Annotated in this window: 35 protein-coding genes and 1 riboswitch (2 of these 36 running past the window's edge); of the genes, 12 read left to right on the forward strand and 23 right to left on the reverse strand. The window is 64.7% G+C overall.

Translation table 11 applies throughout. The annotated features are described in order from the left end of the window. The 4 genes in view from cobG to IVB46_RS23165 are tightly spaced (each overlapping or abutting the next) and all read right to left on the reverse strand, a layout consistent with a single transcriptional unit that may run on beyond the window. Window positions 1–959, reverse strand: partial view of a precorrin-3B synthase gene (cobG, locus tag IVB46_RS23150; protein WP_247308737.1) — the 5' portion only. 205 nt of this gene lie to the left of the window's left edge; the window shows 959 of its 1,164 coding nt (coding positions 1–959); the start codon lies at window positions 957–959; its stop codon lies beyond the left edge, outside the window. After that, complete coding sequence (gene cobN, locus IVB46_RS23155) at window positions 956–4,204, reverse strand: cobaltochelatase subunit CobN (protein WP_247308736.1); 3,249 nt, start codon at window positions 4,202–4,204, stop codon at window positions 956–958. Before cobN ends, cobG begins: the two co-directional genes overlap by 4 nt. Next, on the reverse strand, window positions 4,204–5,253 hold the full coding sequence (gene cobW, locus IVB46_RS23160) for a cobalamin biosynthesis protein CobW (RefSeq protein WP_247308733.1): 1,050 nt from the start codon (window positions 5,251–5,253) through the stop codon (window positions 4,204–4,206). The genes cobN and cobW overlap by 1 nt, the downstream gene beginning before the upstream one ends. Then, window positions 5,250–5,624, reverse strand: a complete 375-nt coding sequence (locus tag IVB46_RS23165; RefSeq protein ID WP_039157178.1) for a DUF1636 domain-containing protein — start codon at window positions 5,622–5,624, stop codon at window positions 5,250–5,252. Before IVB46_RS23165 ends, cobW begins: the two co-directional genes overlap by 4 nt. 95 nt (window positions 5,625–5,719) lie before the next feature. After that, window positions 5,720–5,942: riboswitch (cobalamin riboswitch) on the reverse strand. Between the two features lie 40 nt (window positions 5,943–5,982). Between IVB46_RS23165 and cobO the strand changes: the two genes are divergently transcribed. Together cobO and IVB46_RS23175 are read left to right on the forward strand one after the other, a co-directional pair. Further along, on the forward strand, window positions 5,983–6,618 hold the full coding sequence (cobO, locus tag IVB46_RS23170; RefSeq protein ID WP_028148472.1) for a cob(I)yrinic acid a,c-diamide adenosyltransferase: 636 nt from the start codon (window positions 5,983–5,985) through the stop codon (window positions 6,616–6,618). 26 nt (window positions 6,619–6,644) lie between these two features. Continuing rightward, window positions 6,645–8,093 carry a cobyric acid synthase gene (locus tag IVB46_RS23175; protein WP_247308730.1) on the forward strand — a complete coding sequence of 483 codons (1,449 nt, stop codon included), beginning with the start codon at window positions 6,645–6,647 and terminating at the stop codon, window positions 8,091–8,093. Here IVB46_RS23175 and cobD read toward each other — a convergent pair. Both cobD and cbiB read right to left on the reverse strand, forming a co-directional pair. After that, window positions 8,082–9,047: a threonine-phosphate decarboxylase CobD gene (cobD, locus tag IVB46_RS23180; RefSeq protein ID WP_247308729.1), complete on the reverse strand. Its 966-nt coding sequence runs from the start codon at window positions 9,045–9,047 to the stop codon at window positions 8,082–8,084. The two genes, IVB46_RS23175 and cobD, sit on opposite strands and share 12 nt — an antisense overlap. 11 nt (window positions 9,048–9,058) lie before the next feature. Beyond that, a complete protein-coding gene (cbiB, locus tag IVB46_RS23185; RefSeq protein ID WP_247308728.1) occupies window positions 9,059–10,000 on the reverse strand; it encodes an adenosylcobinamide-phosphate synthase CbiB in 942 nt (313 codons plus the stop codon). Window positions 10,001–10,121: 121 nt separating this feature from the next. Here cbiB and cobU point away from each other — a divergent pair, with 121 nt between their 5' ends. Genes cobU through bluB form a run of 3 tightly spaced genes read left to right on the forward strand, consistent with a single transcriptional unit; the run spans window position 10,122 to window position 12,044 of the window. Then, window positions 10,122–10,628, forward strand: a complete 507-nt coding sequence (cobU, locus tag IVB46_RS23190) for a bifunctional adenosylcobinamide kinase/adenosylcobinamide-phosphate guanylyltransferase (RefSeq protein WP_063984439.1) — start codon at window positions 10,122–10,124, stop codon at window positions 10,626–10,628. Further along, on the forward strand, window positions 10,625–11,407 hold the full coding sequence (cobS, locus tag IVB46_RS23195; protein WP_247308727.1) for an adenosylcobinamide-GDP ribazoletransferase: 783 nt from the start codon (window positions 10,625–10,627) through the stop codon (window positions 11,405–11,407). The genes cobU and cobS overlap by 4 nt, the downstream gene beginning before the upstream one ends. A gap of 4 nt (window positions 11,408–11,411) precedes the next feature. Then, complete coding sequence (gene bluB / locus IVB46_RS23200; RefSeq protein WP_247308726.1) at window positions 11,412–12,044, forward strand: 5,6-dimethylbenzimidazole synthase; 633 nt, start codon at window positions 11,412–11,414, stop codon at window positions 12,042–12,044. Between the two features lie 164 nt (window positions 12,045–12,208). On the opposite strand, the gene IVB46_RS23205 is transcribed toward bluB, so the two are convergent. From IVB46_RS23205 to IVB46_RS23215, 3 genes are all read right to left on the reverse strand, one after another. Continuing rightward, window positions 12,209–13,903, reverse strand: coding sequence for a ShlB/FhaC/HecB family hemolysin secretion/activation protein (locus tag IVB46_RS23205; RefSeq protein WP_085403119.1), 1,695 nt, complete (start codon window positions 13,901–13,903; stop codon window positions 12,209–12,211). A gap of 11 nt (window positions 13,904–13,914) precedes the next feature. Beyond that, window positions 13,915–30,945: a leukotoxin LktA family filamentous adhesin gene (locus IVB46_RS23210; RefSeq protein WP_247308725.1), complete on the reverse strand. Its 17,031-nt coding sequence runs from the start codon at window positions 30,943–30,945 to the stop codon at window positions 13,915–13,917. Between the two features lie 71 nt (window positions 30,946–31,016). Next, on the reverse strand, window positions 31,017–31,772 hold the full coding sequence (locus IVB46_RS23215) for a hypothetical protein (protein ID WP_247308724.1): 756 nt from the start codon (window positions 31,770–31,772) through the stop codon (window positions 31,017–31,019). Window positions 31,773–32,068: 296 nt separating this feature from the next. Between IVB46_RS23215 and IVB46_RS23220 the strand changes: the two genes are divergently transcribed. Then, a complete protein-coding gene (locus tag IVB46_RS23220) occupies window positions 32,069–33,100 on the forward strand; it encodes an ABC transporter substrate-binding protein (RefSeq protein ID WP_247308722.1) in 1,032 nt (343 codons plus the stop codon). After that, window positions 33,097–35,787 (forward strand): hybrid sensor histidine kinase/response regulator, encoded by a 2,691-nt coding sequence (locus IVB46_RS23225; protein WP_247343532.1) that lies wholly within the window; start codon window positions 33,097–33,099, stop codon window positions 35,785–35,787. Before IVB46_RS23220 ends, IVB46_RS23225 begins: the two co-directional genes overlap by 4 nt. A 131-nt stretch (window positions 35,788–35,918) precedes the next feature. Here the strand turns inward: IVB46_RS23225 and IVB46_RS23230 are convergent, their stop codons facing one another. Both IVB46_RS23230 and IVB46_RS23235 read right to left on the reverse strand, forming a co-directional pair. Beyond that, on the reverse strand, window positions 35,919–36,326 hold the full coding sequence (locus tag IVB46_RS23230; protein WP_247308718.1) for a hypothetical protein: 408 nt from the start codon (window positions 36,324–36,326) through the stop codon (window positions 35,919–35,921). Window positions 36,327–36,519: 193 nt separating this feature from the next. Continuing rightward, window positions 36,520–37,434, reverse strand: coding sequence for a LysR family transcriptional regulator (locus IVB46_RS23235; protein ID WP_247308716.1), 915 nt, complete (start codon window positions 37,432–37,434; stop codon window positions 36,520–36,522). Between the two features lie 129 nt (window positions 37,435–37,563). On the opposite strand from IVB46_RS23235, the gene IVB46_RS23240 reads away from it, so the two are divergent. Together IVB46_RS23240 and IVB46_RS23245 are read left to right on the forward strand one after the other, a co-directional pair. Then, window positions 37,564–38,502 carry a ring-cleaving dioxygenase gene (locus IVB46_RS23240; protein WP_247308714.1) on the forward strand — a complete coding sequence of 313 codons (939 nt, stop codon included), beginning with the start codon at window positions 37,564–37,566 and terminating at the stop codon, window positions 38,500–38,502. After that, complete coding sequence (locus IVB46_RS23245; protein WP_247308712.1) at window positions 38,499–39,125, forward strand: alpha/beta hydrolase; 627 nt, start codon at window positions 38,499–38,501, stop codon at window positions 39,123–39,125. The genes IVB46_RS23240 and IVB46_RS23245 overlap by 4 nt, the downstream gene beginning before the upstream one ends. Window positions 39,126–39,182: 57 nt before the next feature. On the opposite strand, the gene IVB46_RS23250 is transcribed toward IVB46_RS23245, so the two are convergent. Then, window positions 39,183–40,481, reverse strand: coding sequence for a glycosyltransferase (locus IVB46_RS23250; RefSeq protein ID WP_247308710.1), 1,299 nt, complete (start codon window positions 40,479–40,481; stop codon window positions 39,183–39,185). Between the two features lie 368 nt (window positions 40,482–40,849). Continuing rightward, window positions 40,850–41,377 (reverse strand): cupin domain-containing protein, encoded by a 528-nt coding sequence (locus tag IVB46_RS23255; RefSeq protein WP_208085882.1) that lies wholly within the window; start codon window positions 41,375–41,377, stop codon window positions 40,850–40,852. A gap of 581 nt (window positions 41,378–41,958) precedes the next feature. On the opposite strand from IVB46_RS23255, the gene IVB46_RS23260 reads away from it, so the two are divergent. Further along, window positions 41,959–43,743: an adenylate/guanylate cyclase domain-containing protein gene (locus IVB46_RS23260; protein ID WP_247309116.1), complete on the forward strand. Its 1,785-nt coding sequence runs from the start codon at window positions 41,959–41,961 to the stop codon at window positions 43,741–43,743. A gap of 133 nt (window positions 43,744–43,876) precedes the next feature. Here IVB46_RS23260 and IVB46_RS23265 read toward each other — a convergent pair whose 3' ends face one another. Next, window positions 43,877–45,451: a winged helix-turn-helix domain-containing tetratricopeptide repeat protein gene (locus IVB46_RS23265; protein ID WP_247308708.1), complete on the reverse strand. Its 1,575-nt coding sequence runs from the start codon at window positions 45,449–45,451 to the stop codon at window positions 43,877–43,879. A gap of 158 nt (window positions 45,452–45,609) precedes the next feature. On the opposite strand from IVB46_RS23265, the gene IVB46_RS23270 reads away from it, so the two are divergent. Further along, on the forward strand, window positions 45,610–45,852 hold the full coding sequence (locus IVB46_RS23270) for a DUF1127 domain-containing protein (RefSeq protein ID WP_247308706.1): 243 nt from the start codon (window positions 45,610–45,612) through the stop codon (window positions 45,850–45,852). Window positions 45,853–46,072: 220 nt separating this feature from the next. Here the strand turns inward: IVB46_RS23270 and IVB46_RS23275 are convergent, their stop codons facing one another. Both IVB46_RS23275 and IVB46_RS23280 read right to left on the reverse strand, forming a co-directional pair. Continuing rightward, entirely contained in the window at window positions 46,073–47,500 is a 1,428-nt protein-coding gene (locus IVB46_RS23275) for a DUF1254 domain-containing protein (RefSeq protein ID WP_247308704.1), read from the reverse strand. Between the two features lie 387 nt (window positions 47,501–47,887). Continuing rightward, complete coding sequence (locus tag IVB46_RS23280) at window positions 47,888–48,589, reverse strand: alpha/beta hydrolase (RefSeq protein WP_247308703.1); 702 nt, start codon at window positions 48,587–48,589, stop codon at window positions 47,888–47,890. A gap of 157 nt (window positions 48,590–48,746) precedes the next feature. On the opposite strand from IVB46_RS23280, the gene IVB46_RS23285 reads away from it, so the two are divergent. Continuing rightward, window positions 48,747–49,649 (forward strand): LysR family transcriptional regulator, encoded by a 903-nt coding sequence (locus IVB46_RS23285; protein WP_247308696.1) that lies wholly within the window; start codon window positions 48,747–48,749, stop codon window positions 49,647–49,649. A gap of 74 nt (window positions 49,650–49,723) precedes the next feature. Here the strand turns inward: IVB46_RS23285 and IVB46_RS23290 are convergent, their stop codons facing one another. The 7 genes from IVB46_RS23290 to IVB46_RS23320 form a co-directional block, all read right to left on the reverse strand. Continuing rightward, window positions 49,724–51,364, reverse strand: coding sequence for an amidase family protein (locus IVB46_RS23290; protein ID WP_247308694.1), 1,641 nt, complete (start codon window positions 51,362–51,364; stop codon window positions 49,724–49,726). 260 nt (window positions 51,365–51,624) lie between these two features. Beyond that, window positions 51,625–53,121: an ABC transporter substrate-binding protein gene (locus tag IVB46_RS23295; protein ID WP_247308692.1), complete on the reverse strand. Its 1,497-nt coding sequence runs from the start codon at window positions 53,119–53,121 to the stop codon at window positions 51,625–51,627. A 54-nt stretch (window positions 53,122–53,175) separates the two neighbouring features. Then, window positions 53,176–54,180, reverse strand: coding sequence for an oligopeptide/dipeptide ABC transporter ATP-binding protein (locus IVB46_RS23300; protein WP_247308690.1), 1,005 nt, complete (start codon window positions 54,178–54,180; stop codon window positions 53,176–53,178). Continuing rightward, window positions 54,177–55,190: an ABC transporter ATP-binding protein gene (locus tag IVB46_RS23305; RefSeq protein WP_247308688.1), complete on the reverse strand. Its 1,014-nt coding sequence runs from the start codon at window positions 55,188–55,190 to the stop codon at window positions 54,177–54,179. The genes IVB46_RS23300 and IVB46_RS23305 overlap by 4 nt, the downstream gene beginning before the upstream one ends. A 2-nt stretch (window positions 55,191–55,192) precedes the next feature. Further along, a complete protein-coding gene (locus IVB46_RS23310; protein WP_247308685.1) occupies window positions 55,193–56,086 on the reverse strand; it encodes an ABC transporter permease in 894 nt (297 codons plus the stop codon). After that, window positions 56,083–57,033 (reverse strand): ABC transporter permease, encoded by a 951-nt coding sequence (locus IVB46_RS23315; protein WP_071915489.1) that lies wholly within the window; start codon window positions 57,031–57,033, stop codon window positions 56,083–56,085. The genes IVB46_RS23310 and IVB46_RS23315 overlap by 4 nt, the downstream gene beginning before the upstream one ends. An 84-nt stretch (window positions 57,034–57,117) precedes the next feature. Next, a protein-coding gene (locus tag IVB46_RS23320; protein WP_247308683.1) for an amidase family protein crosses the window boundary here: on the reverse strand, window positions 57,118–57,671 show its end. The gene runs 868 nt beyond the window's last position; the window shows 554 of its 1,422 coding nt (coding positions 869–1,422); its start codon lies off the right edge, out of view — the gene reads right to left on this strand; it ends in the stop codon at window positions 57,118–57,120.

A 57,671-nucleotide genomic window follows, 5' to 3' on the forward strand; every position in this document is an offset into this window, starting at 1 on the left:
GGCGCAAGGGCGGAAGCGAGCGCGCGGGTGTCGGCATGCGCCTCGCGGCAACGCGGGGCGCCGCTGCAGGCAATCACGCGCAACGCCGGATCGTAGGGCTCGGTGATGAGGCCTGCCCCGCTCGGCATCTCGCGCTTGCCCTCGCTCAGCACCATCCGCCATGGCGTCATGCGCAGCGCATGTCCGCAGCCGGAAAACTGATGGAGCGTCGTGTGCAGCATCTGCCCGAACGCGACGCCGACCAGGGCGCCATGCGGATAATGCCCGGGTCGTGACGCGGCCATGACCGGAGCAGGCTCGGTTTCGCCGCTCAACGACTGAGGCAATTCCGCGCCGGCCGCGATATGAGCCGCCATGCGCCCTCGCCCGCCCTTCGCGCCGCCGGACGAGATGAACCAGCTTGCGAGCGCGAGCACCGTGCTCACGGCCTCTCCGCGTGCGACGGAGCGGCCAAGCCTTGCGCCATCAGTCCGCACCAGGAGCCGGCCGCCGCGATCGCGCTCGATGCGTACGTCGGCGGAATCGCCGGCGAGTACGCGCGACTTTCCATCGTCGATGGCGAAGCCGAACTTTGTGGGAAGATCGAGCGTGCTGTCCGCGAGCGCTTCTTCAAGCTCCGCGGCGAGCGCCTGTGTCTCGTCACCGCTGTTCCAGAACGGCGTCACCAAAATGTTGCGCCGGGCTTCGATGTCGGTATCGGGGTCGAGCAGCCGCAGCAACGCGAGTCCATCGAGCAGCCGGCGATGGCCCTGCTCGCTGACGCCCCTGATCTGGAGGTTGGCACGGCTCGTCACATCGATGAGGCCGTTGCCGTAGCGTTCGGCGAGTTCGGCAAGGCCGGCCACCTGTGTCGCTTCGAGGCGCCCGCCGAACGGGCGCACGCGAACGACGAGCCCGTCGCCCGATTGCATCGGGCGCAGCGCGCCGGGACACCAGCCCTTGATCGCGGCCGCACTCATGAAGCCTCCTTCAGCGCGGCCGCGATCGAATTGCGGCGCGTTCGCCAGAGCGAGGCTTCGTGCAGGCGCGTGAAGCAGGTCTCCATCGCGGCGAGTGCCGCCGGGTTTTCGCGGGCCATGAAGGTGCGGACATCGGCGTCGCCGAGCGTCGCGTCATAGTAAAGATCGAACAGATGCGGCGGCACGGCACCGGCCAGATGCGCGAAGGCGGCCATGTGCTCCAGCGTCGCGGTGATCTCGGCGGCGCCGCGAAAACCGTGCCGCATCATGCCGGCGATCCAGGCCGGATTGGCCGCGCGTGCACGGACGACACGGGAGATTTCCTCGGTCAGCGTCCGCGCATGCGGCTGCTCGGGCCGCGTCGTATCGAGGTGATAGAGCGATGGTCCTGCCGCACCGAGATGCGCTGCGGCGGCAGCGATGCCTGCTTCATGCGCGGCATAGTCGGCGGCAAGCAGAAGATCGGTTTCCGGCAGGTCCTGGACGTGCACGAAAGCATCGGCGGATGCGAGCCGCGCCTCGATGCCGGCCCGGTCCGGCTGCATCGCACCGTCCGCGGAGAACGCCCAGGACGATGCCGACAGCCAAGCTTCGCCGGCGGCATCGCGCATCTCGGCCGTGAAGGCATCCGGGATCGCCGAGAGGCCGACGCCGTATTGGCCGGGACGCGGCGCGAACACACGCGAGGTGCGGTGGCGATAGGGATTCTCGTCGCCCTCCTCCTCGCGCGACGCGAGCGCCTCGGCGGCGGCCTCGAACAATTGCGCAAGGCCGGAGAAGACATCGCGGAACAGGCCCGACACCCGCAGCGTGACGTCGATGCGGGGGCGCCCGAGCTCGGCCGGTGCGATGATGTCGTAGCCGGTGACGCGGCCGGAGGCGTGGTCCCAGCGCGGCGCAAGGCCGGCGAGATGCAGCGCCATGGCAAACTCCTCGCCGGCGGTCCGCATCGTCGCAGAGCCCCAGAGATCGACCACGAGGCCTTTCGGCCAGTCGCCGTGATCCTGCAAATGGCGACGCAGCAGCTCTTCCGCGAGCCTGATGCCTTGCGCATGCGCCGACGGCGTCGGCACCGCACGCGGATCGACGGCAAAGAGATTGCGTCCGGTCGGCAGCACGTCCTGGCGGCCGCGATAGGGCGAGCCCGACGGCCCCGGCGCGACGCGCTGCCCCGCGAGCGCGGTACGCAACGCATCGCGCTCCGCATCACCGCAGGCGCCGCGGCCGAACACGTGCAACCCGTCGCCGAACTGGCTCTCCTTGAGATCGCACACGAAGCGATCGATCCGCGGAATGGCTTCGGCCGGCGCAGCCGCTGCATCCAGACCAAGATCGTCCTCAAGGCCCGCCGCGCGCGCCTCGTCACGGATCGCAGAAATCAGGCGCTGACGGCGCGCGGGATCGAGCCCATCGGCGGTCGAGTATTCGTCGAGCAGGCGTTCGAGCCGGCCCAGGCCTTCCGGCACCGCGGATTGTTCGAGCGGCGGCGGCAGATGGCCAACGGTGACTGCACCGATGCGCCGCTTGGCCTGCGCAGCTTCGCCGGGATCGTTGACGATAAAGGGATAGATGACCGGCAGATCGCCGATCAACGCTTCGGGCCAGCACGCGGACGACAGCGCCACGGATTTTCCGGGCAACCATTCCAGCGTGCCATGCGCGCCCATGTGCACGACGGCATCGATGGCCTGCCCGCGGAGCCAGAGATAGAACGCGACATAGGCATGGCGCGGCGTGCGGGCGAGATCGTGATAGTCGGCATCGCGCGTGGTCGCATCGCCGCGTTCGGGCTGAACCGCGATGACCGACCGGCCGCATCGGATCGCAGCGAAATGGAACGCGCCGTCGCGGCAGCTTGGGTCCTCCTCCGGCGCGGCCCAGGCCTGCGCGAGATCATCCTGCAAGGCTTGCGGCAGGCGCGAGAGCGCCGCGCGGTAGTCGGCGACGCTCCAGGTCAAGTTCTGCTTGAGCAGCGTCTCGCCGAGCGCCTGAACCGGCGCAACGTCGAAGCCGGCCTCTGTCAGGTCAGACAGCAATGCCTCGACCGACGCGAGCGCATCGAGACCAACCGCATGCGCGATCTGATGCGGACGGCCCGGGTAGTTCGAGAGCACCAGCGCCACCCGCTTCCCGGCGGCTGGCGCCTCCGCGAGGCGCCGCCAGGCCGCAGCGCGCGCGGCGACGGCCTTGACGCGCTCCTCAGCAGGCCGGTGCGCCAGATGCGAAAATTGCAGGTCGGGATCACGCTCCGCGGCCGATTTGAAACTCACCACGCCCGCAAACAGGCGGCCGTCGACCTCCGGCAGCACCACATGCATCGCGAGATCGCCGGGCGACAGGCCGCGCAGCGACTCCGCCCAGTCTTCGCGCCGTGCCGATGAGAGCGCGACCTGGAAGACGGGACACGATGCGGCATCGAACGGTGTCGTGCCGTCGTCGCCCATCGCCGAGAACGCCGTCGCGTTGACGATCGCGGCCGGGAGATTCGTCGCGAAATACGTCCGCAGCCAATCCGCAACGCCCGGAGCCTTCAGCGAGGTGACGAACACGCCGTACGCGTCAAAGCCGCGCTCGCGCAGCGCCGCGATCAGGGCGTCGACCGGCCCTGTATCCGCGGCGGTGAGATAGGAACGATAGAAGGTCACGAGCGCGAGCGGCTTTCCCTCGCCTGCCATCGGCGCAGCAATGACGCCACGCGCGGGATCGTAAAAGCCCATCTCAGGCACGTTCATCTCGCCGACGACCGGTCCTGCGTAAAGGCCCGAGGCCAGCGCGAGCTGCGCGATCGCGGCCTGGGCTGCAACAGGACCGCCGGTGTCGCAGAGCACCTTGAGCCGGCGCAACGTCGAAACCGGCAGGGTCGAGTAGGCATCGAGCCGCGTGTCGTCGCGGCCGTCGGCCGGCAGCACGGCCAGCACGATATTGCGGTCCTTCGCAAGCTGCTGCAGGGCCGCGAGCCCGTACGGCCAGTAGGATTCACCGCCGATCAGGCGCACCAGGATGCCGCGTGCCTGCGACAGCGTGCGCTCGATATAGGTGTCGACCGACAACGGATGCCGCAGCTCCGCGAGATTGGCGAGCCGCAGCGACGGCAGGCTGTTGCGGCCGCGCCGCCAGCCGGCCGCGAACGCGGCAAGGTCGGAATCCGAGTACGAGAGCACCACGAGATCGGCCGGGTCCTGGCCGATGTCCCTTGGCGTCGCGGTCTCCTCGAGACCGCGGCTCTCGCGGAAGACGACGTGCATCAGATACCAGATCCTGAAAGCCCAAGTCCGACCTTGATCGCGGCCTCGTCGATATCGCCGTGCTCGCCGATCATGACAAGCTTCGACTGCCTGAGAGCTGCGCCCCAAGGCTTGTCGAACTGGTGGCGCACGCGCTCGCCGACCGCTTGCAGCAACAGGCGCATCGGCTTGCCCGCGACCGCGATATAGCCCTTGACGCGCAGCACGTTCTGCTCGCGCGAAAGACGCTGCACCGACGCGACCAGTGCGTCGATGTCGGCGATTTCAGGAAGATCGATCACGACGGAGGCGAAATCGTCGTGCTCGTGATCCTCCTCGCCGTCGTGATGCGAGGGGCGCGCGGCGAGATCGTTCTCTGCGGCAGCGCCGAGGCCGAGGATGACACGCGCATCGATCACGCCATCGGTGACGGATAGCATCGGCACGCGGCGCGGCATCTCGGCGGTGATGGCGGCTTTGGCCGCTTCGATCCCTGCGGCGCCCGCAAGATCGGCCTTGGTCAGCAGCACGATATCGGCGCAGGCGATCTGGTCCTCGAACACTTCCGACAGCGGCGTCTCGTGATCGAGATTTTCGTCCGCCGCGCGCTGCGCTTCCACCGCAGCCGGGTCCGGCGCAAAACGGCCGGCGGCGACAGCCTCGGCATCGGCCAGCGCAATCACGCCATCGACCGTGATGCGCGAGCGGATCTCAGGCCAGTCGAACGCCTTCAGCAGCGGCTTCGGCAGCGCCAGGCCCGAGGTCTCGATCAGGATGTGATCGGGCCGCACCGGCCGCGCCAAAAGCTTTTCCATGGTCGGAATGAAATCGTCGGCGACGGTGCAGCAGATGCAGCCATTGGCGAGCTCGACGATGTTCTCCTCCGGGCAATTCGCATCGGCGCAGGATTTCAGGATCTCGCCGTCGACGCCCTCGCTGCCGAACTCGTTGACGAGCACGGCGAGCTTTTTGCCGTCGGGGTTTGCGAGCAGATGCTGGATCAGCGTGGTCTTGCCGGAGCCGAGAAAACCCGTGACCACCGTCACAGGGACTTTTGCGAGCGAGTTCATTCGGCGGCCTCCGGCACAACGGCAATGGGGGGAATGCGGGCAAGCGACTGCTTGCGGAAGATTTCGGGACGGCTGCGCCAGGGCACGAGGCCATCGGGCGCGGCGGCATACGCCGCAGCACCCGCGACCACGTCGCTCGCATGGGCCTCTGACAGACGACCATAGACATAGGACCAGCGGCCGGGCGCGCTGAGCGCAACTGAGCAACCTTGGCTGCATGCCGACAGGCATTCAACGGGAACCACATTGACGCCCTCGGGCACGCCGGCGTCGAGGATCGCACCATGCAGGCGCTTGCCGGGCGTCGTCTCACCCTCGTCGAGCGTCTGGCCGGCACGGCAGGTAATACAGACGTGAAGTGTGACGGTCATCGCCTCTTCCAGGATAAACAGCGGGAGGCGAAGAGGCACACGGACCATTCCCCCGAAGGTCCGTTTCCCCGTCGCGGAACACCCCGTCCGCCGGTCCAAAACTCGTCCGCGCTGGCAGGTCTCCCGGCTTGCGGAGCAGGGCTTTTGGCCCTTCGATCCCCGCCTTCCCGATCCCCTGGGGGATCAGTGGCTTCGGAAATCTCTCCGGTCACGGTCGCGGGGGCGGCTGCAGTTTGGACCCGAATCTTGTCGATTCGGACCCTATCGCATTCCCTCTTCGCCTGTCATAGGACAGGAACCAACGCCGGGCCACCATTTGCCCCCGGCCGCCTCTTGTCAAGCCGAAGGACCCTGTCAGATGACGCCTGAACCGGATACCCAAACGGCCGAGGAAACCGACGCCCGCCACGCCGCGAAAATGGCGAAGATCAAGGTCGCCCGCGACAAGATCATGGCGACCAAGAGCGGCGAGAAGGGCCTCATCATCGTCCACACCGGCGCCGGCAAGGGCAAGTCCTCCTCCGCCTTCGGCATGATCGTCCGCTGTGTCGCCCATGGCTTCCCATGCGCGGTCGTGCAGTTCATCAAGGGTGCCTGGGACACCGGCGAACGGCGCCTGCTCACCGGCCATTTCGGCGAGCTCTGCCAGTTCCATGCGATGGGCGAAGGTTTCACCTGGGAGACGCAGGACCGTGCCCGCGACATCGCCGCGGCGCAGGCCGGCTGGGCGAAGGCCAAGGAGCTGATCTCAGATTCCAATCTGCGCATGGTCGTGCTCGACGAGATCAACATCGCGCTACGCTACGACTATCTCGACATCGCCGAGGTCGTCGACTTCCTGAAAACGCACAAGCCGCCGATGACGCATGTCGTGCTCACCGGGCGCAATGCCAAGGACGAGCTGATCGAGATCGCCGACCTCGTCACCGAGATGACGCTGGTCAAGCACCCCTTCCGCTCCGGCATCAAGGCGCAAGCCGGCGTCGAGTTCTGAGCACGGCCCCAGGTTCTGAAAACACCATGGCGCGCGCATTGATGATCCAGGGTGCCGGCTCGGACGTGGGCAAGTCGCTCATCGTCGCCGGCCTCGCCCGCGCCTTCACGCGGCGCGGCCTGCGCGTTCTGCCTTTCAAGCCGCAGAACATGTCGAACAACGCGGCCGTCACCGTCGACGGCGGCGAGATCGGCCGGGCGCAGGCGCTGCAGGCACTGGCCGCCGGCGTCGAGCCGCACACCGACATGAACCCGGTGCTGCTGAAGCCCGAGACCGATGTCGGCGCACAAATCATCGTCCAGGGAAAGCGAATCGCGACCGCACGGGCGCGTGAATATGCAGCGATGAAGCCGTCGTTGATGGGCGCGGTGCTGGAGAGTTTCGAGCGGCTGAAGGCGCGCGCCGATCTGGTGCTGGTCGAAGGCGCCGGCAGCCCGGCCGAGGTCAACCTGCGCAAGGCCGACATCGCCAATATGGGCTTTGCGCGCAAGGCCGACATCCCCGTCGTGCTGGTCGGCGACATCGACCGCGGCGGCGTCATCGCCCAGCTCGTCGGCATCAAGACCGTGATCGACCCCGACGATGCCGCGATGATCGAAGGTTTTGTCATCAACAAGTTCCGCGGCGACCCCTCGCTGTTCGACGACGGCTACAAGCTGATCGAAGCGAAGACCGCATGGCGCGGCCTTGGTGTGCTGCCCTGGTTCGCGCGCGCCGGCGAACTGCCGGCCGAGGACGCGCTGGGCCTGAGTGATGCGCGAAAGCCGGGCCAGTGCAAGATCGCCTGCCTCGCGCTGTCGCGGATCGCCAATTTCGATGATCTCGATCCGTTGAAGCTCGAGCCTGGCGTCGATCTCGTGATGGTGCGGCCGGGCGAAGCTATCCCCGGCGACGTCCGTCTCGTCATCATCCCCGGCTCGAAATCCACCCGCGGCGATCTCGCCTTCCTGCGCGCGCAGGGCTGGGACATAGATCTCCTGGCGCATCACCGCCGCGGCGGCCATGTGCTTGGCCTCTGCGGCGGTTATCAGATGCTCGGGCGCAGCGTCGCAGACCCCGACGGCATCGAAGGCCCCGCAGGCGACACGCCGGGTCTCGGACTTCTGGACGTCGCCACAATGATGAGCCCGCAGAAGACGCTGACGCGCGTCGCGGCCGTGCATGCCGCCACGGACCAGCCGATCGACGCCTACGAAATCCACATCGGCCGCACCGATGGGCCGGATCGCGCGCGCCCGTTTGCGAAACTGAATGGAGAGCCGGAGGGCGCGATCTCCAGCGATGGGCGCGTGCAAGGCAGCTATTTGCACGGCCTGTTCACGTCGGATGATTTCCGCAAGGCGTATCTCGCAAAGCTCGACATTCCGGCAGGCAATGAGCCTTATCATGCGAGGGTTGAGAGCGCGCTCGATGCCCTCGCCGATCACATCGAACAGCACCTCGACGTCGGCGGCCTGCTCGCGCTAGCGCGCTAGCGCCTCGGCAAGGCGCGTCCATTCGGCTTCGCGGCCCGGAAGCCCGAGGCGGAGCCATGCCGGCTCTTTCGCGAATACGCGCGACCAGATTTGGCTACGCGCCAGTTTCTCCTGCGCAGCAAGCGCATCAGGCGTCTCGTAGAGACGAAACAGCGGCGCACCACCGACGAGCCGCCAGCCTTGCGACTGCACGATGTCGTCGAGGCGGACACAGTCGCGCGCAAGCCGCGCTGACGTCGCCTTGGCCCAGGCATCGTCACGCAAGGCGCGGCAGCCGATCGCGATCGCGGCTCCTGACACTGGCCACGGACCTGACGCCGCCGCAAGCTTCGTGATGTCGGTCGCATGGCCGAGCGCAAACCCAAGCCGCAGGCCGGCAAGACCATAGAACTTGCCGAACGAGCGCAGGATCAGCAGCCCAGGCTGATCCGCCTCAGATACGAGCGACAGCTGCGGGGCAGCATCGGCAAAACTCTCGTCGATGACGAGACGGCCGACGCGCGGCAGCAGCGCCAGCAAATCCTTTGGCGCAAAACGCCGACCATCGGGATTGTTGGGATTGACGACGACGGCGAGATCCGCGCCCGCCAGCGCGTCGAGCTCGCCGACCTCCTGGACATCCCAGCCTGCAGCCGACAAGACCCCGGCATATTCATTGTAGGTCGGCGCAAGGATGCGCGCGCGGCCGGCTGGCGCGAGTTGCGGCAGCAATTGAATGGCGGCCTGGGCACCGCCCATTGCGACGATCGGCGCGCTTGTGCCGTAGGCATGCTGTGCCGCCTGATGCAGGCTCTCGATCTCGGCGCGCGATGGCAGCGCGTTCCATGCACGCGCGCTCACCTCGCCCACGGGATAAGGCAGCCGGTTGATCCCGGTCGACAGATCGATCCAGTCCTCCGCGCGCCCGCCAAAACGCTGCTGGGCCAGATCGAGATTTCCACCGTGCTCGCGCATGTCCCGTTCTTTCACGCGAGGGCCAGGATCGCAAGCACGCCGGCGAGCAGCAGCATCGCGCGGCGGTAGATCGTCAACCCCTGGCTGATGTCCGCGGCAAGCGGATCGCGCGCGCCATCGTTGAGCCAGGGCTCATCGGTCGCGCTGCCGTGATAGATGCGGGGGCCGCTGAGCCGCACACCAAGCGCCCCGGCCATGGCCGCCTCCGGCCAGCCGGCATTGGGCGAGCGGTGACGGCGAGCATCGCGCGTCATGCACGACAGCGCCTCCGATCGCCGCGCTGCCAACAGCACGAACAGAAAGCCGGTGAGGCGCGCCGGAATGAAGTTTGCGACATCGTCGATGCGCGCGGCGGCCCAGCCAAAAGCTTCGTGGCGTTCGCTGCGATGACCGATCATGGAGTCCAGCGTGTTGATCGCCTTGTAGCCCAAAATGCCGGGCAGTCCGAACAGCGCGCCCCAGAACACCGGCGCCACGATGCCGTCGGAGGCATTTTCCGCAAGGCTCTCGATAGCCGCGCGCGCGATGCCGGCTTCGTCGAGCGTTGCGGGATCGCGTCCGACGATGCGCGAAACCGCATCGCGCGCAGCAGCGATGTCGCCGGCCAGCAACGGCTTCGCGACGGCAGCGACATGATCATGGAGCGAGCGCAAGGCGACCAGCGGCCAGGCCAGCACACCCACGAGTATGATCTCCGTCCATCCCCAGGGGAGCAAGGACTGAAGTACCCAGCCGATTGCGGCCGAGATCGCAATCACCAGAAGCGCTCCAGCCACGCCCGCAGCGCGGCGAAATGCCGGCGGATCGGAATCGCGATTCCAGGCGGCGTCGATGGCAGAGATCAGCCGGCCCAGCCAGGTCACGGGATGGCCGATCCGCGCGAACAGCCACGACGGCCAGCCCAGCAGGGCATCCACCGCCATCGCCACCGCCATCGCCCCCGCAAAAACCACGCCCACCTCCTGTCCCGCCCCTGTTGCGCAAAGCACGGCCCGAGCGCAAGCCCCCGGCCGCCTGATTTCGGCTTTGTCTTTGGCCGCGATTGGTGATTAGTCAGGCCCACAGGAGACCTTTATGGCCGTCATCTTGATCACCGGCGGAGCACGATCGGGCAAGAGCGCCCACGCGGAAAAGCGCGCGCGCAGCTTTCCGGGCCAGCCCATCTACATCGCGACGGCCGAGGCGCTCGATGCCGAAATGGAGGTGCGCATCGCCAAGCATCGGGCCAAGCGCGCGGCCGTCGACTGGATCGAGCGAGAGGTACCACTCGATCTCCTGCAAGCTCTGATCGAGACCGATGGCGCCGGCCCAAGGCTGGTGGATTGCCTGACCTTGTGGCTCTCCAACATCATGCATGCGGGGCGTGACTGGGAACACGAACTCATGAAGCTCGCCGCTTTCATGGGCGGCCAGAAGAGCCCCGTCATTTTCGTCACCAACGAGGTCGGCCTCGGTATCGTGCCCGACAACGCGCTGGCGCGCAGCTATCGCGACGCCGCCGGAATCATGAACCAGGTCATCGCGGCGGTTTCCGACGAAGTCGAGTTCGTCGTGGCCGGCCTGCCGATGAAACTGAAATGATGCCGCCCGCCGAGCTTTTGCGGGACGTCGTTGCCGATCTCAGGATGGCGGCATCGTTCGTCACGATCCTGCCGGTGGCATCGTCGAAGCCTGCAGGCGAAGGCGCCATCGCGCGCGCGACCTGGGCAATCCCCGTCGCGGGACTGCTGGTCGGCCTCGCGGGTGCCTTGGTCTACAAGATTTCCAGCCGGTTCGGACTGACACCGAACGTCGCCGCCCTGCTCACGTTGGCCACGACCGCGCTCATCACCGGCGCGCTGCATGAGGACGGCCTTGCCGATACTGCCGACGGGCTCGGCGGCGGCCGGACGCGCGAACGCAAGCTCGAGATCATGCGCGACAGCCGGATCGGCACCTATGGCGTCTGCGCGCTGATCCTGTCGTTCGGCCTGCGCTGGAGCGCGCTCGCGGCGATCGCCAATCCCTGGGCCGTCGCGCTCGCGCTGTGCGCCGCGCACACTGCTGCCCGCGCGGGCGTGCCGGCTTTCATGTCGCTGGTCCCGCCGGCGCGGCCTGATGGACTGTCGGCAAGCGCGGGATCGCCGCCGGGCCGCAGCGTCGCCGTCGCTTTCGCTGTTGGAACGCTCGCCCTCGCGCTCGCGCTCGGGCCCGGCAAGGCACTGGTCAGCCTGATCCTGCTGTCCCTCGCCGGCTTGATGCTGGCGCGGCTTGCCATCCGCCAGATCGGCGGGCAGACCGGCGACATCCTCGGCGCATTCGAGCAGACCGGCGAGATCCTCATTCTGCTGGTGGCGGCATCCTTCCGGGTGGGAGGCTGATCTCATGGTCGAGTTCGACGACACCTTCCGTCAGCACTTGCGCGAGCTGTTCGTGTGGCGCCGCGACGTGCGCCGCTTCCGCGCCGATCCGCTGCCGGCCGGCGCCATCGATCGCCTGATCGAGACCGCCTGTCTCTCGCCCTCGGTCGGCCTGAGCCAGCCCTGGCGCTTCGTTGTCGTCGAAGATGCCGCACGACGCCGCGCCGTGATCGACGACTTCAGGGCATGCAATGCCGATGCGCTGAACTGTTACTCCGGCGAACGCGCCGCGCGCTATGCGACGCTAAAACTGTCCGGTCTCGAACAGGCGCCCGGCCACCTCGCCGTGTTCGCGGACAAGGCGAGCGACATCGGCCACGGCCTCGGCCGCGCGACCATGCCGGAGACGACGGAATATTCCGTGGTGGCCGCGATCACCGCGATGTGGCTCGCCGCGCGCGCCGACGGCATCGGCATCGGCTGGGTGTCGATCCTCAATCCGGAGCGCGTTCACACCGCTCTCGACGTGCCTGAGACCTGGAAGTTCATCGCCTATCTCTGCATCGGCTATCCGGAAGTCGAATGCGACCAGCCGGAGCTCGAGCAGGCGAAGTGGGAGCACCGTCGCAGCGCGGAGGAATTCACACTGCGGCGTTAGTCGCCGCGCCCCCGCTCCATCCCCCGTCATTGCGAGCGTAGCGAAGCAATCCAGGCTGTCTCCGCGGAGGGATTCTGGATTGCTTCGTCGCACCAGCGCAAAATTGCTTTGCAATTTTGTCGCGGGCTCCTCGCAATGACGACGGAGAGAGAGGCGGCTTGTCGCTACGACCTGCTCTTGCCGGCGGCAGCCGCCACCGGCGCGGGGCTCTCCGGCTTCTGGAACATCAACAACGGCCGGAAGATGACGCGGCCATAGGCCTCGTAATGGTTCTGGGTCGAGACGGCCATCTTCAACGGCGTCGCGTAATTCGCCTCGAACGTCATGAACGACGCATAGGTCCATGAGAAGCCGACGCCGACCGAAGCGAGCTCGGTGATCCCCGGGAATGTCGAATAGACCGCACCCCAGTCGGTGAAGATGTAGGTGTCGAACCCCTTGAGCCACGACGACCAATTGTAGTGCAACTCGGCGTTGAAATAATAGCCGCTGTCGCCGGATGCGGAGTTGGAGGGATAGCCGCGCACGGTGGTAGGACCGCCGATCGAGAAGATCTGGTCACCCGGCAGCAGCTTTTCCTGCGTGTACTGCCAGCTCGCCAGCACATTGGCGCTGAAATTCTGAGGCCCCGCCGCGCTGGTCGCGATCAGCGAGCCGGTATAGGTGTTGAACGCGCGGTTGTTGCCGAGCACATAATCATGCCAGGTGATGTAGTTCACTGCCGGCGAGACCGTGATCGAATAGGTGTTGCCGGAATTGGTCACCGAGAGCCCGGCGGTGGCCTTGTCGTAGTGGTCGTCGGTCACGGAGACCGTGGCGAAGCGGCTGACCGTCTTGCCCTCGGTCTCGGCGGCGTTGAGCAATATCAGCCAGTTCTGCGTCACCCAGACCGGCTGGCTGAAATTGACCGCGGCCTGGCTCGAGCGTCCGGTGACGTCGAGCGCGACGAACGGTCCCTGGATGATCTTGATCTTGCCTTCGGTATAGCTGACGCCGACGCGGCCACCCCAGGGATTGACCGGAATGCTGTAGGCGGCGTTGCCGTTGAGATTGCCGTCGGCGCGGACGCCGTAGAAGGTCAGGCGGTCGTCGACGCCGAACAGGCCGTGGCGCTTGTAGAAGGCTCCGCCCTCCCAGCGCCCGGTGTTCTCCGCGCCCTGGTTGTCGGTGAAGAGTTGCAAGGTGTCGACCGGCGGCTCGATCACGGCGAACTGGAGATCGGTCAGGCCAAAGCTCGTGCCGGGCTGGAGCAGCGCCTTGATCTGCACGTCGTTGGTCCGGTTGAACCAGATCACGTCGCGATTGAGTTTTGGAACGTCGAGGACCTCGCCTTCGGGCTCCTTCACGCGCTGAAGGATGTAATCGGTGCGGGTCTGCTTGTTGCCCTCGATGGTCGTCTTCTGGAGCCGGCCCTCGGTCAGCTTGATCTTGACCACACCACCTTTGGCGTCTTGATCGGGCAGCGTCGCGATGCCCGTGACGATGCCGCGCTCGGTGTAGATGGCGTTGATGTCGGCAACGAGCTGCAATAGCGCGGCGATGTCGACGTTCTTGCCGACATATTTCTTCGCGATCTCGTCCAGCTCTGCCGGCGTGATGAACTTGGATGCGTCGAACTCGACCTTGCGCAGGCGGAATTTCGGCCCCCCCGGCTTCAGCAGCTGGGACTTTTCCCGCTCACCGCCGATCACCGCGGGACCGGTGAGCTTGGGCGGCGCGCTCTGCCGTTCGAGCTGGCGGCGCTGCCGGTCGACGTCGTTCTGGATCACGCCGGGATTGATCGAGGGCACTTGCGCGCGCGAAGGGGCGATGCAGCAAGCTGCAAGCCCCACCCCCAACGCTGCCCCCCAAATCCGCATCCCGAATCTCGTTACCATGCCTGTGCGAGACGGCCAACGGACGGCTTCGCCGTCTCGACCGCCGCATCCTTCCAGCCAGGGCGACCCACGCGCTGCCCCTGACGGCGCAGCTTGCGCAGGTCGCTCAGTCCCTCGATGTTGACGGCGGGACCGGAGCCGATGGTCTCGACCGGACGCGGCGTCAGCAGCGCATCGAGCCGCGCCTGGCCGGAGAGACCGAGCAAATAGAACGTCCCGCCATCCTTCTTCGCGAGCCAGGTCTCGATGCTCTCCTTGCCCTCGCCGTCGACCGGGATGTTGCGCACCATGCTGGCACCGGTGAAGTCGTAGCAGCAGGTGTGGGTCGGCCCGTAATTGGTGACGCTCGCCGAGACGTCGCCGGTGTAGAACACCACGTAGGCGTTGCTGACATTGGCGTTGCCGATCTGGCTCATCGTGAACACGCCGCCCGGCTGGTAGAGCTGGAGCGTCGGCCCGTTGGTCGGCGCCAGCGTCCGGTTGTTCAGGAGCACCTGCTGGGTCGCGGTGGTGAGCATGAGCTGGCCCGGGACATAGCCGTTCAGGATCGTGACCGCATGCGCGTCGGTCCAGAAGTTCGCGTCCACCACCCTGAACTGGTTGACGATGATGCTGTCCGGATCGATCGAGATGTTGGCGGACTTCGCGACGCCGCCGTTATAGCCGGTGATGTTCATGATCAGCGGAATCGCGGGATTCGAACGGATCTGCTCGCCCCTGACGTTGATCGTGTCAGCCGCCAGGTCGAGCTCCCGGACGACGCTGACCCAGTTGATCGTCAGGTCACCCGACGACGTCATCTTGACGATGTCGCCACTGATCCGGTCGAACGAGACCGATCCGGCCACATCGAAACGCGTCTCGCCGTTGGCCGTGATCGATCCGCCGAGGAGCGAGCCCGTGTCGGACTTGACGTAGAGGTCGCCGGCATCGCCCGGGATACCGGTCGTGGTGAGCTGGCTGAAGACGATATCGTTGACGGCATGCAGGGTCTGCGTGCCGCCGCTGATGGCGGTGCCAACGGTGATCCCTCCGGCCGTCGCGGTGACGTCGAGCGTGCCGCCCGCGCTAAGATTATCCCAACGAACGACGGTGCCGCTCAGGACTGCGTTGCCGGTCGTGGCCGTGAGGTTATGACCGGTGTTGGTCCCCGCCGCGATCAGCCTCGCCGAGCCATTGGCGGAGACCGAGCCCAGCGTTGGCACGCCGCCCGACACCACCGTTTGCGCCAGGATGAAACCGTTATCCGCATTGACGTTGATGCTGCCGGCGTCGCCGTTGATGCCTGTCGCCGTCAGCGCGTTGAAGGTGACGTTGTCGTGGGCATGGATGGTCTGCGTGCCGCCGCTCTGCGCCGTCTGGAACGTGATGCTGCCTTGGCTTGAAGTCACGCCCAGCGTCGTGCCGACATTGAGGACATTCCAGTTGACCGGACCGCTCGCGGTCAGCAGGCCCGAGCCGGTCGTGGCGGCGAGCGTGTTGCCGGTGATGGTCGTGGCCGCAAGCAGCGTCGCCGAGCCGTTGGCTGAGACCGAACCCTGGCTCGTCACGCCGCCAGCCGTCACCGTCTGCGCGAGGATGAAGCCGTTGTCGGCGGTGACGTTGATGCTGCCGGCATCGCCCGTGATGCCGGTCGTCGTCAGCGCATTGAACGTCACATTGTCATGGGCGCGGATGGTCTGCGTGCCGCCGCTCTGCGCGGTCTTGAAGGTGATGCTGCCCTGGCTTGCCGTCGCGCCCAGCGTCGTCCCGACGTTGAGCGTGTTCCAGTCGATCGGGCCGGTCGCGGTCAGCACGGCCGAGCCGGTCGTGGCGGCGAGCGTGTTGCCGGTGATGGTCGTGGCCGCAAGCAGCGTAGCCGAGCCGTGGGCCGAGACCGAGCCCAGCGTGGTCACGCCGCCCGACGTCACCGTCTGCGCCAGGATGAAGCCGTTGTCGGCGGTGACGTTGATGTTGCCGACGTCGCCGGCATTTCCGGTCGTCGTCAGCGACTTGAACGTCACATTCTGGGTCGCGTGAACCGTCTGCGAGCCGCTGCTGGCAGCGGTGCCGATGACGATGCTGCCGTTGTTCGCGACGGCGCTGAAGGAGCCGCTCGCGCCCGTCGCCGTGCCCGCCAGCACCTGGGCCAGCGTCAGGCCGCCTGTGCCGAGGATGTCCACGCTGCCGTTCACGGCGGACAGCAGGCTCGCCTCGGTGTCGGTCAGCGCCTTCAGGTAAATGCCGCCGGCGCTCGTGCTTGCGCTCAACAGCGCGGCGTTGAAGCCGAGCCGCATCGTCGCGCTGCCGATGCCGTTCGATGCACTCAGCGACAGCTCGGCGCCCGCGCCGGATGCGACGAACCTGGTCTGGCCGTCGCCATTGTCGATGATCGCGCCCAGTGAGGCGACGCCGCCGGCGGTGACGATGATCGAGGGCGCGTTCGAGGCCGCCGCATATGACAGCGACGAGTTCAGCTGGCCGATCGTCGCATCGCCCGTGGTGGTCAGCGAGATCAATCCGGCCGCGTTGATGGCCGAATAGGCGCCCATCGTCAGCGTCGCGGCAACAAGAGTGACGCCGTCCGAGCTGCTGGTCGCAACCACCGGCGCAGCGCTGGTGCCGGCCGCGAAATTCATGCCGCGGTTGGCGAGCAGCTGCATCAGGCCGCCGCTGGTGATGTCGGCATTGACGGTGAGCCCGCCGCGCGCGGCGTTGAGCGTCAGCGCGCCGCCGGCCGTCAGCATCCCATAGGTGCCGCTGGTGCCGACCATGAGATCGCCGGTGACGGCGAGGATGCTCAGGTCGCCGACCGCCGAGCCGGTCACCGCGCCGGAGATATTCACCTGCAGCGGCTGGAAGGTCGAGCCGTTGAAGCCGATGTTGCCGCCGGCGCGCAGATCGAGGTCGGCGCCCAGGATGTGGATCGCCGTACGATCGGTGAAGCCGGCCTCGGCATAGATGCTGCCGGTCGCGGCGAGCTGGATCGCATTGCCGGCGGCGATGTTGCCGAGAATGAGATCGCCGGTGGTCTGCTTCAGGTAGATGCCCTGCGCCGACGAGACCTGGTCGAGCTGGTCGTTGGACGGATCCGCGAACGCGATCTGAAGCGCGTTCGTATTGTTCGCGGGGTTGCTTCCGGCGGTTCCCGAGGGGGCACCGACATTGCCGTGCTCGGCGATCAGGGTCAGGTTGCCGATATCACCTGATATCACGGCCCCGCTTGCGTTGGCGGAGATGCTGTTGACGGCGTCGAGCTTGACGTCGCCGCGGCCGGTCACCTCGATGCCGTTGGCCTGCGCGGCCGCGATCGGGCCGTAGTTCGCGGTGACGCCGCCGAGCGCGAGGCTGTTCTTGCTGCCGAGATAGATGTTCGTCAGCGCCTTGGCCGAGATCGCGATCGGGTTGTCGACGACGACGAGGTTCTGCTGCGACAGGCTGACCGTATAGGTCGTGACATGGGTCGTCGGGTCCGTGACCGCGCCGACGGTGAGCTGGCCGGGACCGGCGGTGGCGAGCAATCCCCTCTGCTCCGGCGTCAGCGACGAGGAATCGACGCTGGTGAAGGTGAACGTCTGGGGCGCTGCCGAATTGCCGACCGAGCCGCGCGGCGCGTAGAGCATGATCTGGTTGGCGCTGACATTGGCCACGACGTTCTCGTCGATCGGCGGCGGTGCCGCGCCGACGGCCGACGACGACACCGTGTAGGCGAGCTGGCTCTGCGTCCACTGCGAGCCCGCGGTGATGATGCTGTAGACCCGCTCGGTCGATGCGAGCGTGTAGCTGTAGTTCGCATTATAGGCGCCAAGCGCCGTCTGCAGCGCCGTATTGCTCGGCATGCGCTGATTGGCTGTCGCCACGCCGTCGAACAGCTTGGTGAACAGGGTCGACGACAGCGAGCTGCCGAACACGGTCCCCAGCGGATCGGTGGGAGCGGTGCCGAGCAATGTTGTCAGCGAGGTCTTGAGCTCGTCGGTGGTGATCTTGCCGAGCAGGAACTGATCCCGCAGGAACCGCGTCGTGGCCTCGACCTGCATCTGCGTGGTCGTGACATTGGCGGGATCGATGATGCCGAGCTTGGCAGCCACCTGCGCCCGCAGCACCGTCAGCCCCACCGAGGTCGGATTGTAGGTGCTGCCGTCCTGGAAGGCGATGTTCTTGAGCTGGAAGTAGTCGTTGTAGGCCGACGTCACCATCGACTGGTAGCTGTTGACGGCATTGGTGGCGGCGTTGCCGCTGAGCAGGTCGAGGCTGGCCTGGACGTCCTGAAGATGCTGGCTCTGCGCCTGGGTCAGACCAACTGCCGCCCGGCCGTTCAGGATGTTGGCCGGGTTGTTGTCGGAGCCCGCTGCCTCCAGGAAGACCGGGCCGCCGGTCGACTGGACCGTGCCGAGGCGCAGATCGCCCTTTGACTGAATGATGTAGGTGCCGGTGGCCGAGGCGCTGTCGAGCACGCCGCCATCGACCGTGCCGTTGGCCTGAATCGTCCCTGTCGCCTGGATCACCAGCGGATTGATGTTGGTCAGGGTGGACGCGCCGTTGACGACGGCGCTCTTCGCGCCGATCGCGCCGGAGGTGGAGTTGATCTCGATGTTCTTGCCGATCACGACGGGATTGGCGATGTTGTAGGCGGACGCCGAGTTGATGTCGCCGGTCGCCGAGAGGAAGACGCTGCCTTGCGGCGTGGTGCCTGCCGAATTCACCTTCACTTGATTGATCGACAGCGCGCCGATCGCCGAGATCGCGATGTCGCGGTCGATCGAGCTGGCGGTCAGGCTGCCGCCATAGATCTGCACCTGGACGGGAGCCTTGTTGGTGCCGAGCGTGCCGATACCGCCGTCACCCCGAAGCGTCACGCTCGTCCCCGAGATCACCGGGTTGTTGGCATTGGCGGCGACCGTGATGGACGAGTTGGCGCCGGTGGCGGCAAGCGTCGTCGTGCCCTGCTGGTTGTTGATCGACCCGTTGATGACGATGCCCGAGGTCGAATTGACCACGACGTCGCTGCTACTGCCGCCGATGAACTTGATGTTGATCGGGTTCGACGCCTTGACCGTGTTGGTCAGCGTGAGCGTCAGGTGATCATAGATCGCCTGGTACCAGTTGTACTGGGCGTCCGCGCCGCAGCACGCGTTGGAATGGGTGTTGAGTCCAACGGGGCTCCCATCCGGGTTCACGCCTCCCGCCCAGTGATAGCTGCCTGTGGCGGTGGTGACTTTCTGATAGTTGCTGCTCTGCGTGCCTGAAACCAGGTTGGTCGAGCGGGTCCAGTTCTCGCCGGTGACCTGATTGGGCGTGAAGCTCCAGCCGTAGTCGAACTGCGTGCTGGTGGGTAGACGATCCAGCGTCGCGGTGTCGACCCATTGATAGAGCATGTTCTCCTGCGTCCGGTACTGGACGCCCGCCGTACCGGTCCTGGCCGTAAGCATCGACGGGTCGATCGCGGCCGCAGTGACACTGTTGGTCTCGTACCGCGACACCTGCTGACTGCTTGCAGCCTTGGGATCATAAACCCACCACGTCGTCTTCCCCTTGAGCTGGTCGACGATCTCGACCACGCTCTGGGCAGTGACGCTGGTATTGATGGTGTTGGTGACCAGCTGGAGCCCGCTGGTGTTGTTGACGGTGACCGTGCCGGCGCCGCCTTTGATCTCGATGTTACCCTGGGTCTGGGTGCTGTCGGTCGAGGTCGAGATGATCTTGCCGTTGAGGTAGACGTAGCCGCCGGCGCCCTGCGCCACGCCATTCAGGATGAGCTGGTCGGTGAGAGCGTTGTACCTGACCCCGATCTTGGCGTCGCCGCTGGCCGACGCCGTCACGGAGCCCGAGATGTCGTAATAGACGCCGTTCCGCGCATTGGCCTGGGCCGCGGCAAAATCCGCGCCGCCGTTGCGGTTCTTGAGGCCGTTGCTGCCGTAGATGGCATCGTACGCCGCGGCGCCGATGTCGACCGAGTAATTGCTGCTCGAGCCGGCCTGGATGGTGCCGTTGATGTTGATCACCGACGCCGAGATGATGACCGCCTGGCCGCTGATGGTCCGGGTGGCAGTCGCGGTGGCCGGCGCGTCCGCGGTCTTCGGCGTGATCGCATCCGGCTGGATGTTGATCACCTGGAAGAAGCCCGAGCTGTCGCAGGCTGACGCACAGTTGAACGGCGTCTTGTACGGACCGCTATCGGTGTAGACGTTGCGGCCGTCATAAGTCGTTTTCTTCCACTGCGCGAGCACGACATTGGACGAGTCCTGCGACTGCCCCTCGATGATCTTGAGGGTCGCGATGTCAGGCACGCTGCCGGCATCGGGAGTGCTGGTGTTCCCAGGCGTACCCCTGCCCACCGGCAGGAAGATCGATGAATAGAGCGAGGTGCCGTCGTAATACGTCATCAGCATGCGCGCGGTGAAGATCGTGCTGGCGTCGGCGTTGCCGACGGGTTGATACACGCCGTGGCTGCCGTCGGTGCAGCAGTAATAGAAATAGGGGTGATCGGTTCCCGAAGCGATATGCGGAGCGGTATAGTAGTCGCCGTAGGCGCCGAGATAGGTCGCCGCCGTCATCACCGCGGTCAGCGTGTCTTCCGGCCTGTTTTCAGTGGTGGCCCATTGCGAGGTGACCGCGCTGCCGCTGTCGTAGAAGCTCCCGATACCGCCGAGGAAGGTGAAGGTGCCTTTGGGCACCACGATCTGGACGGTCGCGGCACTGAGCGACTGCGATGCGACGACGCTGCCGAGATTGTTGATGATCTTGAGCAGGCCGTTCGCGTTGTTGACGGCGCCGTTGAAATAGATGTCGGGCGTGCGGGTCAGCACGTTGCCGTTCTGGTCGATACCCTGGCCGGAGTCCGGATCCAGGCGGTTGTAGGTGGCGGAGACGTCGATGACCGGCGAGGCGCTCGGCATCGCGGTGAAAGTCACGTTGGAGTGCGAATCCGGGTCGACATGGTCGATCTGGCGGTAAGTGATGTTGCCTCCGGTCACATCGGCGACCGTGAGATTGCCCAGGCTCATGAAGTCGAGACCCTTGTTCTCGATCTTGATCAAGGGCGAGCTGCGCGCGATGACCGCGGGCGCGGCAGGATTCGTGCCGCTGTTGCCGGTGAGCTTCTGCGCCAGGATCGAGACGTTGCCGGCGGACACCAGGATGTCGCCGAACGCGAAGGCGTTGCCGGGCGCGTCGGAGGTGAACGGCGCCTGCTTGATCAGCGTGTCGATCTGGCGCTGGATGTCGCCGGTCGGATCGGTGCCGGACGGCGACATGCTCGCGGGCGACGTGGGCGTCGCCGCCGCGAGCTGCGAGCGGACCTGCGCCGCGGTCAGGCCGGTCAGCGTCGCCAGCTGGTTGACCACCAGCTGGTAGGGATTGAAGTTGCCGACGACGGCATACTGGACCGTCTGGTGGTTCCAGCTCATCACCGGGCTGAAATGATTGACGTCGGGGACGAGCTCGAGGACCGACGAAGAGCCGTTTGTCAGCAGGGTATACGGACTGGTCGTGCTCAGTGTCGGCGCGGCCGCACCGAGCTCGATCGTGATCGTCACATCGTTGTTGACGCCGGCCACCACCGTGCCATTGAGCGCGACATCGCCGGTTCCGCTGGTGTGGCTGTGATTGTCGCTGTTCTTGGCGCTGAAGATGTCCAGATACGGATTGTAGTTGCTGCCGTTGCCGGCCGCCGTGACTTGCCCCTGGGTTGCGCCCAGGTAGATGTCGCGCACACCGAGCACGCTCGAGGTGGGCGCAAGCGTCAGGCTCGTGGTGTCGTCGGCGTTGGCCGTGCCGCGATAGAGCGCGGAGATCGGAATAGCGGTGTTGTTGTAGACGACCGTCGTTGCCGTCGCCTGCACGCTGCTGAAGACGCTGCCGTCACCGGCGAGGCCCGCGTAGATGGTGATGTCGCGCCAGGCCGCGATCTTCGCGTTGTCGCCGACATTGACGGACTGGTTGGCGTGGACCCAGCTGTTGGTGCTGGCGCCGACGCCCGCGATCGCGCCGTAGAGGCTGGCATTGGCGTTGTTCGCCGCCGCCATCTTCGCCGCCGTGCCGATATAGATCTTGCCCACGCTGAACAGCTCGCGCGCATTGATGTTGACCGCGAGCGTGGCGTTCGCCGTCATGTTGGATTCGGCGCCGCCGCCGGCGAAGAAGCTGGCCGTGGCCAGGCTCGCCGTATCGTTGGTGTTCAGCGTGTTGTAGGCCTCGATATTGATGAACGCCGCCGACGTCCGCGGATCGCCGTTGAGGCTCAGGACCGTGCCGGCCCCGATATTTGTGTTGACGTGCTGGGTGACGGTCGACGTGCTGAGTGCGGCTGCACCCGAGAACGAGCCGCCGGAGCCCGACCGCGCGCCGCCGCCGCCCTGGTTGACGATGTCGTTGGCGATGACGACCATGTTGCCGCCCGCCGAATTGATGATCAGGTGCGTTCCGATCTCGGCAGTGGTGGTGGAGTCGACGTCGTTCTGCGCCTTGCCGGCGGAGACACCGGCCGTCGAGGCCTGATAGGCGTCGCCGCTGGCGGCGTAATTCGTGGTGTGCTTGGCATTGATGCGGAGGCCGCCGAAATAGAGCGTGTCGTCCGTCGCACCACCGTCGAACCGTGCGTTGGTCACGGCGGTCGAGCTGGTGGTGGCGACCGCTGCCGCGCCGGCATAGGTGCCGCCTGCGCCGACCGTCGCGTTGGACACGTTGGTATCCGTGCCGGTGGCCGTGATCCGGAGGATGCCCGTGTAACTTCCGTGGTTGAGATTATCCATGTCCGCCGGCGCACCCAGATAGGCGTAGGTGTGCGCGTTCGACGACGTCTGCGCGACCGTCGCACCGAGCGCCAGGAAGCCAGTCGAAAGGCCGGTCCCCTCGGCGTATTGGGCGCTGTCGTTCTCGGCCGCGATGGTGACGTCGGCGTTGGGAAGCCGGATCCCCGTCCCGCCATAGGCGCTCACCGTCGCGTTCTCGGACGCCACGGCAAGGCTGCCCTGTGCGCCGATCAGCGAGCCGCCGCCGCCGGCGAGCGCCTTGGCCCACGTCGTGGTGCCGACGGTCGGAACCAGCGCCATGGCGGTTACCGCGAGCGCACCGCCCGAGAAGCTGACATTGTCGCCGACATCGGCCGTCACCGTGGCGCCGACCGTGGACTTGGCGATGGCGACGCCGACGGCACCGCCACCGACCGAGACGCCGATTGCCTCGCTCGACAGGTTGGGCGCGATCGATGCCGACACCAGCGTGCCGACGCCGGCCGCCGACGTCGTGATCGAGGCACTGCTGCCGATCTCCGCCAACACGGACGAGTTCTCGTGGGCCTCCGCATCCGCACCGACGCCCGCGACGATGCCGCCGCCAAGAGCTGTGGACGTCGTGGTCAAGGTGCCGGCGCCGCTTGCTCCAACTGCCAGAGTCGTGACGTTGACGGTGGAGCCGTTCAGAACCCTCGCAGCGACCGAGCTCGTTCGGCTTGCCGACGCGACCGAAGCGCCGACGGCCACGGCACCGCCGGTGACGCCGCCGGTGAAGACCACCTGGGTCGTCGAATCCTGCGCCATGACGGCGGCGCCAGTGCCGGTGCCGCCCGTGCCGGTGATCTGGCCGCCAAGCATCGCCACCACGGAGTTGCTGACATTGCCGACCGCGACAGCCGCATCGGCGCCGAAGTAGAGCGCCGCACCGCCGGCGATCGCCTCGGTGTCGATGGTCTTGCCGGCATAAGGTCCGGTGGTCGCGTCCTTGACCACCGCCGCAACGGTGACAATCGGTGCCGAGACGGCCAAGGGCGTATCTGCGGCCACCAGCACGCCGGAGCCGTTGCGTCCGTAGTCACTCAGATTGGCGAGCACGGTGCTGTTGACGCTGGTGTAGCCAATGCCGGCCCCGATGCCGACATTCTTCGCAAAGCCGGCGCCGAGCAGATACATCTTGGCCGCATTGGCGCTGGTGGCAGTGACATTGACCTGCGTGCCCGTGACGTTGCCGCCAGCGATCTGCGCGACGACGGCGTCGTTGCCGCCGCTCAGCACGCTGCTGACGTCGTAGGTCGAGCTGACGTTGGCGCTGTTCGGATTGCCGGCCGTGCCGCTGGCGACCGCGTTGCTGCCTTGCGTGTGGTTGGTGCCGTTGTTCACGGACGCGATGGTGCCGTTGTTGCCCTGATTGAGCTGGCCGGTCTGCTGGCCCTGGGTGCCGGCGTCGGCGGTGTTGGTCCCGATGATGATGACGCCGACCGTCGCGCCGATACCGACGCTGCCGCCGATGCCCGCGGTGACCGCGTAGGACAGCACCTCCTTGGTGCTGAGCGCATTGACGTTGATCGCGCCAGCCGAGTTCAGATTGCTGTTGCGGCTTTCCGCAATGGTCTGGCTCTTGAAGCTGATGACGTTGGCGGCGGCGCCGATGCCGACCCCTGCCCCGCTGGCGCCAACCGCGAGCGCCCCCGCGATCTCCTTGATCGCCACGTCCTCGGTCGCGTTGATGGTGACCGCGCCAGCCGCACCACCCGTCACCGATTGCAATGTGGTGTCGTAGACGCCGGCGATGGTGGTGTTGTTGGCGATCTCGATGTTGGCCATGCCGGCGATCGCCGCCGTGCCGGTCGAGAGCGCACCGCCGATTGCATAGGCCTCGAAGCGGTTCTTGGTGGTGGCCTCAACGTCGAGCGCGCCGCTCAGATTGAGCGCGGTCGTATGCGCCGCGCCGTTGCCCTGATAGTGGAATTCGTCGCCGACATAGGCCTCGGTCCGGTTCGAGGAGACCTGGACCAGGAACGCCGCACCGATCGCGGCCTGGCTGCCATAGGCACCGGAGCCGTTCGCGGAGAAGATGCCGGTGTTGTTGGTGGCGTTCACCGTCAGCGATGCGGCCGTCAGCGCGCCACCATCGACATAGGCTTCCGTCGTCGCCTGGAAGACGTTCAGCCCGACCGAGCCGGTGTTGAACCCGATCGCGATCGAGGACGCGTCCTGCTCGGCATTGGCCTTCACGGTGACGGCGCCGACTGTCGCGCTCGACGACTGCACGCCGCCGACAGTCGAATTGGTGATGTAGGCAAACGTACCGCGCTGCATCGTGGTGCTGATGATGGTCGCACCGCCGCCGCCGTTGCCGGTGGGAGCCACGATGCCGGCACCGAACGCGCCGGAATAGGAGAAGCTCGACGCGGCGACCTCGATCTGCGGCGCCAGCGTCGACGAGGTCAGGCGCGTGTCGATGGAAGCGCTGTCGATATAGGCCCGGGTCTGCCCGCTCATCACGTTGGTGATCGGGTTGATCATGATGGAGATGCCGCTGCTCGCGGCGACCGAGGCGACGTTGGTCACGACCGCCTGGTGCGAGCTCGCGACCACGGCAAGGCCGCGCACGGTGTCCTGGGTCTCGGTGAGGTCGGGCGTGGTGTCGGTCGGCGCGTGGGCGGTGCCGAGATCGAAGGCGTGCGCGAGCGTGCCGCTGTTGACCGACAGCGTATCGGTGCTGCTGGTCCCGAGCGCGTCGACCTTGGTGTTCGCGCCGCTGATATAGGCCGCGGTGGTTCCCGTGATCTGGTTGGTGACCAGCGAGCCCGCGCCGCCGGCGGCGCCCTTGCTGATCGACACGGCACCGGCAAACACGGCCGCCTTGTCATTGTTGCCGGCGGTCACGCCGACATTGTTGGTGGCGGTGACGTCGGCGCCGTTGATGCCGTTGGTGCCGGCGGCGGTGATGCTGGCGGTGACGTTGGTCCCCATCAGATTGGTGGCGACCGAACCGGCCAGCCCGACCTGCGAGGACATCGCGATACCGACGGCGACGGTCGAGATGCTGGCATTCGAGTTCGCACCGACCGCGACGTTGCCCGATGCGGTCAGCTTGGACCCGATGACGCCGGCGCTGACATTGTTGGCGATGCTGCTGTAGACGAGCGCAAGGCCCGCGGCGCTGCCTTGCGTCGAGGCGCCCGCGACGGCGGCGGTTCCGGTGATGCTGGAATTGTCGGTCGCGTTGACGGAAATGTTGCGGGCCGTGACGGACGATTGCGTCGTGCTGGACAAATTGTTGCCGATCGCCGCCGAAACGGTGTTGGCAATCGAGCTGATCGTGGTGCCGCCGACGCCGGCGAACTGGCCGGTGGCAAGGCCGAAGCCAATCGTGACCGCCTGGATCTTGGAGGAATCCACCGCGCTCACACTGACATTGCCGTTGCTGCCGGCGGTCATCAGGACGTTGGCGATATAGGCCGAATGCGTGGTTGCGATGGTGTTGTAGACGATCGAGGCGCCGACATTGTTCTTGCCCGCCTGGATGAGACCCGCAACGGAGACGATGCTGGCTCCCGGACCGTTGCCCGTGCCGCCGTTGAGCGCAGCCGCGCTGAAGTCGATGCAGTTCTGCCCGCCCGTGCCACCGGCGACCGTGCAGGTATCCGACGCGAGAAGATTGTTGTTCGACTTCTTGACGAGGTTGCCGAGCGCAGTGTCGAGCGCCGACACCGCGCCGCTGTCCGCCAGCACCGTCACGCGGCCGACATTGATGCTCACCGTCGAGCCGCTGTTGATATAGGCTGTCGTGGTCGGCGTGATCTCGCTGACGACGATCGCGCCGGCAAGTCCGTTGGCGCTGGCCCCGCCCCCGCCTGAGGCCGCACCGGCCGCAATCACGCTGGCGCTGTCGGCCATCACCAACAGGGTGTCGTAATTCGAGATCGCCGTGCTGCGGATATGCGCGTCGGTCGCGTTTCCGCCCGTGGGATCGGCGATCGAGGCATAGGTCAGCCCGATGCCGACTCCGGCCTGGCCGCCCGATATATAGAGAGAGCCGCCGCCGATCGCGATGTTCGTGGTCTGGTAGGCGTCGACCTCGAGCGCGCGATTGACGCCGCTCGCCTGCCCCGTGATCGTCGAGCTCTCGATATAGGCGTTGGCGCTGTCGGTGATGATGCCGACCGAGGCCGACAGCGACGCCGAATTGGATTTCGATCCCGCCACGCCGATGGCAACGACGGTCTCCGAGCCGCCATTGAGCGCCTGCACCGTCACCGAACTCTGGTTGTTCATGGTGGTGCCGTAGATATAGGCGAGCGTCGCATTGTTCGACATCGCCGCCGCGATCGCGCCGCCGATCGCAGCCCCCGTGGCGGACCCTCCGGCCAGATTGAGCGCCGCCGAGCCCGAACCATTGTTGAGCATGGTGTCGTTCAGCGCCTGAACGATCGTGTTGGTCAGCACGGCGCCGGTCGTGGTGTACTTGTTGACCGTCGTGTTCCTGATATAGGCGCTTGTGCCGAGCGAGACGTCGCTCACCGACGAGCTGCCGGCGAGATCGAGGCTGAAGCCGCTGGTGCTCGATCCCGAGGTCGAACCGATCTTGCCCGCCGCCGTCGTCACGCCGGCTGCGCCTCCGGTCGAGGCGGCGCCGGCAGCGCCTGCCTTGTCGGAGAAGCTGGACGATGCCGGATCGGAGACGGCTGCTGCGACGGCGGCCGCGGTGATGCGTCCCGAAGTGGTCGCGCTGAGTGTCAGATTGTCGACATTGACCGCCCCGCTTCCGCCGCTGGTGCCGGCGAACGGATCGTTGGCGCTGAACACGCCGGGCCGGATGTCGGAATGGTTGTCGCCGATATAGGCGGAGGTGTCGGTATTTGCGCCGAGATAGGCGACCGACAAGCCGACCGCCGAACCGCCGCTCCCGTTATAGCTCATCGCGCCGGACAGCGTCACGACCGACAGATCCTGCTGCGCCAGGATGCCGACGGTCGGGGCATAGACGGTGGCCTGGCTCGAGATCGACGCGTGCGTCGTGTTGTTCAGGAAACCGAGCGAAGTGATGCCGTTCAGCGCCAGCGTGCCGGCAGCCTTGCCGGACGACGGTGCGACAGCGACGAACCGGTCGGAAGTGATCGCGTTGACGGCGATGTCGTCCGCCGCACGCAGCGTCGCACGGTCCGAAACGCCGGCGATGGTATTGGTGTTGAACTGGACGAGATTGAGCGCGCCGCCGACGGAGGAGCCGCCCGAGGTGTTGCCGAACAGGAAGCCGAGCGTGCCGACATTGCCGGCGGCGTCGATCGACGCCGTGGTCGTGGTGGCCGCGATCTGAATGCTGGCGTTGTAGGTATGGACGTCGCCATTGTCCATGCCGGCCGACCAGCTGCTGCCGCAGGTCGCGGTCGTGCAGGTCGCAGTCAGGCTGGCGGAACCGGCCACCCACGCCGTCGTGTTGTTGTTCACGACGAAATGGTTCAGCGAACCTGCGATGCCGATCGTGTCTCCGGCGTCGGCCGTGGCGTTGGCATAACTCGTCAGGATGTTGCCGCCGACGCCGAGATTGCCGTTGAGATGGCTCAGAACCGCACCCAGTCCATCCCACTTCAGCCAGGTGTTGGTGATCGGCAATTCGGTGGTGGCATCGACGGCGATATTGGCCGCGTTGATCAGCGTGCCGTTGCCGACATAGGCGTTCGAATTGTGGGTGAAATTGCCCCAGGCAACGGCTGCGCTGATCGCCGTCCCCTCGCCTGTCGACACGTCCTTCGTGATCGCGCTGGACGTCGCATTGCTGCGAACGCCGCGATCGATGACGTTGCTGGCGACAGCGACGTTGCCGCTGGCATAGATGCTCGGCGCGCCGCCGCTCGGATTCTGCGCGATCGCAGCGGTCGCGCTCTGCGTGCTGTTGGCAAGCGAGAGTGCGCCTGCGACCTTGAAATCGAAGCTCAGCGGCACCAGCGAGGTCATGTGGTCCATGACGAAGTGCGTCGGCGAAGCGACGTTCGAGACCGCGAATTCCTGGATGGCCGCGACCAGCGCCGGCAGGCCGGCGATGGCCGAGGCCATCGTGGAATTGCTCGTGGTGTCGGACGTCGCCTCGACCAGAACGGAACCGTTCATCCGGTCGCCGGCACTGGTTCCGAGCGATGCGCCGAGCGTCGCGGTCGCAGACGTCGTGACGTCGCTGATGGCGACCGCGGCGCCGACAGCGCCGCTCGCATTCGGCCCGCTCGCCGCAACCGACGTTGCGCTGGTCGAGAACGAGTTGTTGTTGATCGCGCGCACCTTCAGGGTGCTGCCGCTCGTGTTCACCGTGCCGGCAGCAATATGCGCGCCGGTCGCGACGTTGGCGGTCGTTGTCACCGATCCCGTGGAATAGGCCACCGTCGGGACAATCTGCGCGCTCGTCGACGCCGCGAGGGCCGAGATGGCGATGGTCGCATCGTTGAGCGCCTTGATCTCGAGGTTGCCGCCGGCGTTGACCGTCGCGCCCGAGGCCACGTTGGTCGTGGCAGTGCCGTCGATCTTGCCGACGACCACGCCGGCCGCGACCGGCGTGAGGCTGCCGAGCAAGGTGGAGGCGACCGCCGGATCCGACGCGGTCTCCGTGGCATGCGCGGAAATGGTGACGTCGCCACGGCCGTTGATGTCGGCATGGCTGTTGATGTTGATGGTCGCAGTCGCGCTTGCCGCGACATAGCCGCCATTGAGCCCGAGCAGCGAGGCGGCAAGCGTCGAGCCGACAAGCGCGAAATCACCGGCCACCGAACCGTTCAGGAAGCTCGACACGGCCGTCGAGGTTGCGGTGATCGAGACGATGCCGCCGGTAATCTTGCCGTCGACCGTGATCGCCGTCGTGGCGGTGGCCTGGCCGGACAGCTTGATGTCGCTCGCCGTTGCCCTCAGCGTCACGTTGCCGTCGGCGTAGGTGGTCCCGCCGAAGTTGACCGACTGGGCCAGGATCTGCGCGCCATTCATGATCTCGATGTTCGGCGCGTCGATGATGACGTTGTTGGCGTTGCCGGTCGAATGGCCGGAGCCATCGAGACGGCGGGCATCGATCATCGCATGCGCGGCGAGCGTGATGGAATGATCGGCCTGGATGAGGTAGTCGGCACCGGCGCTGAGCCCGGCGAGCGCATTCACGATGGAGCTGTTCGACAGCGTCACGCCGGTGTCGCCCTGAGCGGCATCACCCACGACCACGTCGGTCGGGTCGATCAGCAGCGTGCCGGCCTTGCCGTTGTCCGCACTGAGATCGACCTTGATGCCTTTCCCAATGTCGATGATCCCGTTCGCGCTGAAGTCGACGAGACCGGCATTGCCCGTCTTCGCACTGGCATCGAACCTGGCGCCGCCCGCGACGGTCAGGTTCTGCGCCGCCTTCAGGCGGATCTCTCCGGCATTGCCGTTTGCGCTTGCGATGTTGAGATTGGCCTTCTTGCCGACATCGATGTTGTTGCCGGCCTGAACCGTGATGTTGCTCGGCGTCGCGCTCTTGCTTTGCGCGGTGAGACGCCCGTTGACCCTGGCATTGTTGACGGCGCCGATATGGATCGAGCCGTTGCTCACGGTGATCGCGCTGGCGCTGCGCAGGCCCTTGGAGTTGACGGAGGCTGCGAACTTCGCGGCGTGGTCGAGATTGGCGATGTCGCGCTGGCTGGCGCCGCCGACAAAGACGTTCTGCCCGGTCAGGCGCACACCGTCGATCGCGTTGATGCGGCCATAGATACGGATGTTGCCGTCGGGCGAGACCGGGAACGAGCCCGCCATCAGATTGCCGACCGCCGACTGGTTGATCTGCCCGCCTGCGCCGATCAGGCTGTCGGTGAACTCGCGTGTCGGCGTCGAGACGTTGAGGCTGCCGACATTCACCGTGCCGCTGCGGCCGACCACGAACCCCTTGGGGTCGGCGAAATAGACGTTACCGCCGATCGCGCCGTTCATGTAGGAGTTCAGCGTGCCGTTGACGTAGACCGGGGCGTCGCGAACGATGTTGACGAGGTTCTGCGTGCCGGTCGGCAGCTGCAGATTGACGGTGTTGCCCTGCCCGACGCTGAACTGCGAGAACGAGTTGAAGGCGTTGTTGCCCGAAATCGTCGACGTCGTGACGTTGGTGACGCTGCCTGATGTCTGAAGGCTCGTCCCGGTGCGGCCGTCCGGGGTGATCACGTTCGCCGTCTGCGCCTGCAGGCGGACGCTGAACACCGGCAGGAAGACCATCTGCATCGCGCAGAGCAGCGACATCGAGCGGAAGCGCGCCAGCCTCCGCAGCGTCGTCAGCTCGTCATTGTGTCGCGTCGCAGATGGTCCGCGCATTTCATATCCTCTTCATCGGCATTCGCGCCGATCCACAACCGGGTGGGAGAATGTCGTGAAGTCGTCCGGCATCAGAACTGGCCGGGCGGCAGCTTGAAGATGTCGGGGCTCTTGGCGTCGGCCACGTAGAACAGCAGCAGGCTGGTCGGGGTCAGCACACGCTGGTTGTTCTCCTTGTTCTCGAACGTGCCCTGCAGAAGCAGGATCACCGAGCGATCCTTGGCATCGCTGCCGCGGAACATCACGATGCCGCCGGCAACCGGCATGTTCATCGCGATCGAATCGGGCTTGAAGCCTTCGCCCATGAAATGGGCGCGCAGGATGTTGGCGTTGGAGAACAGCTTCTCCGGCGTTATCGCCGTGTCGGTCCCCTTCGACCAGACCGAGCCGACCTGGATCAGCGACTTGGACTTGTAGCCGAACACATAAGAGAGCTCGGCAGTCCCGCCGTTCGGCAGCAGCTCGGGAACGGAGAGCAGCAGACTGTGCGTCAGCTCGGACGCGTTGTCCTGCGCCCTGATCGCGTCGGGCTTGGCGCTGAAGTCCTTGGTCATCGCCGCGCGCACGTCGGCTTCGTTCATGCCGAATTTGGCGGAGCGGAAGCCGTCGATCGCCTTGGCCGTCTTGTCGTCCGCACCGGCGGTCGGCGTCTCGGTCGCAGCAGCGACCGGCGCACCGGCGGCGGCAGCCGGCGCCGCACCGGCAGCGGCGGCTCTGGGTGCCGGCGCAGCCTTCTGCTTCGGCACTACTCCCTGAGCAGCGAGCGGCCCGGCCGCAACAGAGGTCAGCAGGCCCACGAGGGCCGGAAGAAGATAGATTTTGCGCATCGAAAACCTTCGAAACAAACCCTGAAACAACGCTTCAAAAAATCAGCCGCTCAGAGATCGACTTCTCCGCACCGTCGTCTCAACGAGACGGAAAATGTTGCAACGCCACAATGCGTTGCAGATCGTCACGGAGCAGACAAAGCTCGAAACAGCGACTCTTTGGCGGGGTAGGAATACGGTATCGGACTGCCGAATGCTGCGAATGAACATTCATAAGCGCATTTTTTCATCAATTGTGGACACCGCCCTTTCGCGTTAAGCATCCGGCTGGGACAGACCATCGTGCAAAGAATTCCATGACCGAACGGCCTTCCGCGTTCGCGCTCGATCGCCGCGGCTTCATTCGCCTCGCAGGCACAACCGCCGCAGGCTGGATTGCGCTCGGCGCAACGTCAGATCGCATGCGGATCGTTGCCTCGCTGACGGGATTGCCGCTCGACGACGAACTGACCAGACGGAGCATGACCGACAGCCCGACCTCCCGCCTGGGTGGTCTCATCGTCGGCTTGAGGCAGCGAGGCTGGGTCGAAGGCGTCAACTTCCGCCTCGAACTTCGTTCGACCTTCGGCGGACCGGACAAGCTCAAGACCGCGGTCCAGGAGTTGCTCGAGCTCAAGCCGGACGTGATCCTGACCGGCTCGACCATCGAAACCGCCGCAGTCTTTGCCGCCACCAAAACCATCCCGATCGTTTTCGCGACCGCCAACGATCCCGTCGGCAACGGCTTCGTCGAAAGCCTCGCGCATCCCGGCGGCAACGTCACCGGCTTCACCAACAGCACCGCCGAAATGGGCGGCAAATGGCTTCAGCTCATCAGGGAGGCGGTGCCGGGTCTCGCGCGCGTCGGCGTCCTTTTCAACCCGGCGACCACGCCCCGCGCCGGGCGCTTCTTCCTCGAATCGATCGAGCAGGAGGCCGCGACATCAGGGGTGTCCGTGGCCCCCGCGCCCGTCAACGCGCCAACGGACATCGACGAAACCATCAGGCGCTTTTCCGAACCGCCCAAGGCGGCGCTGGTTGCGCTGGTCGATAGCTTCCTCGTGGTCCACCGTCAGGCGGTCGTGGCGGCGGCGGCCAAGCATCGCGTCCCCACGATCTATCCGTTCCATTATTTCATGGATGCGGGCGGACTGATGAGCTACGGGCCGACGCTGGAGGTGCGCTCGGCCGACTACGTCGATCTCATCCTGCGCGGCACCAAGGCCGGGGATCTGCCGGTGCAATCGCCGCGGAAATACGAACTGCTGATCAACCGCACGGTCGCCCGCTCGCTCGGATTGAACATTCCATTCACGCTGCTGGCGCGCGCCGACGAGATCCGCGAGTGAACGAGGCGATCGACCAGGGACATTTGCGGACGCCCCCGGGCCGGTTGTTCCGAAAATATCTCTACTCGATCGTCGCCCTCGCCTTTGCCGCACTCGCCATCAACACCGGCTTCGACGTCTGGTTCTCCTATCGCGAGCAGAAGCAGCTTCTCGCGGCGACCCAGCGCGAGCAGGCAGCAAGCGCGGCCATCCAGATCGGCCAGTTCATCGGCCAGATCGAAAGCCAGATCAGATGGCTCTCGCGGCTGCCTCCGGAGCTGTCGAGCAACGAAGACGACCGCCTGAACGCCATCCGGCTCCTGCGCCTCTCGCCCGCGATCGCGGAGATTGCCGAGCTCGATTCGCAGGGCCGCGAGCAGGTGCGCGTGTCGCGCCGTGTCGCGGACAGGGTCGGCAGCAAGGCCGATCTCTCGGCCTCGCCGGCCTTCCGCGGTGCCAATGAAAGCCGGGCCTATTACGGGCCGGTCTACTTCCTCGGCGACACCGAGCCGTTCATGACGCTCGCCACGCGCGGGACCGGGCGGAATCCCAATGTGATCGTGGCCGACGTCAATCTGCGCTTCATCTGGGACCTCGTTGCCGGGATCAGGGTCGGCAACACCGGCAAGGCCTATGTGGTCGACCGCATGGGAGTCCTGATCGCGCATCCCGATCTGTGGCCGGCGCTGCAACGGACCGATCTCTCCGGGCATGCCGACGTGCGCGCCGCACTCGACGGCGTGGGGCCGCCTTCGGGCGGCCTGGTCAAGGGGGATCTGTCAGGCCAGCGCGTGCTCTCGACCTATGCGACGGTCCCCTCGCTCGGCTGGCTGGTGTTCGTCGAGCTTCCGCTCAGCGAGGCCTACGCCCCGATCTATGCATCGATCGGACGCGCGACCTTTCTCCTGGTCGTCCTGCTCGCCTGCGCGGTCCTGGTGTCCCTCTGGCTGAGCCGGCGCATGACCGTGCCGATCCAAATCCTGACGCAGGGCGCGCGGCGGATCGGCAGCGGCGATCTCGGCCTGCGGCTCGCGATCAAGACCGGCGACGAGCTGGAAGCGCTCGGCGACCAGTTCAACCGGATGGCCGCTCACTTGCGCGAATCCTACGCGACGCTCGAGCGCAAGGTGATCGAGCGCACCTCGGAGCTCGAAAAGACCCGCGACCACGCCCTGGCCGAGCATGACGCGGCCGAGCGCGCGCGCAGGGCCGCCGTGCTGGCCAACGAGACCAAGTCGCGCTTCCTCGCCGTCGTCAGCCACGAGCTGCGCACGCCGCTGAACGGCGTCATGGGCGTGCTGCAGCTGCTCGACGACGGCAGCCTCGGCGAGGCCCAGCGCCGCCACCTCGCGACTGCGGAGGCATCGGGCGAAACGCTGATCGCGCTGGTCGATGCCATCCTGGAATATGCCCGCCTGGAGGCCAGCACCGAAACGCTGGAGACGCGCGACTTCCGCCTCCACCAGCTGATTGAGACCGCCGCGGAGCTGATGTGTCCGCAAGCCTTCGGCAAGGGCCTGACCTTCGACCTCGCCTGCGATGCGACGGTCGACACATCCGTGCACGGCGATCCGGTCAGGCTCAACCGCATCCTGCTCAATCTGATCGGCAATGCCATCAAGTTCACCCCGCACGGCGGGATTGCGCTCGCGGCGGCCGCCGAGCAACGCGACGATCATGTCCTGCTGCGCATCACCGTTCGCGATACCGGCATCGGCATCGCGCCCGACATGCACGAGCGCATCTTCGACGATTTCGTCCAGGCCGACGACAGCATCGCGCGGCGGTTCGGCGGCACCGGCCTCGGACTGGCGATCGCACGCCGGCTCACGCGCCTGATGCGCGGCGAGCTGACGGTGGAGAGCACGCCGGGCGCGGGCAGCACGTTCACGCTTCAGGTGCCGCTCGGCCTCGCCGCAAGCGGCGTGGCGCAAGGCGCGGTCCCGCCGCCGTCGCGGCAGCTCCGCGTGCTGCTGGTCGACGACGATCCCGTCAATTGCGAGGTCGGCGAAGCCATTCTGAACCGGCTCGGCCATCGCGCGACGATCGCGAGAGACGGCGCTTCGGCCATTGCGCTCGCGCGCGATCAGGCGTTCGACATCATCCTGATGGACCTGCACATGCCCGACATGGACGGCGTCGAGGCGGCGTCGCGGATCGGCAAGCTCGGTCTGCCGAAAATGCCGCGCATCATCGCCGTGACCGCCGACGTGTCCACCAGTGCCCGCGAGCGACTCGCAAGCGCCGGCATCGCCAAGGTCGTGAGCAAGCCGATCGTGATCAACGCGCTGCGCGAGGCGATCGAGGACGCCCCGGATGAGCCGGCCGCGGCGCAACTCGCTGCAGGCGCATTGATCGACCGGCATTTCCTCGACGACCAGCGCGAGCTGCTCGGCCCCGCGCAAATCGAAAAGCTCCATCATTTGTTGGGGGAGACCAGCGGCAAGCTGATCGCAGACATCGCCAAGGCGGCAGCGATTGGCGATCACAAGGAGCTCGCGCGATCCGCGCACCAGCTCGGCAGCACCGCCGGCGCGCTCGGCCTCGTCCGCATGTTCGAGCGCAGCCGCGAGATCGAACTGGCGGCGCCCTCGATGTCCCCACCCGAATGCCAGAGCGCCGCACGCGAGCTCGCCGCGCTTCGAGATGCCTCGATGAGTGCGCTCGACGATCTGCTCCGGCCCGCCGAGCAGCGTTCGGCCAGCTAAGCGGTGTTCCCATAAATCGGGGTGCTTGGGTCAGGCACGGCTGATGACCGGTAATCTGCCAATAGTGGTGGAATGGTGGATCTCGCCAGAGGTCGCAGAAGGGCCACAAGCGGACGGCAGGGAAGGCCCGCTCAGTCGAAAGTTGAAGTAAACCTTCGAACAATCTCCGCAATCCGAGGCCGCGTAAATCTGTCTACCGGGTTGATGCTGCGGTCGTCATCACGATAGAACTCGCCCGCGTCGAAGGCCAAGTAAACGTCCCAAAATAGAGGAGGCAAATCCGGCTCCCGCCCCATAAGGCCCATCAGTTCGTTTACGACCCGATCACAGAAATCGAAATCAAGGGTACCTTTGTTAAATCCTGACGCCAGTTCGAGCGCCAACGCATCGTACAACACATCCCTAGCTAACCCGCTCTGCCCGCTCCATTGATCCAGAACGGTATGGTTCAACAAGGGTTGCGGCTCAGGCCCTTCAAGCACATTCTCAGCCTTATGACTTGCGTTAAGCGAAGCAATCATTTCCTCTATGATGGACATCTGCTGGATAGCCCCGCACGAATTTTCAGCTAAGGCTACCCTGTACCATAAGAAAGCAGGCTTGGAGCTTAACGTCCGTTTCGGGTCAAAATGCGAAGAACTCAGCGCGAGCAAATCCAGTGGCTACGCCCAAATAAGCAGACGCTGATGGCGAGCGGAGCCGACATATCCCGGCCCGGCTCTTCCGCGCGGATCATTTCGGCCGGCCTGACGCCGCCTCCTCCTCGCGCCCAAACCGCTCCACCAGAAAATCGATGAACAGCCGCACCTTCACCGACAGATGCCGCGTCGGCGGATAGACCGCGTAGAGCGCGAGCGGCGGTGCGGAATAATTGTCCAGCACCGTCCGCAGCTCGCCCTTCCGTAACGCATCGGCCGCGATGAACTCCGGTAGCAGCGCGAGCCCCCTGCCCTTGATCGCGACGTCGCGCAGCACTTCGGCGTTGTTGACGCAGAGCGACCAGGCCGGCTGGATCCAGTGATCACCGTCGCTGCCTGTGAGCTTCCACTGATTGCCGGTCAGCAGGAAGCCGTAGGTGAGCGAGGCATGCTCGCGCAGGTCCTGCGGATGCTTTGGCGTGCCGTGACGCGCGAGATAATCGGGCGAAGCGCAGATCATGCGCGCCACCGGCATGATTTTTCGCGCGATCAAACTCGAGGATTCCAATTCCGCGATCCGCAGCGTCACGTCAAAGCCGTCCTGGACGGGATCGAGCAGATCGTCGCTGAGCACGATTTGGAGCTGAAGGTCGCCATAGCGCGCCATGAAATCGGCGAGCACCGGTCCAAGCCGCATCGTGCCGAACGACATCGGCGCGTTGACCCGCAACAGGCCGCGCGGCGCCGACTGGGCCTGCGCCACCGCCTGGTCGGCGGCCTCGATCTCCGAGAGGATCACGACCGCGCGCTCGAAATAGCGCTGGCCGTTCTCGGTCGGGCTGGCGTGGCGGGTGGTCCGGTTCAGAAGCTGGACGCCGAGGCTCTCCTCGAGGTCGGCGATGTATTTGCTGATCGCCGAGCGCGACAGCCGCAGCTGCCGGCCCGCCTCGGCAAAACTGCCGCTTTCGACCACCTTCACGAAGGCCCGGAGGCTGGCGACCTTATCCAATGGCCGGCCCCGGCGATTGTTTCCAAATCGTAGACATAGACGTCATATTTGCATGGATTGTCTCCAATCCAAAGCGGAACGATATTTCCACCCAGAGCAAGACCGCTCCCCGAATTCTGGAGGACGACAATGTCTGGACTGCACCACGTCACCGCGATCGCCGGCGATCCCATCCGCAATTTCGGCTTCTACACCCGGGATCTCGGCCTGCGCTTCGTCAAGAAGACGGTCAATTTCGACGATCCCGGCACCTATCACTTCTATTACGGCGACGAGACCGGCCGCCCCGGCACCATCCTGACTTTCTTCCCCTGGGCCGGCGTTCCGGCCGGACGCCGTGGCGTCGGCGAGACCCATCAGACCGCCTTCCGCGTGCCGCAGCGCTCGCTCGGCTACTGGACGCAGCGCTTCACCGAGAAGGGCATTGCCTACGAGGCGCTGGAGAAGCGTTTTGGCGAGTCCGTACTGCCGTTCACCGACCCTGACGGCATGGCGCTCGCGCTTGTGGGTGTCCCCGGCGCCGAGACCGAGCCCGGCTGGAGCAATGGCGACGTGCCGGCCGAGCACGCGATCCGCGGCTTCCACGGCGTGACCTTGCTGCTCGACAGCGCCGCGAAGACGGCTTCCGTGCTCACCGACGTGTTCGGCTTCAAGGAGACCGGACGCGAGGGCTCGGTGATCCGCTTCAAGGCGCCGGGCGATGCCGAAGGCAGCGTCGTCGACATCTACGAAGCCAAGGGCTTCTTGCGCGGACATCAGGGCGGCGGCTCCGTCCACCACATCGCCTTCCGCGCGGCCGATGACGCCGAGCAGGGCCGGATGGCGCAAAAGCTCGTGAGCAATCACGGCCTGCATCCGACCGAGCAGAGGGACCGCAACTACTTCCGCTCGATCTACTTCCGCGAGCCCGGCGGCGTGCTGTTCGAGATCGCGACCGATATCCCCGGCTTCGCCGTCGACGAACCGGTCGCGACGCTGGGACGTGATCTGAAGCTGCCGAGCTTCCTCGAAGCACAGCGCAAGCAGATCGAAAATGTTCTGCCGAGCCTGGAAGAAAGCGCGTCATGACCGAGAGCACATTCATCCATCGTTTCGAGCCCGCGACCAGCGCGGGCTCCCCTCCGCTGCTGCTGTTGCACGGCACCGGCGGTGACGAGAACGACCTGCTCGGGCTCGGCAAGATGATCTCGCCCGGCTCCGCGCTGCTCTCGCCGCGCGGCCGCGTGCTCGAGCACGGCATGCCGCGCTTCTTCCGCCGTCTCGCCGAGGGCGTGTTCGACGAGGACGACGTGCGCCGGCGCGCGCTGGAGCTCGGCGACTTCGTCGCGGATGCGCGGAAGCAATACGGCATCGCCGCGCCGGTTGCGGTCGGCTTCTCCAACGGCGCCAACATCGCAGCCGCGCTGTTGCTGCTGAAGCCAGACGTCCTGGCAGGCGCGATCCTGCTGCGTGCCATGGTGCCGCTGTCGGATCCGCCGAAGGCGGAGCTTGGCGGCAAGCCGATTCTGCTGCTGTCCGGGCAGTCCGATCCGATCGTGCCGGCGAGCAATTCGGCAAAGCTTGCGGCGCTGTTGTCGGAAGCCGGAGCGCGTGTCGACCACAAGGTCCTGCCGGCGGGCCATCAATTGTCGCAGGCCGACGTCACGCTGGCCCGCAACTGGATCGGCAGCGTCGACGCCAAAGCGGCATGAACCAACGAGCGGCGCATCGTTCACGAACGATGCGCCGCCCATTCGCCTCGCGAACTGTCAGGCAGATTTTCGAAGTGGTTGTTTCTTCGGTTGCGGTCTCGCCGCGCGGCCAATGGCGGCGATCGCCTCCATCTCGTCGACGAGGCCGGACCGATCGATATCGACTTTCATGGCCTCGCCGAGCAGACGGGCCGCCTTCCTGAATTGCGGCTCTGCAATCAATCGGTTCACCGCCGCGGCAATTTCCGCTTCGGAGGCGGTTGGAGGCAATTGAAGCCCTGCCCCCTTCGCTTCGACGCGCGCGGCGTTGGCAGCCTGGTCCCGCCCCATCGGCAGGATGAGCTGCGGCAGTCCGTTGATGAGTGAACGCGTGGTCGTTCCGTGGCCGCCTTGCGAGATCACCACGGAAACATCCTTCATGACGAGGTCATGGGGAGCGCCGCGGACCAAATGCACATTGTTCGGAGCCCTGAGATCGGCGACGTCGACATTGGGACCGGATGTTGCAAGGGCATCGATCTCGACCGCTTCCATCGCTGTGATAATGCGCTGAAACAGTTCGCGCTGACCTTGCGCGCCCGTGCTGCACGCGATCAGCCCACGAGGACGACCCGACCGAGCCGACCATGGCGCTCGCCACGCCTCTGTCTGCCGAGATTTGGACCAATTCGGCACATCGAGCAACGGTCCGACGTATCGGAAATTCTCGGGCAGCGAGTCAGCTTGAAAGTCGAACGCTCGACTCGTCGCGAGCAAAAGCCGGTTGGCCCGATCGAACAGATCGTAGACATCTGCCAGAAGCGGAAGACCCAAATCGGCACGCGCGCGGTTGAGACTTGGCAGAAACACATTGAGTGTTTCGGCCAGCCTGGCATTTGCGGCGTCGACTTCGGCGCGCTCTTCCGGCGTTTTCGGTTGCCTCAACCCGCTGGTGGCCGGCGGCATTCCCGGCAGGGGCCGAATGCTGACATGAGGGGACAGCAGAGCGAAAGGCACGCCTGACGCCTCCGCCCCGAGCGCAGCACCAAACAGCACGTCAAGCACGAGAACGGCATCCGTCGGCATACGGCCGATCTCATCCCGGACATCGGCCGCATAGAGCGCGGCAGGATCAAAGACGGCCTGGCGTAGAAAGTCCTTCACATCCGAGACGTCCACCGGATCCGCAGCCTTTCCGGTCGGGGCGCGGCGCCATGCTACAAATGCAAAGCCGGAGGCCTCGACTTCAGCGCGCATCGCCGGATCCGCCATCACCCGAATATGATGTCCATTCCGGTGCAACCTCCGCGCCGCAGTCAGCAGCGGGCTCAAGTTCCCGAGGGTCCCCCACGACGCCAGCAGAAAATTATAAGACATCGTAGAACCTCTTTCGCCACAGGGATGAATTCGCTGGTGCAATCCATCCTGGGCGCAGGCTTCCGGACGGACGCTTGGCCGCGCCTGTGTCCGCGCGGGCCACGCCAAGAATGGCGGGGCGCGCGCTACCGAACGATGTCTCCTCAGAGTGAGATGGTTACAGCTGTAGGGAGAGGAAGGCCGCTTAAGGGCGCATCGGGTGGGGGCAAACGTAGTCCATCAGTTCAGAACGCGAATTTGTCCGCTAAGGGCCAGGACCGGAAGTGGGCCGACGTGCGCTTGCGATAGTGCTTAGCCACTCGTTTCGGTTGCCCGCCCCTTCTTCAGTGCAATAATTCAGGGCGTCCAGCACGAGGCAGGAACCGCAGTCAGTCGCCGCCCCCGCTCCAATTGACAGTCAATCCGACCGCTGAGTTTTCCTCCGGGCTCGCGAGCCAATACCCGTTTGCCTGGACGAGCTTGAGGAAGCGTCGCGCTTGCTCTTCCGGCAAAGAGCCGGCAGCTGAACTCGATATCTCCTGCAGAAACCGCGCCATCTTTGTTGTTGTCACGCATATGATCGAAGCAGCCAGTTGCGACGAGTTTCTCCAAGCGTGCTTGGCACCGTCTCGCACATCGAAGACATCGCCCGGTCCAAGCTCCTCCCAGCGGTCTCCGTGAAGAGCATTTATGCTCCCGGACACCACGTAAAACGTCTCTCGATCGGCGTGACTATGCATCGGCACCACCGCGCCCGCGGGCAGGGTACATCGGATGAGACAGTAGTCTCCTGCATTATCGGAAACCTCAGTGAGATACTCGTTCATCGGACGCAAGTGTTGCTGCGGGGAAAACACTTCTTGAGCATTGATTGCGCTCGTCGAGCGACGATCATTCGGATTGAGATTGTCAGGCATCGCCAGAGACCTCTTACATGATGCTGCAGGCAAGACACTTGCAGATGACGCTCGGCTTGTTGACCGCAGCAGTTTGACACCATCGCCACCAGAGCGCCGTCAGATCGGCACAAGGATTGCTGTGCTGGTCCAATCACTCTCTCGAGCGGTTGACATCTAGAACAATGAGGAATGAACGTGGAGTGGCTGGCACTCCCTTTCCGATGCGGTGACGCGCACTCCTTCAACGAACAGGAGCGCGTCATTTCCCAGCAACGGCTGGGAACACATTTTTGTGTGCCGCTGTTGCGGCATTCAGACTTGTGCGCACTTGCGGTAAAGAGGTCGCCTCATTCCTTGGTTGCGAAAGGGAAAGCGAGATGCCCTACGCGCATTTCTCCCGAATGTTCCGCCTTCGATTTGGGTGCAGCCCAAGCGTAGCCTCGGCCGCGCATGTCCGAGCTGGTTCAAATTGAGAAGACATCGGTGCGAGCAAGTGTTTTCCGGCTAGCCCTCGAACGCAGAGATTTCAACTGACGGTCGGCATGTCTCAGAAGAACCCAGGAACGGTCACCAGTTTGAGCGGGCATTCAGTCAAAGCGATGTTGGCGCCAGTCCGGGTTGAGCGCAGGTTGGCGGCGATAGTGGCTGCTGACGTGGCTGGCTATTCGCGGCTGATGCACGAGAATGAAGAGGCGACCTACGCCAAGGTGACGGCGCTCCTCGCGGACGCTGTCGCACCGGCAGTCGCCGAACACGGCGGCCGCATCGTGAAGAACATCGGCGACGGCTTCTTGGCGGAGTTTCCGAGCGCTGTCGAAGCCGTCCGAACTGCGGTGCAGTTTCAGACCCGCATCGGGGAACTGACAATCGATGACGCGGAAGACAGGCGTATTGCTTTCCGTGTGGGTGTCAACATCGGTGACGTCATCGTTGAGCCTCATGACATCTTTGGAGACGGCGTTAACATCGCTGCGCGGCTTGAGGGCATCGCTGAGCCCGGCGGTATCTGCATCTCGTCCGCCGCCTACGATCAAATCCGAGACAAGGTCGAGGTTGAGTTTGCCGATCTTGGCGAGCAGAACCTCAAAAACATCGACCGTCCAGTGCGAGCCTACGCTGTGCTCCAGGAAGGACCTAACCCGCCGGTACAAGCCGACCGCGCGAGACCGGCCGTGCTTCCAGCGCCACGACTTTCGATCGTCGTCCTGCCTTTCATGAACCTCGGGGGCGATACCGAGCAGGATTATTTTGTCGACGGTGTGACTGAGAACCTCACGACGGACCTGTCGCGCATCAGTGGCGCATTTGTAATCGGCCGACACACCGCATTCACCTATAAGAACAAAGTGATTGATCTCAAACAGATCGGTCGCGAGTTGAATGTTCGCTATCTGCTCGAGGGCTCCGTGCAGCGTGGCGGCAATCGGCTTCGAGTAAATGTGCAGCTGATTGACGCGGAAACCGGGTCGCATCTATGGGCCGAACGCTTCGACAAGCCTGTCACCGACCTTTTCGATACGCAGGACGAAATCGTAGCAAGGCTCGCCAATGCGCTGGACGCCCAGCTTATCGCGGTTGAGGCGCGCCGAGCGGAACGTTCGCGGCATCCCGATGCGATGGACTTCTATTTCCGAGGCGTGGCCTTGTGGAACAAGGGGATCACGTCCGAATCGATGGCACAAGCCCGCAGCTTTTTTGAACGAGCCTTGGCGCTCGATCCCGGAAATATCGGAGCGATGGTCGGTGTGGGGTTGGTGGATGCGTCCATCGGAGCGATCTTCCTGGCCGACGACCGGGCCGCGCATCTCGCGGCAGCCGAGACGACGTTGACAAAGGCGCTGTCTCTCGCGCCGAACCACGCCTTGGCCCACATGATATTAGGGGTAGTCCAGATTTTTACGAATCGTGCGATTCAAGGCATCGCCGAATGCGAGCGAGCGTTGGCGTTGGATCGAAATCTGGCTAACGCGCACGCGGCCATCGGTTTCGCCATGAATTCTCTCGGTCGCGGCGCAGAGACTGAGGCCCATGTCAACGAAGCGCTCCGCCTCTCTCCTCGCGACATCTCCGCCTTCCGGTGGCTGCAGATGGTCGGCTTCGCCAAAGTGCAGCTCAATGCCGACGCCGAAGCAGTAACTTGGTTCCGTCGAAGTCTCGAGGCCAACCGAAATTATCCGATCACGCATTTTGGATTCGCCGCCGTCCTGGCGCTGCTCGGCTCGCTGGATGAGGCTCGGGCCGCTGCGAAGGCAGGACTTGCGCTTGATCCAAGCTTTACCATCCGCCGGTTTCGCCTCGGCGCAGCGAGTGATAATCCCACCCACCTCGCCGGACGCGAACGCGTCTATGAAGGTATGCGTTTGGCCGAGGTACCGGAGGGATGATGTCTGGTATGGGTCACAAGCCGAAATCAGCATCGAGCAACGCCACGTCCGCGAAGGGCCACAAGCCGACATTGCATACTGCGCCGTTGATGGGAATTGGAATGAGACCAGTATTTCCCGGCAACCGCAGCACTCATGGGGGGAGACCCATGATGGAGCAAGCTCGCATGACCCTTTTGAGGTGTTCCGGCCTGTAAAATCGAGCGAGCTTTGGAACGAGTGTGGAGACGCGGAGAGCCGGCCTCGCTTCCACCAGGCGTGCACCGATCATCCGGGCTTCCTCGACCCTTCCAGACATTGCGTGGCATGCCGCCAGAATGAATTGTGCGTTGAGATAGTTGGGCCGGTGCAGCACAGCCGACTTGGCCCATGATGCCCCGTCCTCGTATCGATCCGTCAGGAAATGCGCAAACGCTATGCCGGTCTGCGTCAGAAAAAGAAACGGATCCATCGGGCTTAGACGCCCCCCGGCGTGGAACTGCTTAAGCGCCGCCTCTATGTCGCCGCGCCGTATGTGTTCCCAGCCGATGGTATACCGTGCGACAGCCAGGTTCGGGTTAAGTTCATACGCTCGGGAGACGAGGGCCACGCCATCGTCCATCTCATATAATACGGCGCCAATTGCCTGCCCGGCTCTCACGAGTACGGTTGGATCATCCTTATCGAGCTCGATCGCACGCCTCGCCAACCGTCGGGTGTCGTTCAGTTCCTGATCAGCGTCGATGGTCCAGCCGAAGATCTTTCGTTGCAGATAGCAATAAGCACCAAGCGCGTATGCTGAGGCCAATCCGGGATCGATCTCGACCGCAAGACGGATCAGTCTGAGGGCTTCAATGTTTTGTTCGCGCGTGAATTCATAGAAGCTCGAGAGTGCACGCAGATAGTAGTCGTAGGCCTGAAGATTTTCGGTTGGCTTGCGTTTTGCGCGCTCTATCTCGGCGCGCTCCAATTGAGGAAAGAGTGCGCTAATCACGCTACTCGTCACTTGGTCCTGCAGATCGAAGATATCTTTGAGCTGGCTGTCGAACCGGTCCGCCCAGAGATGAGCACCCGTCGTGGCCTCGATCAACTGCCCGGCAATGCGAACCCGATCGCCGGATTTGCGCACACTGCCTTCGAGCACATACCGAACGCCCAGCTCGCGCCCGACCTGCCTGATGTCGATAGCCTTGCCTTTGTAGGTAAAAGTGGACTGTCGCGCGATGACGAACAACGATTTGGACCTTGAAAGGCCAGTGATGATGTCCTCGACCATGCCGTCGGCGAAATACTCCTGCTCCGGATCGGAGCTCAGGTTGGTGAATGGCAGAACGGCCAGCGACGGTTTGTCGGGAAGTGGGAGGGCGGGTTTAGCCGTCTCCTTCTGGATTTCTGTGACCGCCACAGTGGGGGCGCCGTCAGCCTCATGCACCATACCGATAAAGCGATAGCCCTTCCTTGGCAGCGTCTTGATCAACCGCTGTTTCTCCCCGGAATCGCCAATTGCGGACCGGGCGGCATTCAGGCGGGTCGTCAGCGCGGCATCCGATACGCACCGCCCCTTCCAAATGGTTGTGATGAGCTCATCCTTGCAAACCACGCGCTCACGGTTGCGGATGAGGTAGTCCAGAAAGTCAAAGGTCTGTGGCGCCAGGGCAACGACGTTTGTGTCGCGGTACAGCTCGCGGCGGCCGGAATCCAGTTGGTAGTCTTCGAAGAGATAGCGCAAGACGCGAAATCCCTTGGACGGTCTCCGGTCAGGCCCGGCAACACTTGGAAAACAAAGAATAAGCTGTCCGTAAGGAAAATGTAAGCAGCAGATCAAGCGTGCCGGGCCGGATTTTGGCAGCATGCCAGGGTGGAAACACGGTGCCCGAGGATACTGCGATGAGCATGATTTATCAGACAACGGGCTTGGTCCAGACGGCAGACTCCCAGCGACGCAATGTCAGCGTTTTCAAGAATTGCTGGAACGCTTTTCAAGAGTGGCGGAAATGGGAGCGGCTGCGGCGCGATCTTTGCCACCTAAGTGATCAGGAGCTGAAGGATATCGGGATGACGTATGGCGAGATCGACTACGTGGCCTCGAACCAAAATACTGACCCGCGAGGCATACGATCGGTCGGATGATGTCGACCTCCGGCAGCGGTGGACGGAACGTCGGAAATTGGGCGACGCGAGCCGCTTGGCGGCCCAGATACCGGCTTGCGCTTAGTCAAAGGCCAACACCGCGCCAACGCCCCAACACGCCAGCTTGGGGTCGCAAGCCGAAATCAGCATCGAGCAACGCCACGTCTGCGACGGGCCACAAGCGGACCTTGGCCAGCATCACTCGATCACCTCAGATTGCTTAGTTGGCTGCGCGCACAATGGCCGGTGGCTGCCATGAGCCCCCACCGGCCGGCAGGATCGAAGGCGCCGTTGTCTTCGGCCAATATAAACGCATCACGAGGTAGATTTCGTCATTCGGCGCCGGCAACCAATTGGATTCCTTGTCGACGCCGGGCGAATCTTTTTGGATATACAACGTGAGAGAGCCGTCGGCATTCTTCTTCATGTCCGGCAGCATCGGCGAGTTGATCAGGTAGCGGTTGATCGGATTCTCGATCAGCAATTGGCTCTTGCCATCATACATCGTCACCGACCAGAAAGCCTCTACCGGCGGGAATTGTCCGGCGGAAAAAGTGATTGTGTACTTGTGCTTGGAACCATCGAGCACCTCGCCATCAGCAAGCGCCTTCGTCATTGGATAGACGGCCTCGATTGCGTCGTTGCCATAGATGCCGCCCTTGGCTGCGGCAGCGCGCTTCAGCCAGTCGCCGCTGTAGAATTGCCGGTCTCCGAACAGCGATCCGATTTTCCAGCCATTTACGTCTTTCTGTCCACTAGCAAGATACTTTTCAACTTTCTCTTCGCCGTCCTTCATCCCTAGCCCGATTTCAATCTTGTGGGTCAGCGGAAGATCCTTGAAGTCGAAGGTCTTTCCGGGGCCGACGCCGATGCGCGTGAGCTTGGCGCGGATTTCCTTTTCCTCCGGCCCGGCCGGCGCAAATTGGAGAGCGAAGTCGAGATACTCGAAGAAGTTCTTCTTCACCAACTCCGCATTAGCCTTGGGAAAGTCGACGGCCGCTGCAGCGGGGGGCGCGGGCTGCTTGAGGTAGGCCGACAGGGGCTGCACCTTATAGCCGGCCTGGACCTTCTCAACGTTCGGCATATCTGCCGGATGGAAGAGCTGGGTGCGGTAGGCGGCGGCGGAAAATTGTGTCGAGGAGTGAAACATCTTCTTGATGCCAGGCGGAGTGGCACCCTGCCAGTTCGGCCCAACCACCATATAATCTCCGGCCTCGCTTCCGGTCGCGCGGCTACCGATATATCCGTAATTGAACGTGTTGCCGTCGCAAAGCATCACTGAATAGTAGCGACTCTTGTCAACAGCCGGCACGGAAAGAACGATCGGCTCGGCGCGCAGATCGAGCCATAACAGCGAATAGGGCGTGTCGCTATTGGGAGTTATTACGGCCGTGTCCTTGTATGTATAGACACGCGCCTCGTTTTTGATCTGGTTGAACGGCGCCTTGAATTGCCCAGAGTTCCTGTCGACGGCATATTCGTACATGACGGCGTAGTTCATCACGATCGGCAGCCCGTAGATGAAGCCTTCTTCGGCGATGGCTTTGGCCTCGCGGATGTCAGGCCATTCCGCCTGCGACACACTTGGCGTCAGTGCGAATATCGAGCCCGTCAGAGCGGCGGCCAATACACTTGATCGAATGTTCATGTGAACCACCCACGCGCGAAAGGGCGCCAAATAGACACCCGGGAAGCTGGGTCATCATTTCACGAAATAGTCTCAGCGGACTACGGAAAAACGAACGGCTTGCATCTGTGAGGCCAAATCGCGCTGAACTACAATCGAAATCCGATTTCATGAGCATTTTCCAATACGTTGATGCTCATTCGTTCGGAAAATGTCCGCTGTGGGTCAAAAGCCGACACCGCGCCAATGCCCCAACACGCCAGCTTGGGGTCACAAGTCGAAATCAGCATCGAGCAACGCCGCGCCTGCGAAGGGCCAAGAGCGGCCGTTGCACACCAGCCCATGAACAAGAGAGGTCGCCTCGCGAACGACCTCTCCTTCGTGTCCGGCAATGTATGCTTGTCGCGATCAGCTTTTTTGAACGGCGGCCGCGGCTTTGCGTATCACGTCGATAACCACATTTGGCTGGGAGAGCATCGGCACGTGGCTGCTCGCCACCTCGGTGACCGTCGCTCCCATGCGCTTCGACACCCAGCGTTGCAGATCCGGATGCACAGTATGGTCTTGCGTGGCCAGAATGTACCAGCTCGGCTTCGACCTCCACGCGATCTTGTCGGCGCTGAGCTTCTGTTGCTGGAACAGATTGTAGACGGGCGCATAATGGGTGGCCCAAACCAGCTTCTGGTCTTCCTCGGAGAGGTCTCCTGCGAAGAACTCGGTGCCGCTCGGAAGCATCCAGGCACGCCCATCGGCGACCTCGACGCGGGAGAAAATATCCGACGGATACTTGTCGAGCTGGTCCTGCACGGTCTCGCCGGCATCCGGAGCGACCGCTGCAATGTAGACGAGACCGACCACGCGCTCATCGGTGCCCGCGCCCGTGATGGTGGCGCCGCCATACGAATGGCCAACGAGAAGGACCGGGCTGCCAACACGATTGAGTGTGCGCTTCACCGTCGCCAGGTCCTCCTCGTAGGAGTCCAGGCCATATTGAACGGCGATCACTTCGTACCCGTCGGCCTGCAATGCAGGAATGACTTTGCTGAAACAGGAGCCATCGGCCCAAATCCCGTGACAGAAAACGATCGTTGGCTTGGTTTGCGCAGACATACTGCTTTTCCTTTTTTTGCACGAACTTCAGCGATGGAGGGCATTGGAAGACTTAGAACCCGGTCGCCGGGGCCCCCATTGCGAAAGTCAGACTATTCGTTCATAAATGGCCGATTAGCCGTCTTTCGTTCGGTTCTTTCGCGATCCAAAGTCCTGAATGACAACGATTCTAGAAAGAACGGCCGGTCTGCTGGCCTTCGTGCGGACGGTTGACGCGGGTTCTTTCGCCGGCGCCGCGCGATCGATCGGCGCCAGCCCCTCAGCGGTATCGAAAAGCGTTTCGCGCCTCGAACAACGCCTCGGCGTGCGCTTGCTGCAGCGCTCAACGCGCACACTCAGCCCAACGTCCGAAGGCGCCGCTTACTACGAGCACGTCGCTCCCCATCTGCGCGCGATAGAGGAAGCCGACGACGTCGTGCAGGTTCCAGGAAACGTCCGTGGCGTGCTTCGGGTCACTGTGCCGAGTACATTTGGACGCCCGTTGATTTCCGCATGGGCGGGCTCGTTCCTGGAGCGCTATCCGGATATCAAGCTTGATCTCAGCGTCACGGACCGCCGTGTCGATCTCATCCGCGAGGGTTTCGACCTCGCTGTCAGAATTGGCGAATTGGAAGACACAAACCTGATCGGCCGCTCGTTAGGTGTCCTGCAATATGTTCTGGGCGCATCGCCGGAATACCTTCAGCGGCGAGGAATCCCGCAGTCGATCGACGATCTCACGCAGCATGCCTGCCTTCGCCATCTGCTTGGTGGCCGGCCGCAAGCATTTACTTTTGCGGACGGCACACGGGTCATCCCCAATGGCCCCTTCGACAGCGACGATGCTCAGTCGTTGATTGAGGCGGTCATAAGAGGCGTTGGCATCACGCAGTTCATGCGCATCGCAATCGAGGACGAGCTCGCCGCCGGGCGATTGAATGTCGTGCTGCCGGCCATACCGATGTTCACCACACCGGTCTACGTCCTGCACGCATTCGGACGACAACTCCCCCTGCGAGCCCGCCTGTTTATCGATTTTCTTGTCGATGCCTTGGGCGTGTCGCGCAATTTGTCACTCTGAACTTTAGGAACTGGCCAGAAACGGGTCCGACGCGCGAGCAGGGATTTCCGCCTGATCCTCTCGGCCAGTGACATCTAAAGCGCGAGCAAGCCGGGCGGCGGCTTGCGCATGTTGGTCGCCTGCTCATAGGCGTAGGCCAGGCGCAGCAGCTTGTACTCGCTCCAGGCACGGCCCGCGAAGGTAACACCGAGCGGATAGTCAGGCGTGTCCTTGTCGTCTACTCCCGAAATGAAACCGCCCGGCACCATGACGCTGGGATATCCCGCCTTCGCTGATATCACGCAGCCTGCGGCGCCGGGAAACAGCACCGCGTCGAGCTTGTGCTGGTTCATGTAGGCGTCCATACCGCGCGTCTTGGCGGAGAGCAGGTCCATGGCCCGCGCCGATTTGTACTCGCGCTCGCTGAGATCGCCTCTGGTCATGTTGGCGGCGAGGAACAGGTCCTGGCCGAACCGCAGCGCCGTCTCAGCGTTCGCCTCGTTGAAGGCCACGATGTCGGCCATGGTCTTCATCTCTGTGTTCGTCGCCCAATCGCTGAGGTAGAGATTGAGATCGTGCTTCAGCTCGTAGAGGAAGACGATCGGCGGCGTCGCCGGATTACCCCTATTGCGACTCAGGGGATTGCGATTGAGCACGTTCATGCTCGTACCCGGCCCGCCGATCCAGCCAGATGTTGGCATGTTGGCACGCACGATGATGGCGCCCAGATCCTCCAGCACCTTGATCGCGTCGACCATCACCTTGGCCGACCTTGGCGGCAACTTGCCGTAGTAGCGATCGTTCAGCGGATCGGCCGGGTCGCTCGGCACGCCGATGCGCGCGCCCTTCATCGCGTCGGTCGCGAGGTCGGCGGTGTAGTCGACCGGCCGCCGCTGCCGCTCGGTCGCGGGGTCGAGTGGGTCTTCGGCTGCCAGCACGTTCAACAGCATCGCCGCGTCGCGCACCGTGCGCGTCATCGGTCCTGCAGTGTCCTGGCTGTGCGCGATCGGCACAATCCCGGCCCGACTGACCAGCCCAACGGTCGGCTTCACGGTGACTAGGCCGTTTTGGCTGGCAGGATACAGCAGCGAGCCCGACGTCTCGGTGCCGATCGATGCTGCGCACAGGCCGGCCGCCACGGCGACGGCCGAGCCCGCGCTCGATCCGCCCGGCGGCACGACCGGGATGCCGCGATCATCCATCAGCGCCGGCGCGTAAGGGTTCTTCACCTGACCGCCGAGCGACGAATAGCCCGCGGGCATGTCGGCGGCGAGAATGTTGGCGAACTCCGTCAGGTTCGCCTTGCCCAGGATCACCGCACCGGCCTTTCGCAGCAGCTTGACGATTGTCGCGTCTCTCCTGGCGCGCGCGCCCTCCAGCGCCAGCGAGCCCGCCGTCGTCGGCTGCTTGTCGCCGGTCGCGATGTTGTCCTTCACCAGGATCGGGATGCCCGCCAACGGCCGCTTGGCCGATGGCTTGGCGTCGTCGAGCTTGCCCGCGATCCCAAGCGCGTCGGGATTGAGCGCGCGCACGGAGTTGAGCGCGGGCCCGTTGCGGTCATAAGCTTCGATGCGCGCGAGGTAAGCTTTGGTCAGCGCCGTGGCAGTGACCTGCCCGCTGGCCAGCCCATGAGCGATATCGCTCATCGGCGCATTGTCGAGCTTCAGGGTGATCGGTGCTTCAGCGCTGACGACAGCCGCGGCGATGCCGGCATCGCCGCGGGATGGCTTCTTCATGGCGTGCCTCGCCTGACGGCGCGTCCCGAACCATGACGCCGCGATGGTTCTATATTGCCGGTGTTTTGCCCGACGGGTCAACCACATCGCATGGTTCAGCAAGCCATCGAGCGGACCGTGCAAGCCATTGAAATATCTGACCCCGGCTACTGTGCATGGGGTTGTTTTTCAGGTTTTTGTTTTGGGGGGCCCAAAAAGATTGACCTCTCCCGATGGGGAGAGGTCAACGTTGCAGCAGGTTCGACCTGATCGAACGGCCCCTACTCCCAGGACCAGGTCGAGAAATCGTTCTCGTATTGCGGGACGTCCTTCCAGACGCCCTTCAGCTTCTTGTTGGTGATGGTGATGAGCTGGGGCTGGTACAGGAAGCCTGCGACCGCGTCGGTGGCCAGCATCCGCTGGGCATCGCCGAGCAGCTTTGCGCGGCCAGCCTCGTCAGGCGTCGACACAATCTGCTTGTAGAGCGCGTTGAAGGCCTCGTTGTTGTAGCCGAGATAGTAGTCCGGCTCGGTGATCTTGACGAGGTCGAACGGCTCGACATGGCTGACGATGGTGAGGTCGAAATTGTGCGGGCCGTTGCCGGCGAACACCTGCGACAGCCACTGCGCCCATTCGACATTCTCGATCTTGGCGATGATGCCGACCTTGGCGAGCTGCGCCGCCAGGATCTCGCCGCCCTGCCGCGCATAGGACGGCGGCGGCAGCTTCAGCGACAGCTCGAGCGGCGCGGTGACGCCGGCTTCCGCCAGCAGCTTCTTGGCCTTCTCGGGATCGTAGGGGTTGATGCCGGTGGTGTCGACGAAGCCAAGCGCGCCCGGCACGTAGAAGCTGCCGATCGGCGTGCCGAAACCATCAGCCGCGCCGTCGACCATCGCCTTGCGGTCGATCGCGGCGAGGATGGCACGGCGCACGCGGACGTCGTCGAGCGGCTTCTTGCGCTCGTTGATGCCGACGATGGTCTTGGCACGGGAGCCGCCGACCATGACGTTGAAGCGCGGATCAGCCTTGAACTGTCCGATGGCGCGCGCAGCCGCAACGCGCGGGAACGCATCGACGTCGCCCGAGAGCAGCGCCGCGGTCTGCGCGGCCGGATCGGAGATGAAGCGGATCGTCACCTTCGACAGCTTGATCGCGGCGGCGTTGCGATAGTCGGCCCATTTGTTCAGCGTGAGCGAGGACCCCTTGGCCCAGGCCCCGAGCTGATACGGCCCGGTCCCGACCGGCTGCGTGCCGTTGGTGGCTGCGCTCTTCGGCTCGACGATCGAACCGCTCGCCTGTCCGAGCAGGAACGGCAGGTTCGGCTCGGAATACTTCACCGTGATCACGACGGTGTCGGCGTCGGGCGCGTCGACCGTCTCGAAAGCCTGGAACAGGCTCTTGTCCTTGTTGGTGCTGGTCGCGATCGCGTTGCGCTCGAACGAGAACTTCACCGCCGCGGAATCGAACGGCTCGCCGTTCTGGAATTTGACGCCCTTGCGCAGCTTGAACGTGTAGGTCTTCAGGTCGGGCGACGCCGTCCAGCGCTCGGCCAGCAGGGGCGAGACGGAGCCGTCCTCGTTGATCTTGGTCAGCGTCTCATAGATGTTGTAGAGCGTCACTTCGGCGATCGCGGCCGCGGCGGCAATGGTGGGATCGAGCCCCGGCGGCTCCAGCGCCATCGCCATGACGACGCTGTCCTTCTTGCTCTGCGCCTGCACCGGCAGCGGTGCTGCGACAAGCGCGGCGGCAAATGCGACGATCGATAATTTCCTGAGCATGCGTAACTCCCCGGCCTTCTCTTGTCTCAGCCTACGCCAATTCCATGGGGGACACTAACCTTCCATGGCCGCGTGCGGCAATGCCATCACCGCCTCCGCCTTGTGGCAGGCGGCGAGATGGGCTTCTCCGACCTTGCGTAGCAAGGGCGGAACCTCGCGGCAATGCTGGTCGGCGAGCGGACAGCGCGCGACATAGGGGCATCCGGCAGCGGCCGCCGATTGCGAGGCGATCGCCTGGGCCCCGCGCCGGCGCCGGCCGCCGCCGGCGCGCGCCCGCGGCACGGCATCCAATAGCGCCCGCGTATAGGGATGGGCACAGCGCTCGAACAGGTCCTCCGGCCTGCCCTGCTCGACGATCCGGCCGAGATACATCACCGCGACCTCGTCGCAGAGATAGTCGACCACGGCGAGGTCGTGGCTGATCAGGATGTAGCTCAGGCCGAACTGCTCCTGGAGGTCCTGCATCAAATTGAGCACCTGCGCCTGCACGGAGACGTCGAGCGCGGAAACCGGCTCGTCGGCGACGATGAGCTTCGGCTGGGTGATCAGCGCGCGCGCGATCGCGATGCGCTGGCGCTGGCCGCCGGAAAATTCGTGCGGATATTTGTCCATGTCGGCATCGCGCAGGCCGACCTGCCGCAGCACCGCGGAGACGCGAGCGCGGAAAGTGGTGCGGTCGGCATCTTCCAGCACGGTGAGCGGCTCGGCGACGATGCGCGCGATGGTCTGGCGCGGATCGAGCGACCCGTAAGGATCCTGGAACACCATCTGGAAATCGCGGCGCGCGCGGCGAAGCTCGTCGGCCGAGATGCGGTTGAGATCGCGCCCGAGCAGCGCGACCTGCCCCGACGTCGGTCGCTCCAGCGCCATCACCACCCGCGCGAAGGTCGACTTGCCCGAACCGGACTCGCCGACGACGCCGAGGCTCTTGCCGGCATCGACCCGCACGCTGACGCCGTTGAGCGCGCGCACCTGGCCCGGCGGACGGAACAGGCTTTCGCGCGGCAGCGTGTAGCGCTGCTCGAGATTTTTGACGTCGAGAAGCGGCGCTGCGGTCATGCCGGCAGCGCTCCGACATTCGCGGCCATGGAGACATCGGTGCGCACACAGCGCACGCCGTGACCGGGACCGACTTCGACCATCGGCGGCAGCGCCACGCGGCACTTGTCCTCGACCAGCGGACAGCGGTCGCCGAACGTGCAGCCGGCAGGCAAGTCCGCAAGTTCGGGCACCGTGCCCGAAATCGTCGTCAGCCGCGTCCCCTTGCGCGCGCCGAGTTTCGGCCGGGCGCGGAACAGGCCCTGCGTGTAGGGATGGCCCATCCGGCGGAACACCTCGTCGGTCGGCCCGCTCTCGACGACCGTGCCGCCATACATCACCATCATGCGCTGCACGTTCTCGGCGATGACGCCGAGATCGTGCGAGATCAGGATCATCGACATGCCGCGCTCCTCGACGAGATCGGCGATGAGGTCGAGGATCTGGCCCTGGATGGTGACGTCGAGCGCCGTAGTCGGCTCGTCCGCGATCAGGAGGTCGGGCTCGCAGGCCAGCGCCATCGCGATGGTGACGCGCTGGCGCTGACCGCCGGAGAACTGATGCGGATAGGCGTCGATCCGCCTTGCGGGATCGGGCAGTCCGACGCGGTCGAGCAAGGCGATCGCTTCACGCCGCGCCTGCGCCGCCGAATATTTCTTGTGACGCCGCAGCGGCTCGGCAACCTGATGGCCGATCGTGTGCATCGGGTTGAGCGCGGTCATCGGCTCCTGGAAGATCATGCTGATGCGGTTGCCGCGCAGCTTGCAATAGTCCGCATCGGAAAGCCCCGCGAGCTCGCCGCCATCAAGTTTGATGCTGCCGGTCACGACAGCACTGTCCGGCAAGAGGCCCATCAGCGACAGCGCCGTCACCGACTTGCCGCAGCCGGATTCGCCGACGAGACCCAGCGTCTCGCCGCGCTTGAGGGTGAAGCTGACGCCGCGCACGGCCTGTGCCGGTCCGCGGCTGGTGTTGAGGCGAACGCCGAGATTGGCGACTTCGATCAGCGGCAGGGTTGAGCGCTCCCCCATCGTCATCGCTCCCGCGCCAGTCGCGGATCGAGCAGATCGCGCAGTCCGTCGCCGAGCAGATTGAGCCCGAGCACCGCGATGGCGATCGCCACACCCGGATAGACCGCAAGCATCGGCGACTGGAACAGCAGCGTCTGCGCATCGTTCAGCATGCGGCCCCAGGACGGCTGCGGCGGCTGCGTGCCGAGACCGAGATAGGACAGCGCGGCTTCGGCAAGGATCGCGAGCGCGAACTGGATGGTGACCTGCACAATCAGGATCGACAGGATGTTCGGCAGCACATGCTCGATGGTGATGCGGAATTTGCCCTTCCCCGAGGCGCGCGCGGCCAGCACGAATTCGCGCGCCCATATCGCGTTGGCCGAGCCGCGCGTCAGCCGGGTCAGCGTCGGGATCTGGAAAATTCCGATCGCGATGATCGAGGTCACCATGCCCGGCCCGACGACCGCGGCGAGCATGATCGCGGAGAGCACCGCCGGAAAGGCAAAGGTGAAATCGGAGAAGCGCATGATGATTTCTTCGGTCCAGCCGCGCTTGGCAGAAGCGATCAGGCCGAGGCAAACGCCGAAAGTGAGACCGATGCTCACGGCGATGATGCCGACCAGAATGGTCGAGCGCGCGCCCGCGAGCAGCAGCGAGACGATGTCGCGACCGAAGGAATCGGTGCCGAGCCAGTGCGCCGCCGACGGCGGCCGGAGCTTCGAGGCGATGTCGATCTCGTAGGGCGACCACGGCGTCCACACCAGCGACAGCAGCGCCGAGGCGAGCACCAGCAGGCTCAGCGCTCCGCCCAGCACGAAGCTGCGGTGACGCAGCGCGCGGGCCCAGAAGGTGCGAGCCGGCAGCGGACGCGTTGCGATCGGGGCGTCGACCGAAGTGGTCAGTTGCGCGCTCACAAATCGTGGACCTTGATGCGGGGATCGATGAAGGCGTAGAGCACGTCGACCACGAAATTCACGATGACGACCATGGCCGCAAGCAGCATCACGCAATTGCGCACCACGATCAGGTCGCGGTTGGCGATCGACTGGAAGATCAGGCGGCCGAGGCCCGGCAGGTAGAACACGTTCTCGATCACGATTGTGCCGGCGAGCAGATTGGCGAATTGCAGCCCCATCACCGTCATCACAGGGATCATGGCGTTGCGCAGCACGTGGCTCCACAGCACCTCGCGCTTGCCGAGACCCTTCGCGCGCGCCGTGCGGACGAAATCTTCGCGCAGCACTTCGAGCACGGCCGAGCGCGTGACGCGCGCGAGGATCGCGGCCTGCACCACGGCGAGCGAGATCGCCGGCAGCAGCAGCGACTTGATGCCGAGCCAGATGCCATCCTCCCAGCCGGGAAAGCCGCCCGCCGAGAGCCATTGCAGCCGCACCGAGAACAGCAGGACCAGGAGGATCGCGAACCAAAAATTCGGCAGCGCGATGCCCACTTGCGTCAACGACATCACGCCGACGTCGCCGAGCTTGTTGTGGTTGGCCGCGGTGTAGATGCCGGCCGAGAGCGCCAGCGTCACCGTGATCAGCATCGACATGATCGCGAGCGGAACGGTCAGCACCAGCCGCTCCGCGATCAGGCTCGCGACCGGCGTGCCATAGACATAGCTGTTGCCGAGATCGCCGACGAGGAGGCCCTTGATCCATTGCAGATAGCGAACCGCCAGCGGCTGGTCGAGCCCGAGCTTGACGGTGAGCGCGCGCACCGCGTCGGCCGAGGCATCGGCGCCCATCAGCATCTGCGCCGCGTTGCCCGGCAGCGCATCCAGCACCAGGAAAATGATCACGGATGCGCCGACCAGCGTCGCCAGCAAGGTCAACAGACGTCGAAGAAAGAATACGCTCATGCGCGCTCGGCTTCAGGGCTCATCCGCCGCACGATCAACATGTCCGGGCGCCGGAGGCAAGTCCTTTGCGGCATGTGCCTCACCTCAGCCGGGCCGGCGGGACAGAAGATCGTGCGAGGCCTCGAACAGCGCACTCACCCGCAGCAATTCGGCATCGGCACGGAAGCGCCCGACGAGTTGAAGCCCGATCGGCAGGCCGTCGCGGCCGAAGCCGCAGGGAAGACTGATCGCGGGGTGCCCGGTCATGTTGAACGGCATGGTCCAGGGGAACCAGTGCGGCCGGACGCTGTCGAAGTGCTTGCCGTCGATCTCGATGGTGCCGAACAGGTCCTGGTCGATCGGCAGCGCGGTGCGGGTGAGGGTCGGCATCGCCAAAAGATGCCCGCGCGCAAGCAGGGATTGCACGCGGCGGAACAGCGCGGTGCGCGCGAACATCGCCTCCTGATAGGCGACGCCGCTGACATTGGTCGCGAGCGCGACCTGCTTGACGAAGGCTTCGCTGAGGACGTCGCCGTGCTCCGCCACCAGCTTGGCGAAACGCGTGCGCCAGACGGTGTGGTTGATGGCGCGCCAGATCGGCTCGATGTCAAACCCCTCGCCGGAGAACTCCTCGAGCTCGGCACCGAGACCGGCCAGCC

This window comes from Bradyrhizobium sp. 61 (assembly GCF_023073075.1).
Classification (GTDB): Bacteria; Pseudomonadota; Alphaproteobacteria; order Rhizobiales; family Xanthobacteraceae; genus Bradyrhizobium; species Bradyrhizobium barranii.

Bases quoted from the DNA above. Each gene is read 5' to 3' on its own strand.
- IVB46_RS23300 (WP_247308690.1), bottom strand. From the start codon at position 54,180: ATGACCGCAGCGCCGCTTCTCGACGTCAAAAATCTCGAGCAGCGCTAC.
- IVB46_RS23295 (WP_247308692.1), bottom strand. From the start codon at position 53,121: ATGCTCAGGAAATTATCGATCGTCGCATTTGCCGCCGCGCTTGTCGCA.
- cobW (WP_247308733.1), bottom strand. From the start codon at position 5,253: ATGAACTCGCTCGCAAAAGTCCCTGTGACGGTGGTCACGGGTTTTCTC.
- IVB46_RS23255 (WP_208085882.1), bottom strand. From the start codon at position 41,377: ATGCCTGACAATCTCAATCCGAATGATCGTCGCTCGACGAGCGCAATC.
- IVB46_RS23315 (WP_071915489.1), bottom strand. From the start codon at position 57,033: ATGAGCGTATTCTTTCTTCGACGTCTGTTGACCTTGCTGGCGACGCTG.
- IVB46_RS23250 (WP_247308710.1), bottom strand. From the start codon at position 40,481: ATGTCTTATAATTTTCTGCTGGCGTCGTGGGGGACCCTCGGGAACTTG.
- IVB46_RS23280 (WP_247308703.1), bottom strand. From the start codon at position 48,589: ATGTCTGCGCAAACCAAGCCAACGATCGTTTTCTGTCACGGGATTTGG.
- IVB46_RS23285 (WP_247308696.1), top strand. From the start codon at position 48,747: ATGACAACGATTCTAGAAAGAACGGCCGGTCTGCTGGCCTTCGTGCGG.
- cobO (WP_028148472.1), top strand. From the start codon at position 5,983: ATGACGCCTGAACCGGATACCCAAACGGCCGAGGAAACCGACGCCCGC.
- cobU (WP_063984439.1), top strand. From the start codon at position 10,122: ATGGCCGTCATCTTGATCACCGGCGGAGCACGATCGGGCAAGAGCGCC.
- IVB46_RS23260 (WP_247309116.1), top strand. From the start codon at position 41,959: ATGTTGGCGCCAGTCCGGGTTGAGCGCAGGTTGGCGGCGATAGTGGCT.
- IVB46_RS23220 (WP_247308722.1), top strand. From the start codon at position 32,069: ATGACCGAACGGCCTTCCGCGTTCGCGCTCGATCGCCGCGGCTTCATT.
- IVB46_RS23240 (WP_247308714.1), top strand. From the start codon at position 37,564: ATGTCTGGACTGCACCACGTCACCGCGATCGCCGGCGATCCCATCCGC.
- IVB46_RS23290 (WP_247308694.1), bottom strand. From the start codon at position 51,364: ATGAAGAAGCCATCCCGCGGCGATGCCGGCATCGCCGCGGCTGTCGTC.
- IVB46_RS23205 (WP_085403119.1), bottom strand. From the start codon at position 13,903: ATGCGGATTTGGGGGGCAGCGTTGGGGGTGGGGCTTGCAGCTTGCTGC.
- IVB46_RS23305 (WP_247308688.1), bottom strand. From the start codon at position 55,190: ATGGGGGAGCGCTCAACCCTGCCGCTGATCGAAGTCGCCAATCTCGGC.
- cobD (WP_247308729.1), bottom strand. From the start codon at position 9,047: ATGCGCGAGCACGGTGGAAATCTCGATCTGGCCCAGCAGCGTTTTGGC.
- bluB (WP_247308726.1), top strand. From the start codon at position 11,412: ATGGTCGAGTTCGACGACACCTTCCGTCAGCACTTGCGCGAGCTGTTC.
- cobN (WP_247308736.1), bottom strand. From the start codon at position 4,204: ATGCACGTCGTCTTCCGCGAGAGCCGCGGTCTCGAGGAGACCGCGACG.
- cobS (WP_247308727.1), top strand. From the start codon at position 10,625: ATGATGCCGCCCGCCGAGCTTTTGCGGGACGTCGTTGCCGATCTCAGG.
- IVB46_RS23175 (WP_247308730.1), top strand. From the start codon at position 6,645: ATGGCGCGCGCATTGATGATCCAGGGTGCCGGCTCGGACGTGGGCAAG.
- IVB46_RS23165 (WP_039157178.1), bottom strand. From the start codon at position 5,624: ATGACCGTCACACTTCACGTCTGTATTACCTGCCGTGCCGGCCAGACG.
- IVB46_RS23210 (WP_247308725.1), bottom strand. From the start codon at position 30,945: ATGCGCGGACCATCTGCGACGCGACACAATGACGAGCTGACGACGCTG.
- IVB46_RS23215 (WP_247308724.1), bottom strand. From the start codon at position 31,772: ATGCGCAAAATCTATCTTCTTCCGGCCCTCGTGGGCCTGCTGACCTCT.
- IVB46_RS23275 (WP_247308704.1), bottom strand. From the start codon at position 47,500: ATGAACATTCGATCAAGTGTATTGGCCGCCGCTCTGACGGGCTCGATA.
- IVB46_RS23270 (WP_247308706.1), top strand. From the start codon at position 45,610: ATGAGCATGATTTATCAGACAACGGGCTTGGTCCAGACGGCAGACTCC.
- IVB46_RS23245 (WP_247308712.1), top strand. From the start codon at position 38,499: ATGACCGAGAGCACATTCATCCATCGTTTCGAGCCCGCGACCAGCGCG.
- IVB46_RS23230 (WP_247308718.1), bottom strand. From the start codon at position 36,326: ATGTCCATCATAGAGGAAATGATTGCTTCGCTTAACGCAAGTCATAAG.